This window comes from Ruegeria profundi (assembly GCF_049800715.1).
Taxonomy (GTDB): domain Bacteria; phylum Pseudomonadota; class Alphaproteobacteria; order Rhodobacterales; family Rhodobacteraceae; genus Ruegeria; species Ruegeria profundi_A.
This window is the reverse complement of record NZ_JBNAFO010000004.1, coordinates 1-56,435: the sequence shown is the minus strand read 5'-3', so window position 1 is coordinate 56,435 and position 56,435 is coordinate 1. Positions and strand designations below refer to the sequence as shown.

The following is a 56,435-nucleotide window of genomic DNA, read 5'->3' as shown; positions in this document are numbered from 1 at the left end:
ACTGTAATGAAAAGCGCAAACAGAATGATTTGATCGGTCGTCATGCGGCCACCTTACCCTCAGATGGGCGTCCCGCAAGCCGCTCTCTTGATCCTTTGCCCCGCAAACGTCTATATGAGCGCCGAATACGCTAACATGATGACGAGGACGCACCATGGCAGGCCACTCCAAATGGGCCAATATCCAGCACCGCAAGGGACGTCAGGACGCCGCGCGGTCCAAACTGTTTTCCAAACTGTCGAAAGAGATCACCGTGGCCGCCAAGATGGGCGACCCTGATCCCGACAAAAACCCGCGCCTGCGTCTGGCGGTGAAAGAGGCCAAGTCGAACTCGGTCCCCAAGGACGTGATCGACCGCGCGATCAAGAAATCGGTTGCGGGCGAAGGCGACGAATACGAGGAAATCCGGTACGAGGGCTACGGCCCCAACGGTGTGGCTGTGATCGTCGAGACCATGACGGATAACCGCAACCGGACGGCCTCGACCGTGCGTTCGACCTTTTCCAAGAACGGTGGAAATCTGGGCGAGACCGGCTCGGTCGGGTTCATGTTCGACCGCAAAGGTGAGGTGGTCTATCAGGCGGATGCAGGTGATGCGGATACCATCTTTGAAGCCGCGATCGAGGCGGGTGCCGAGGATGTCGAAAGCTCGGAAGATGGTCACATCATCTGGTGCGCCGATACCGATTTGAACGATGTATCGAATGCGCTGGAAGAGGCGTTGGGCGAATCCGAATCCACCAAGCTGGTCTGGAAACCCACCACGACCACTGAGCTGGGTCTGGAAGACATGCAGAAGCTGATGAAGCTGGTCGATGCGCTGGAAGATGACGATGACGTTCAGCGCGTGACAACCAATTTCGAAGCGACTGATGAGGTCATGGCGCAGCTCTGATTGCACTCGACAACTGGTACCGAAAAGCCCGGCCCGTTTGGTCGGGCTTTTGTTTTTTCAGCTTCCGAAGTGTTGCTTGGCTGATCAGGCTCAAGCGATTACTCTTTGAAATGTGGGCGAGAAAACAAAAAGGCTGGCTTTAATGCCAGAGTGATATATGGCGCATGACCCGTCAGATCTGGCAAAACGCAATGTCCCGGTCCTAGCCGGGCAGAGCATTCTGTCTCAGGTCGCGTGGACCTTAGGCAGCCCGTCGGTGGTTTTGCCGTTTCTGGCAGTCTCATTCGAGCTGCCGATGTTCATCGCCGGGGCGTTGGTCTCGGTTCGCATGGTCGGCAGCATGATCGCGGATTTCTTTCTGGCCCGTTCGATTGCCGCGCGGCCCGAGAAGAAACGCGGGATTGCGATGACCGAAATCGCAATTGGAACCTGCCTTTTGGTCGCCATGGGGGTAGCCGCCACAGGCATCGTGCCGCTGATCGCCATTGCCTTCATCGCAGTCTTTTTCCTGATCGGGCTTATCGATGAGGTGCAGAACCTCATGTTAACCGATCTACTGGGCGATCATGTGCATTCGAAATCCCGAATGATGATGCAATATTTGCAACTGGGGGCCGGAGGGCTGGGTGCCATAGGGTTGGCGCTTTTGTTGCATGAGTTGACCAAGGACAATCCGCCATTTTCGCGCCACTCGGTCGTCATCGCGGTGTCCGCCACGTTCTTTCTACTATCTGCCCTGTCGATCCTTGCGATGTTTGAGATCCGCAAGACCAACAGTTCAGAATCCAATGAAGCCAAACACTTGGGCCTGTCTTTGAAAGCCAATATCAAGTCCATCTTCAGCATGTTCGAACATGCTTGGTTTCGCCGCTACCTGGTCATGCGCATGCCGCTTGTCGTGGTGTCCTTGTCCGTGCCGTTTTTCGCTCTGATTGCGGCCGAGGCGCATCATAGCTCGGCCAAGGGACTGACCGCGATGATTGTGTCTTCGGCGTCTGGCTATCTTGTCTCGGCCCCGCTTTGGCAGCTGTTGAACATGAAATCCCATCGTACCGTCATGGTCGCAGGGACTTTGATGGTGGCGATCACTGGGATCGTCCTTTTGGCGTTTCACTATCTGGGTATCGACCACGAAGTGCACCTGCATGCGATTGCCCTGTTCATCGCAACGGTTGCCGTCACGGGGATCAGCAGCGCGCGCAAGCTCTACTTTCTGGACGTCGCCCCGAAAGAGCAGCGGGTTCAGGCCTCTGCCGCGATCAAAAGCATCGCACGCCTGACCGCCGTTGCCATGTCAGCCGCTTTGGCAGCGGTCGCGCATATGCATGAGGTTTCGCTGGCGGTTGCGTTTATCGTCCTGTGCAGTCTGGTCGCAGCCGCCGCCTGTTATCTGGTCGTCTTACCCAAGCCTGCGACACCTGATCTGCAGGGCGGCTAACGTCGTTAGAGTTCCAATCAGAAGAACGACGAAATCTCGTCCAGAGGTTTCTTCATCTTGGCAACGGAGGGGACAGTCGCGACCTCTGATGGGTGACCAACGGCGATAATCATTGTGGGCTTTTCCGATGCCGGCCGTCCCAGCGCGTCATTCAGGAACTTCATCGGGTTCGGCGTGTGTGTCAGTGTCGAAAGCCCGGCGTGATGAAGGGCAGCCAACAGAAAGCCCGTTGCGATATTGACGCTTTCCGGGACGTAGTAGTTTTTGTACCGCGTGCCATCCTCGAACTCACCCCAGCGCTGGGCGAAAACCACGATCAGCCAGGGGGCAATGGTCAGGTGTTCTTTGACCGCGTTGGTCCCGATGGGTTCTAGCGCTTTGATCCACTCATCCCCTGCGCCGCCAGCATAGAAACGACGTTCTTCTTCCTCGGCCTCTTCACGGATGCGTTGTTTCAAAGCCGGGTCAGCGATGGCCGCAAAATGCCATGGCTGGTGGTTGGCGCCGGACGGAGCGGTGCCTGCGGTTCGTAAGCAGGTCTCGATCACTTCGCGATCAACGGAGCGGTCAATGAAATCTCTAACGGTATGGCGCTGGCGCATCTTGTCGTAGAATGCCTGAGCGGCTTGCTGCATCTCGGCATCGCTCATCTCGCACCGGTCGGGCAGAGGGATCGGATCATAGCTGAGCGCATCGCGTGAGAACATGGTCTTACTCCGGAATTTTGCTTTTTATCTGGCGGTCGGCATCCGGGATCAAGGCCTTTGCAGCGGCTTGTTTTACAGCTTTGGTCAAGGGGGTCAGGGCAGATGACAACACGCGCCCAACCTGCCAATTGAGGGGCACGTCCAAAGGCGCGTTGGGTGCGACTTCACAAAGCCTGCCGTCCTGCAAAGCGTCGCGCACCAGGGGTTCGGGGTTCATGCCCCAGCCCAATCCGGCAATGGCGGCGTCGACAAACCCGTGGGAGGACGGGACGAAATGCGAAGGCGGCGACAGTCGCTGCCCGGTTTGGGTCGATATCCAGACCCGCTGAAGGCTGTCCTTGCGATTGAAGACAAGGCAGGGCGCTTGTGCCAGCGACCGCACGGTCAATCCCTCGCTGAACCAATGCGCGGTAAATTCCGGGCTAGCCGTCGCAAGATACCGCATCGCGCCAAGGGAATGGGTATCACATCCGGTGACTGGTTGCCCTCCGACGGTGATTGCGGCGCTGACCTCGCCCCGGCGCAGCCAGTCGGCCGAATGCTCCTGATCGTCGATCACGAGATCGAACAGCAGGTCCGGCACCTGCGTCATCACATCGATGAACCACGCGGCCAGAACATCTGCCGGAAGGGCGATGCGAACACGCGCGGGACCGGGGCCGCTCTCCAAGGTCAATTCGCGTGCCAGTTGGGACTCTAGCAGCCCGATATCCTCGGCATGTTTGGCAATCCGCAGCCCGGCAGGCGTGGCGGTGCAGGGGGAGCCGCGATTGATCAGGCTGGTGCCGATGCGATCCTCCAACGCTTTGATCCGCTGGGATATTGCCGAGGGCGTGACGGACAGCTCAGAGGCGGCGGCGTCAAAGCTCCCGTGCCGCAGAATCGCGGCCAGCGCGTTCAGGTGATGTGGATCGATCAGCATTAGCCAGACTTAATCTTGTTCAGTATCTTTAATTTGATAGGCCGAGGCGAAGCCGCTAGTCAAACCTTCAAACGACAGGAGGTTTCATGTTCGCCCCCCTCATCGCTGGCTTTGTCCTTAGCTTCAGTCTGATTCTGGCCATTGGTGCGCAGAACGCGTTCATCCTCAGGCAGGGTCTGCGGCGCGAGCATGTGTTTGTCTTGTGCCTGACCTGTGCCGTATCGGACGCGATCCTGATTACAGCCGGGATTGCCGGGTTTGGCACGTTGGCACAGGCCGCGCCGTGGTTCGAGACGGTGATGCGCTATGGTGGCGCCGCGTTTCTGACATGGTACGGGCTGCGCAGCCTGTGGTCGGCTTGGCAGGGCGGGGCGGCAATGGAACTGGGCGAGAGCCAACGTACAAGCCTGCGCTCGGCGATGCTGACGGTGCTGGCCTTCACTTGGCTGAACCCGCATGTCTATCTGGATACGGTGGTGCTGATCGGCTCGATCTCGGCCCAGTATGACGACCGGTTCAGCTTTGCCATTGGGGCCGTGACCTCAAGCTTTGTTTTCTTCTTCACGCTGGGCTACGGGGCCAGGATATTATCGCCGTTTTTCGCACGTCCACGCGCTTGGCAGGTGCTGGACGCTTTGATCGGGATTGTGATGCTGGGAATTGCGTGGAAGTTGCTTGTCATGTGAAGGGTTGTTCTGCCGGTGAATTCGGTGTTCAACCGGGACCATGACAACAGTTTCCGCCCCTTCGCGCCCCATAGTGGGGATGTTCTGGATGTTCGCCGCAGGTCTGTCCTTCGTGGTCATGACGGCGCTGGTGAAATCGCTCGGCTCGACCATGGACCCGATTCAGGCCGCGTTTTTGCGCTATGTCCTTGGGTTGGTGTTTCTGTTGCCTGCTCTGCGGTCGATCCTGGCAACACGGCTCAGCAAGCGCGATCTCTCATTATTCGGGCTAAGAGGGGTCATTCACGGGGTTGCCGTCATGCTGTGGTTCTACGCGATGACTCGCATTCCTTTGGCCGAGGTTACGGCCATGAACTACATGACCCCGGTCTATGTCACGCTTGGCGCGGCCCTGTTTCTGGGTGAGAAGCTGGCCTTTCGCCGGTTGGCTGCCATTCTGGTCGCCCTGATTGGCGTGCTGATCATTCTGCGCCCCGGATTTCGCGAGGTGTCCAGTGGGCATCTCGCCATGCTGGGAACGGCGCTGACGCTGGGTGGGTCCTACCTGCTGGCCAAACTGCTGGTGCGGGATATCCCGCCCTCGGTCGTGGTGGCCCATCTGTCGATCTGGGTGACGCTGGCCTTGATCCCCTTTGCAATCGCTGTCTGGTCGCCGCCCACTCTGCGGGACATCGGGGTGCTGTTTCTGGTCGCAAGCTTTGCAACGGCAGGGCATTATTTCATGACATTGGCGCTGCAGGCCGCGCCGGTTGCGGTGACCCAGCCGGTCACCTTCTTGCAGCTTATCTGGGCGACGATTGTCGGAGCCTTGGTGTTCCACGAAAGCGTTGACATCTGGGTCGTGGCTGGCGGTACGCTGATCCTGACCGCCGTCAGCTTCATTTCCTGGCGCGAAGCGATGCTGAACAAACGCGATGTGACACCATCGGCTTTTGCACCCAAAGCATGAAAACATCCGTCCGAAAACGAGATTGATTGACGAGTCAATAAAAAGCGCCTAGCGTCGTCGGGAAATCCTGTTGCCCAGGGGGACGCGATGCCAAAAGTCGGAATGGAGCCTATACGCCGTGATGCGATCGTTCGTGCGACGATTGCCGAATTGGGCGTACAGAAATCTCTGGATGTGACCGTCAGCCAGATCGCCAAACGCGCGGGCATGTCCAGCGCGCTGGCGCACCATTATTTTGGCGGCAAGGATCAGATCTTTCTGGCCGCCATGCGGCAAATCCTGACGGATTTCGGCAAGGAAGCCCGGACCGAGCTGGCTGCCGCGGCCCCCGACCAACGGGCGCAGGCCATCATCCGCGCCTGTTTTGCCCATTCATGCTTCACCCCGGACGTGATTGCGGCCTGGATGACATTCTATGTCCTTGCTCAGACCAATGACGATGCTCTGCGGCTGTGGAAGGTCTATCAGGCGCGTATCCGTTCCAACCTGATCCATGCGCTGCGCCCGCAAATTGCCGAACCGATCAACGCGGCCGAGACCATGATCGCCTTGATCGACGGGCTGTATATCCACTCGGCGCTGAGCGCCCCGGAAGAGCCTCAGCTGGCTGCCAATCACGCCTTGCGCGTCCTGAATATTCTGCTCGAGGGCGAAAAATGACAAAACCCAACATTCTGATCCTGATGGTGGATCAGCTGAACGGCACCTTGTTTCCCGATGGTCCGGCCGACTGGTTGCACGCGCCGAACCTGAAGAAACTGGCCGAACGCTCGACCCGTTTTGCCAATGCCTACACGGCCTCACCGCTTTGCGCACCGGGGCGGGCAAGCTTCATGTCGGGTCAGTTGCCCTCACGCACGGGGGTGTACGACAACGCGGCTGAGTTCCGCAGCGACATCCCGACCTATGCACACCATCTGCGCCGCGCGGGGTACTACACCTGTCTGTCGGGCAAGATGCATTTTGTCGGGCCAGACCAGTTGCACGGGTTCGAAGACCGCCTGACCACCGATATCTACCCCGCTGATTTCGGCTGGACCCCGGATTACCGCAAACCAGGTGAGCGGATCGACTGGTGGTATCACAACATGGGCTCAGTCACCGGCGCGGGTGTGGCCGAAATCTCGAACCAGATGGAGTATGACGACGAGGTCGCCTATCACGCCAAGGCCAAGCTTTATGATCTGGCGCGCGGCAAGGACGACCGTCCGTGGGCTATGACTGTTAGCTTCACGCACCCCCATGACCCCTATGTTGCGCGCCGCAAGTACTGGGACCTCTATGAGGATTGCGAACATCTGCTGCCTGAGGTCTCTGACCTCGGCTATGAAAATCAGGACCCGCATTCCAAGCGTATTTTCGACGCCAACGACTGGCGCAGCTTCGACATCACCGAGGAAGATATCCGCAAGTCGCGCCGCGCGTATTTCGCCAATATCTCATACCTTGATGACAAGATTGGCGAGATCCTCGAAGTGCTGGAGACGACGCGCCAAGAGGCGATCATCATGTTTGTCTCGGACCATGGCGACATGCTGGGCGAACGCGGGTTGTGGTTCAAGATGACGTTCTTTGAGGGCTCATCGCGCGTGCCGCTGATGATCTCGGCGCCGGATTTGCCTGCGGGCCTTATCGAAACGCCTGTGTCGACCATCGACGTGACCCCGACGCTGGGCGCTCTGGCCGGTGTTGATATGGCCGAGATTGCCCCATGGACGGATGGCGAAGACCTCGTACCTCTGGCCAAAGGGCAGGAGCGGACAGCCCCGGTGGCGATGGAATACGCGGCCGAGGCCTCCTATGCGCCGCTAGTCTCGTTGCGCTACGGCAAGTGGAAATACAATCGTTGCGCGCTGGACCCCGATCAGCTGTTTGATCTTGAGGCTGACCCGCATGAACAGAACAACCTCGCCGATGACCCCGCGCATGCCGGAACCTTGCAAACGTTGCGTGCGAAGTCCGAGGCGCGCTGGGACCTGGGCCGGTTTGATGCGGATGTTCGCGCCAGTCAGGCGCGCCGCTGGGTTGTCTATGAGGCGTTGCGGCAGGGTGGGTACTACCCCTGGGACTACCAGCCGCTGCAAAAGGCATCCGAGCGCTACATGCGCAACCACATGGACCTGAATATTGTCGAGGAGAGCCAGCGGTTCCCGCGCGGCGAGTGACCTCTTCTTATTTTTGAAAATACGCCCGCCGGAGGCAGAGCAGGTTTCGAAACCTCTCACGGCGGATCTATGGAGACGTGAAATGGAAGCAGATTTTGTCATTGTGGGTGCTGGCTCTGCCGGCTGTGCGATGGCCTATCGCCTGAGCGAGGCTGGGGCCTCGGTCCTGGTGATCGAACATGGGGGCACGGATGCCGGGCCCTTTATTCAGATGCCTGCGGCGCTGAGCTATCCGATGAATATGTCGCTGTACGACTGGGGATTCAGCTCGGAACCCGAACCTAACATGAACAACCGCCGGATGGCCTGTCCGCGCGGCAAGGTGATCGGTGGGTCGTCCTCTATCAACGGGATGGTCTATGTGCGCGGCCACGCGCGGGATTTTGACACTTGGGCGGATATGGGTGCGGATGGGTGGTCCTATGCGGATGTGCTGCCCTACTACAAACGTATGGAAACCTGGCATGATGGCGGCCATGGCGGTGACCCTGAATGGCGCGGCAAGGATGGTCCGCTGCATGTGTCACGCGGTCCGCGCAAAAACCCGTTGTTCCAAGCCTTCGTCGATGCGGGTCAGCAAGCGGGCTATGAGGTCACGGGCGACTATAATGGCGAGAAGCAGGAAGGTTTCGGCCCAATGGAGCAGACCGTCTGGAAAGGACGGCGCTGGTCGGCGGCAAATGCTTATCTGCGACCTGCTCTGAAACGTCCCAACTGCGACCTCGTCAAAGGTTTGGCGTCGCGCGTTGTGATGGAAGAGGGGCGCGCAGTCGGCGTCGAACTGGTGCGTGGCGGCAAGAAAGAGGTCATTCGTGCCCGGCGTGAGGTTGTTCTGGCGGCCTCGTCGATCAACTCGCCCAAACTGCTAATGCTCTCGGGTATTGGGTCGGCGTCGCATCTGGCGGAGCATGGTATCGACGTTGTTGCTGATCGTCCGGGCGTGGGCGCAAACCTGCAGGACCACCTTGAGTTGTATATCCAGCAAGCCTCGTTGCAGCCGATCACGCTGTACAAGCACTGGAACCTGTTCAGCAAAGGTCTGATTGGGGCGCAGTGGCTGTTCACCAAAACCGGTCTTGGGGCCTCGAACCAGTTCGAGAGCGCGGCCTTCATCCGGTCGAACCCGGGCGTGGAATACCCCGACATCCAGTACCACTTCCTGCCGATTGCAGTGCGCTATGACGGTCAGGCCGCCGCCGAGGGGCACGGGTTCCAGGCGCATGTGGGGCCGATGCGGTCTCCGTCGCGTGGGGCTGTGACTTTGCGGTCGAACAAGGCTGAAGACGCGCCGGTGATCCGGTTCAACTACATGAGCCATGAAAAAGACTGGGAAGACTTCCGCAAATGTATCCGCCTCACCCGTGAGATCTTTGGTCAGGACGCCTTCAAGCCCTATGCGGGCAAAGAGATTCAGCCTGGCGCCTCAGTGCAGACGGATGAGGAACTGAATGCCTTCATCGCAGAGCATGCCGAAAGCGCCTATCACCCCTGTGGCACCTGCCGGATGGGGCGCGCGGATGACAAGAACGCCGTGGTCGATCCCGAAGGTCGTGTCATTGGCGTGGATGGTTTGCGTGTGGCTGACAGCTCGATCTTCCCACAGATCACCAATGGCAACCTCAACGCGCCGTCGATCATGGTGGGTGAGAAGATGTCGGACCATGTACTTGGCAAGGATGCGCTGCCGAAAGCCAATGACCGCCCGTGGATTCACCCGCAATGGGAGGTAGCGCAGCGCTGATTTGATCCGCGTCAAAGTGGGGTGTGGCGACATCCGATAAACCTGAATCGCAACGACATTTATTCAGGAGCGAACAGGAATGTCCCACACCCCGCATGAACTGGCCGAAGAGTTTCCGGACAAAGTTGAGGTGATGAGCCAGCTCAAGCAGACGGACGCTCATTTTGCGCGTTTGGCTGATGAGTATCACGAGATTAACCGCCGCGTTCACCGCGCCGAAACCAATGTCGAGCCGGTGGAAGAGCTCGCCGAGGGCGAGATGCGTAAGAAACGCGCCGCGCTCAAGGACGAGATCTGGGCGATCGTGTCCAAGGCTTGAGCCCGACAGCGGGGGCTCTGCCCCCGCACCCCCGGGATATTTTTAGCCAGATGAAGATCAGGTGACCTCGTAGGGCAGTGTGCCTCGGGTATGAGTGTCGATGGCCAAGCGCCGTTCCAGTGGCGGAACCGAGCGTTGGTGGCAGTTGGCGCGCTCGCAGATGCGGCAGGAAATGCCGATCGGTTCGTAGGCACTGGCGTTGTTGATATCCAGATTGTCTGCATAGACCAATGCTTCGGCGTGGCGGGTTTCGCAGCCCAATGCGATGGCATAGCGGCGCACCGGCGCGCCGAATGAGCCGCCGGGTTTTGAGACATCCCTTGCCAGCGAAATGTAACGGACGCCATCGGGTGTTTCCGCCAGTTGCCGTAGGAAATGCCCCGGTGTTTCGAAGGCGCGGTGGACGTTCCACAACGGGCAGGCACCGCCGAAGCGGGCAAATTGAAGCCGAGTGGCCGAGTGGCGCTTGGTAATCGTTCCGGCCTGATCTACGCGGACGAAGAAGAACGGGATGCCTTTTGCGCCGGGCCGCTGCAAAGTGGACAGGCGGTGCGCGACCTGTTCGATTGAGGCGCCAAAGCGGTTGCTCAGCATTTCCAGATCATGCCGGTCCTCTTGGGCGGCGGCCAGAAACGCGCTGTAGGGCATCAGGGACGCGCCGGCGAAGTAGTTGGCAAGGCCGATTTTGGCGATGGCGCGGGCCTCTTCGCTCTGGAATTTGGCGAAATCGAGCGTCGCTTCTAACAGCTTGTCCTGACTGATTAGGGCAACCTGAAGCAGCAGCTGAAAGACCTGTGTTTGCGGCGCAGCGCGTGAGGACAGGCGCAGTGTTCTGCTTTCCTTGTCGTAGCTGCGCAGCGGGTTGATATCTGAGAAGATCACCTGAATGCCGCGTTCTTCCAGGCTTTGCAGGGCGGCCTGACGGATGCCACCTGGGCCGTCGGCGCGTTTGGCGAACAGCTCGGCTGCGCGGTCAACCGCGTCGATATAGTTGTCGCAATAGTGGAAGAAGTCGCGGACTTCCTCCCATGGGCTGGCTTGGGTGCGGGAATCTTCGCGGCCAAGCGCTTCGTCTAGTGAGGCGAGGCGTTCGTGGGTTTGTCGATAGCTTCGGTGCAGCTCGATAAAGGCGCGGGCAAGGGCTGGCGCGTTTGAGGCGGTCAGGCGCAGATCAGCCAGAGGGGGGATGTCGTCGGCAAAGACCGGATCGGCCAGCGCCTCACGCATATCCGAGACCAGCCGCTCGCTGTCGCCGGTGCTGAGTTCGGTCACGTCCATGCCGAATTCCTGCGCCAATGCCAGAACAACCGTGGTCGAGATCGGCCGGTTGTTGTTTTCCATCTGGTTCAGGTAGGGCAGGGAAACACCCAGTTTTGTGGCAAATTCCTTCTGGGTCAGCGTCAGGCGCGTGCGCATTTCGCGCAGCTTCGCACCGGCATAGAGTTTTTGGGTGGCCATAGGGGTGCCTTTGCAACTTTTCTACTTCGGCACGTTAGCTTTGCAAACCCTCTTGGGCAAGGCGTCTTAGAGGCCCAATTGCCGCTCGCGCCAAATGACCGAGGAAATGGCCGCGATGGCAAGAATCGCCGTGATCAGCATGAGCCAGAGCAGGGGCATTGCGCCTGTTTCAACGGTTAGCAGGGCCCCTGCCAGTGCGCTCAGGCCTGCTCCTCCGCCTAGCATGATAGCGCCGCTGAGGCCCGAGGCGGTGGCGGCCAAATGTGGCCGTACGGATAGGGCGCCGGATGTCGCGTTTGGGATCGTCATGCCATTGCCCAACCCGACGAACGTCATGAAGCCGAAAAAGCTGAGCGCTGTTCCGAAGCCTGTCAGGAACAACGCGGCAGACAGGGCGACGCCGGCGGCGTTCAACCAAGTTCCCCAAAGTACCATGCGGTTGATGCCGAACCTGACCGAATACCGCCCGCTGAAGAAGTTCCCCAAAAAATAGCCCAAGGCAGGTGCGCCGAAATAGATCCCGACTTCGGCCGCGCTCATCCCGAAGACTTCGGTTCCGATGAAGGGCGCGCCGCCCAGATAGGCAAAGAACGCGCCCGACGAGCAGGCGGAGGAGAGGGAATAGCCCCAGAACCTGGGAGACGTCAGCAGCTCGGGGTACTCTCGAAATTGCTGTAGCAGGGTTTTGCCGCTTTTGGCTGAGGTTTCCCCGAAATCGAGATAAGTCAAGGCAAGGGTCAAGGCGCCCAAGGCGAAAGGCAGCCAGAAATTGGCTTTCCAGCCAAAGCTCTCTTCCAGAAACCCGCCTATGGCCGGGCCAATCATCGGGACTACGGCCATTCCCATGGTGACGTAACCGATCATCGAGGCCGCCTGATCCTGATCATACATGTCCCGAACCGCGGCCCGACTGAGGACCATCCCGACCACCACGACCGCCTGACACATGCGGAAAAGTAGGAACACCTCGGCCGTCGGTGCGTAGATGCAGCCGAGTGTCGCCAGTAGAAAGAGTGCCAGTCCCCAAAGCAGAACCGGGCGTCGTCCCGCCTTGTCTGCAATTGGTCCGATGATGATCTGCAGGACCGCGTTTACCAGCAGGTAAAGGGCGATCGACAGTTGCATGACCTTGTAATGCGTGTCGAAATGCAGGGCCATATTCGGCAGGCTTGGCAGGAACAGGTTCATGCTCAGCGCCGATAGTCCCGAGAGAAGAACCAAAGTGCCGATTGTGGGTGGTGTGCGATAAGCCGACGACGTTCTGAACTGCATGGTTTGCTTGTATAGCTGTTGAGTGGGCAAAGGCCAGACGCTTGATGCTGCTGGTAAAAATTCGCAAATTTACAGTTTGAGCAAATGTGATTTTCAAAACTTTGCAAATTTGCCGAAAATATCTTTGGCTGAAGGGTAGCTCACTGTAGGGTCCGGTCAGATTTCACAGGGGACTATCGCCATGAAAGACATCCTTTCCGAGCTTGAAGAACGCCGCAACGCGGCCCGTCTGGGTGGTGGGCAAAAACGGATCGACGCGCAGCATGGGCGGGGCAAGCTGACCGCGCGCGAGCGGATCGAGCTGCTGCTGGACGAAGGCAGTTTTGAAGAATTCGACATGTTTGTCAGCCACCGTTGCACCGAATTCGGGATGGAAAAACAAAAGCCTGCCGGGGATGGTGTGGTCACTGGCTGGGGCACGATCAATGGCCGTATGGTCTATGTGTTCAGCCAGGATTTCACCGTGTTTGGTGGCTCGCTGTCGGAAACGCACGCGCAGAAGATCTGCAAGATCATGGATATGGCCGTGCAGAACGGCGCGCCTATCATTGGGATCAACGACTCGGGTGGTGCGCGAATCCAGGAAGGCGTCGCCTCGCTCGCGGGCTATGCCGAAGTGTTCCAGCGCAACATTACTGCATCGGGCGTGGTGCCTCAGATCAGCGTGATCATGGGCCCCTGTGCGGGTGGCGCGGTATACAGCCCGGCGATGACGGACTTTATCTTCATGGTGAAGGACTCGTCTTACATGTTCGTTACTGGCCCTGACGTGGTGAAGACCGTGACGAATGAGGTCGTTACAGCTGAGGAACTGGGTGGAGCTTCTACGCATACCAAAAAGTCTTCGGTCGCGGATGGCGCTTTTGAAAACGATGTCGAAGCTTTGGCCGAGGTGCGCCGACTGGTCGACTTCCTGCCGCTCAACAACCAGGAAAAACCTCCGGTGCGGCCTTTCTTTGACGATCCCAACCGTGTCGAAACCTCATTGGATACATTGGTACCGGACAATCCAAACACACCGTACGACATGAAGGAACTGATCACGAAGATTGCGGATGAAGGCGATTTCTACGAGATTCAGGAAGACTTCGCCAAGAACATCGTCACTGGCTTCATCCGTCTGGAAGGACAGACTGTGGGTGTTGTGGCGAACCAGCCCATGGTTCTGGCTGGGTGTCTGGATATCGACAGCTCACGCAAGGCGGCGCGTTTCGTGCGCTTCTGCGACTGTTTCGAGATCCCGATTCTGACGCTGGTGGACGTGCCCGGCTTCTTGCCTGGGACGCAGCAGGAATATAGCGGTGTGATCAAGCATGGTGCCAAGTTGCTTTATGCATACGGCGAAGCGACCGTGCCGAAAGTGACGGTTATCACCCGTAAGGCCTATGGTGGTGCTTATGTTGTGATGGCATCGAAGCACCTGCGTGGCGATTTCAACTATGCGTGGCCCACCGCCGAGATCGCGGTGATGGGTGCGAAAGGCGCGACCGAGATCATCCATCGCGCTGACCTCGGCGACGCTGAGAAGACCGCGCAGCATGTCTCCGACTACGAAGACCGTTTCGCCAACCCATTCGTGGCGGCTGAACGCGGCTTTGTGGATGAGGTGATCATGCCGCAATCAACGCGCCGTCGTGTCTCACGGGCTTTTGCCAGCTTGCGCGGCAAGCAGTTGAAAAACCCGTGGAAAAAGCACGACAACATCCCTCTCTGAGCGTGCGGGGTGGGGCGGCCCACCCCAATCCGCTGAAAATTGCGGTACTCCTCCGCAATTTGCCCGAAATCAAGGCAGAATTGACAACGAGCGAAAAATCGTCGAATGATCCGGTCCATCAGACATAGAACCGCGCGGGCACATAGCACTGCGCGCGCGATCCCGGAAGGAGGAGCCTGCCATTGGCGGGTCCGGGGTCGCGCCTTGGGTCTGATGTTCAGCATCCTGTCTCTGCCAAGCATTTCAGTGGCCGAAACCTCTCTGCCCGTGCCTTCAGGCCAACCCGTGCATCTGAGCGACGTTCTGTTGGACAACAACCCGGGAGAGCTGTGGGTGCGGTTTCGGTTCATCGCCCCAAAGATCGGCGCGACGGTGGGGCGGATCGGGTACGACGTAGCCTCAAACGATATGGAGCATCTGTGCCAGACGCTGGCGGTTGCCTATGTCGCCCAGCATGATTTGGACCCGGCCCTGGTGGTGATTTCAATGTCCGACCGCCCGATCCAATTCGGCGATGCCGCCCCAGATGCAACTCAGTTTTTCGAAGCCTACCGGCTGGAGCAGTCCCGGTGTATCTGGGAGGGGCTCTGACCATGATCTGTCGTCATGAATTCAGGGTGCTTCAGACAACGGATGCGGCTTTGGAGGTGCGCGCTATGACTTTTACCCCTTACGGGTGCGAATTCATATTCCCGATTGCAGCAGTCAACGAGGTGCCAGGATGTTGAAACATCGTGGTTTTCCGGGCCGTCTGCCGGGTACGGATTTTCAATTCACTATCCGCCGTGCCAACCCCAAGGGCGTGACGCCGATCACCCGGCGTGAGCGGTTCCGTGACCGCAAGCCTGCGGACCGTCGCGCAGATGCCGCCTTCATGGAGGCGCTTTGGCAGAACTTCGGGGATCAGCCCTTTGAACGCGGCAATCTGGATGCAGGGCGGCTGAGCTGGCTGTTTGAGCGTGAGGTCGTGCCAGCCGAAGATCCTTTCGACCCGGCTAGCTATGATGCGTTGTTGGTCATTGATCTGGACGCGGCACGTGTGTCTTTTCCCGAAGTTTTCGGAGCGGGCTGAGCGGTGATCAACCCTGTGCCTCATATCCTTGCCCGCATGGGTAAAACCCTGCCCGAAGACGGGCAGGGCGGGTATGTGGCGTCAGAAGTTCAGCTGCGCGGCGACCTGAACCCGGCTGCCGTCGAAGGTGTCACCGGTCGTGGCATCGTTGCGCTCCCCATAGATGTACTCGGCGCTCAGCGTCAGGCTGTCGGTCGCCTGATAGAAGGCGTTGACGTGGATTGTCTCCAGCTCGGTGAAGTTGAGGGATCCGGTGCCATCCGAGAAGCTGTTGGTCGCCAGATCATAGTCCTCTTTACCGTAGGCGATGCCGACATTCCACTTCTCACCCAGATCCTGACGGAGCTCAATCGTGTAGCCGTCGACGTCATTGGCCTGGCCGTTGACGATGGCATTGCCAAGACCGATCAGGTAGGGGCCGATCGCCTGACCCGTCACGTAATTGACCTGGAACAGACCGCCTTCCCATGGGCGAACCGATCCCGACAGGGTCACGCCCCACTGGTCCACTTCGGTGGCACCATCGCTGGTTTCGGCTTTACCGTAGAGGCCGGAGATACGCGCGACGTACGTACCGTCGTTGTATTCAGCCGCCGCGGTCAGAACCGGGTCGTTCGAGTTCGAACCGCTGACGTTTTCCTCAAGCGATACGCTGAACTCAGTGTTCGCGCCGAAGCTGTTCGTGTAACGGATTTGCGGCTGTCGGGCGAAGGCGATGCCAACCGGGCCGTTGAATTCAACCGATGTGGGGTAGGTGTCCAGCGGCTGGAAGTTGGTCCAGTACTGACCGATCAGCCAATTGTCACCAATGGTAATGTTGGCGTGACGCAGGCGCAGTTCGGCCGTGCCGTTGGAGGCAAACAGGTCCAACTCCAACTGACCGCCGATATCACCCAGAACGCTGGGCGTGCTGGTTCGCAGGCCGATGCGCGACTGGCGTACGGTGCTGCCGAAGGTACCACTGGTTGCGGTCGAAGGCTCGCCGATGACGTTCACGAACGCGGTGTCGCCCTGGTCGAAGTCGAAGTCATAAAAGAAGTCGGCCTTGATGTAGCCGTAAATGTCCAGACTGGTGTTCCCAAGGCGGAAATCGCCATTCGCAGGACCGGCGCTGGAGGCCTCGAGGGCTTCGACCCGGGCGCGCAGAGCGTCAAGCTCGGCCTGGGTTTGAGCGTCCTGAGCAAAGGCAAGCGTGCTGGTCACACTAAACGCAGTGGCAGCGAGCAGGATTGCCTTTTTTCTCTTTGTAAACATGTGGGTGTTTCCTTGTTTGCGAGTGTGCGTGGCCAAAGTTCCACGCGCCCAGCGATCAGGGAAATCACGAAAAAGGGACGGAAAACGCGCTTTTGCTCAAGTATTTGTGCTGGAAATAAGGTCGTGATTCACTGCAGGGTGAACAGATCGGTTAACCCACGGCATGTGCGCAAAAATAATCTGCGAACAGGTGTGAATGCCTGTGATGTTGCAGGCGCAGAAATCAAGGCAGCGGCAGAGAAATGTAACGAAACTGTGACGGTTTGGGCGGCTTCAACCTGGCAAAACCATACAAGTCTTGTCGGCATGAATTTGCGCGGAGTTTCGCCTGTTGGGCAGATTCTGGCCGGAATCTTAGGTGGAAACAATAACTTGTTTGCAGACAAGATTGTGCAGTGCATCTTGATCCAGCCGTGCGACACTACTTTGCCTGCGTCGCACATGCACCTACTATTCCGTACCCCTTCCTTGCGCGGGCAGGCTTGTGTTCCCCACATCGTCCTGTCCGCGTTTTTCTTTGCACAAAAAACTGGCCTGAATGGGCATAAACCTGCGCAAAACGCAGATTTTACCCCGTTGTTATTGAATAACGGTGCCGAGTTCCTGCATCTGCCTCTAAGAGCAATACAAAAAACTACGAGGCAGACATCATGCGTATCTCAAAAGTGTTCCTTGCACTGGCAACCTGTGCGGGCCTCGCGGCCTGCGGCGATACTCTCGGCGAACAGGCCATCCTGGGCGGCGGAGCGGGCGCTGTCGGGGCAGCCGTTCTCAGTGCCGATCCGTTGGTCGGTGCGGCCGTCGGGGCCGCAGGCAACGTGCTGTACTGTAAGACGCAGAACACCTGTAACTAACGCGAATTTTCGGGGCGCAAGCCGCCCCGTCCGTCGTCACGCATTGCGCCGACGTGGGGATGCCCTCCCTGCGGCGGCTTTTTGCGTTTCCAGAACACCAAGCCAAAGGACGTTCCATGTTCAATAAGATCCTGATCGCCAACCGGGGCGAGATCGCCTGCCGGGTTATAAAGACCGCCCGCAAAATGGGTGTCGGCACCGTCGCCATCTATTCGGACGCGGACAAGAACGCTCTGCACGTGTCGATGGCGGATGAGGCTGTCCATATCGGTCCGCCGCCTGCCAACCAGTCCTATATCGTAATCGACAAGGTCATGGATGCCATCCGCCAGAGCGGCGCACAGGCCGTCCATCCCGGCTATGGCTTCTTGTCGGAGAACGCCAAATTCGCCGAGGCGCTCGACGCCGAAGGCGTGGCCTTTGTCGGCCCCCCGGTCGGAGCGATTGAAAGCATGGGGGACAAGATCACCTCGAAGAAGATCGCGCAGGAGGCCGGTGTTTCCACGGTTCCCGGCTATATGGGTCTGATTGAAGACGCCGATGAGGCGGTCAAAATCTCGAACGACATCGGCTATCCGGTGATGATCAAAGCCAGCGCCGGCGGCGGCGGTAAAGGCATGCGGATCGCGTGGAATGACGAAGAGGCCCGCGAGGGGTTCCAATCGTCCAAGAACGAGGCCGCGAACTCGTTCGGTGACGACCGGATTTTCATCGAGAAATTCGTGACCCAACCGCGTCACATCGAAATTCAGGTTCTCTGCGATAGCCATGGCAACGGCATCTATCTGGGCGAACGCGAATGCTCGATCCAGCGTCGGAACCAGAAAGTCGTGGAAGAGGCCCCGTCGCCCTTCCTGGATCCTGAGACCCGCAAAGCCATGGGCGAACAGGCCGTCGCACTGGCCAAGGCCGTGGGCTATTCCAGCGCGGGTACGGTGGAATTCATCGTCGATGGCGAGAAGAACTTCTATTTCCTTGAGATGAACACCCGTCTTCAGGTGGAACACCCGGTGACCGAGCTGATCACCGGTGTTGATCTCGTGGAACAGATGATCCGCGTTGCAAATGGCGAAAAGCTGACCATCACGCAGGATGACGTAACGCTGACGGGTTGGGCGATCGAAAACCGCCTCTATGCAGAAGATCCCTATCGCAACTTCCTGCCCTCGATCGGCCGTCTGACCCGCTATCGCCCGCCGCAGGAAACCGCTGCCGGTCCGATGCTGGTCAATGGCAAATGGCAAGGCGACGCGCCGGAGGGTGAGGCTGCTGTGCGCAACGATACCGGCGTCTATGAGGGCGGCGAGATCAGCATGTATTACGACCCGATGATCGCCAAACTTTGCACATGGGCCCCGACCCGCGAAGCCGCGATTGAAGCAATGCGCGTGGCGCTGGACAGTTTCGAGGTCGAAGGGATTGGTCACAATCTGCCATTCCTGTCGGCGGTGATGGATCACCCGAAATTCGTCAGCGGTGACATGACCACCGCCTTTATCGCTGAAGAATACCCAGACGGGTTCGAAGGCGTGACCTTGCCCGAAGGCGACCTGCGTCGGATCGCGGCCTCTTGCGCGGCGATGCACCGGGTTGCTGAGATTCGACGTACCCGTGTCTCGGGCCGGATGGACAACCACGAGCGCAAGGTCGGCAAGCGCTGGGTCGTTTCGCTGGAGGGCCAAGAACTGGCCGTTCAGGTCAACGCAGACAAGGAAGGCGCGACCGTCAAATTCGAGGATGGCTCGACCGTTCGCGTCGCATCAGACTGGACACCGGGCGATCAGCTGGCGGTGCTGGATGTGGATGGAAGCCCCCTGGTTCTGAAAGTTGGCAAGGTTTCGGGCGGGTTCCGCATTCGCAACCGGGGTGCCGATCTAAAGGTCCATGTGCGACGTCCGCGTCAGGCCGAGCTGGCCAAGCTGATGCCGGAAAAACTGCCGCCGGATACGTCGAAAATGCTGCTCTGCCCGATGCCGGGTCTGGTTGTGAAAATCGACGTGGAAGTCGGTCAGGAGGTCCAGGAGGGTCAGGCGCTGTGCACCATCGAGGCGATGAAGATGGAAAACATCCTGCGCGCCGAGAAGAAGGGCACCGTTGCCAAGGTCAACGCGGGCCCGGGCGACAGCCTTGCCGTAGACGAAGTGATCATCGAGTTCGAATGATCATGACCGCGCTCTTGGCATATCCTCAGGTCTCACCGGCGTTCTGCGCCGGTGGCTTGAGGCGTGGCAAAAGCGTTCAGCCGCCCTCGCGCCGTTCGCGAATCTCGCGTTCGCGCAGGGGGGTTTTATCGATCGAGCGGCCGATTTCGCGCACGCTCCACGGGGACGGTTTGCGCAGTTTGACCACGCCGTCCTTGTCGACAAAAACCATCTGGAACCCGCGCGGGCGCAGCTTGGACCGGATCGCGGATCGTGCGGACGGATCGGTATCCGTTAACACCACGACATCCCGATCCCGCATCGCGTCCTCACCTTCCAGCAACATGTCGATCTGCTGCTGGAACCGGGGATCTGCGGGTGTGTCGGCGAAGACGACAATGGGCCGGTGGGTCCACATGAAATCGCTCAACTCACTGTCGCCAACAGGGCGAACATATTCATCATCAGCAGGTGCTGTTCCGTCGGCGGCCATGGCAGCCAGCGGGATAAGTGCCGAGAAAACAAGGGCAAGCGTTTTGTTCATGGGGCCTCCTGTCCCGTTGAATATAGCCTCTGCGCGCGCGAATGCGACCGGCGATTTGCACAAGACGCTCAATTTGTCGCGCGTGGGCCATGCCCGGCATCTGCTCAACCACGATACGCACGGATTGCAGACTGCTGCAGGCCGAACTGACAAGAGGACACCTCGATGACCGACAAGAACGACTGGCGCGCGCTGGCCGAGAAAGAATTGCGCGGACGGCCACTGGACGATCTGACCAAGGAAACGCTGGAAGGCATCAGCGTCAAACCGCTTTATACGCAGGACGACACCGCCGATTTGCCGCATATGGGCACTCTGCCGGGGTTTGGCCCATTCACGCGTGGTGTGAAGGCGACGATGTATGCCGGGCGGCCTTGGACCATTCGCCAATATGCCGGGTTCTCGACCGCCGAGGAATCGAACGCCTTTTACCGGCGCAATCTGGCTGCGGGTCAGCAGGGTGTCTCGGTCGCCTTCGATCTGGCGACGCACCGCGGTTATGACAGCGACCACCCGCGCGTTGTCGGCGATGTCGGTAAGGCCGGTGTTGCGATTGACAGCGTTGAGGATATGAAAATCCTGTTCGACGGTATCCCGCTCGACAAGGTCTCGGTTTCGATGACCATGAACGGCGCGGTGATCCCGGTTCTGGCCAGCTTCATCGTTGCGGGTGAAGAGCAGGGGCACGACAAGTCGGTCCTCTCCGGCACCATTCAGAATGACATTCTGAAAGAGTTCATGGTGCGGAATACCTATATCTACCCGCCTGAGCCGTCGATGAAGATCATCTCGGACATTATCGAGTACACCTCGAACGAGATGCCCAAGTTCAACTCGATCTCGATTTCGGGCTATCACATGCAAGAGGCCGGCGCGAACCTTGTGCAGGAGCTGGCCTATACCATCGCAGACGGACGCGAATATGTGCGGGCCGCGTTGGATGCGGGCATGGATGTCGATAAATTCGCAGGCCGTTTGTCGTTCTTTTTTGCAATCGGCATGAATTTCTTCATGGAGATCGCGAAACTGCGCGCCGCGCGGACCCTGTGGCATCGCGTGATGACTGAATTCGGGGCGAAGTCCGAACGCTCCAAGATGCTGCGAACACACTGCCAGACCTCAGGTGTCTCGCTGCAGGAGCAGGACCCTTATAACAATGTGATCCGCACCGCGTATGAGGCGATGAGCGCCGTTCTGGGCGGTACCCAGTCGCTGCACACCAACGCTTTGGACGAGGCGATTGCCCTGCCCACAGAATTCTCGGCCCGCATTGCGCGGAACACGCAGCTGGTCTTGCAGGAAGAGACCGGCGTGACCGATGTGGTCGATCCGCTGGCGGGCTCTTACTACGTGGAAAGCCTGACCAATGATCTGATCGAGAAAGCCTGGGCCCTGATGGAAGAGGTCGAGGAAATGGGCGGTATGACCAAAGCCGTCGCCTCGGGCATGCCCAAGCTACGGATCGAGGAAAGCGCCGCGCGTCGTCAGGCGATGATCGACCGGGGAGATGAGGTGATCGTCGGCGTCAACAAATACCGCAAAGAACAGGAAGACCCGATCGACATTCTGGACGTCGACAACGTGGCCGTGCGCGAATCTCAGGTCGCGCGGCTGGAAGAGATCCGCGCCACCCGCGACGAGGCCGCTTGTCAGGCCGCGTTGGACGCGCTGACCAAGGCCGCACAAGAAGGCGGAAACCTGCTGGCTGCTGCGGTTGAGGCCGCCCGCGCCCGCGCATCGGTAGGAGAGATTAGTATGGCAATGGAGAAAGAGTTCGGCCGCCACCGCGCCGAGGTGAAGACCCTGGCGGGCGTTTATGGCGCTGCGTACGAGGGTGACGAGGGCTTTGCCGCGATCCAGAAATCCATAGAAGACTTTGCCGAGGTCGAGGGGCGTCGCCCCCGTCTGTTGGTGGTCAAGATGGGGCAGGACGGTCACGACAGGGGTGCCAAGGTGATCGCAACGGCCTTTGCCGATATCGGGTTTGACGTGGACGTTGGCCCTCTGTTCCAGACCCCGGCCGAGGCCGCGCAGGACGCCGTGGACAATGACGTGCATGTGGTGGGTATCTCGTCTCAGGCGGCAGGCCATAAGACGCTGGCACCGCAGCTTGTTGAGGAGCTCAAGAAAGCTGGGGCTGAGGACATCATCGTAATTTGCGGTGGCGTGATCCCTCAACAGGACTATCAATTCCTGTATGACAACGGGGTTAAGGCGATCTTTGGGCCGGGGACAAATATTCCCGATGCCGCACAGGACATCTTGCGCCTGATCCGCGACGCGCGGGACTGAGGCGGGGCAGGGTGCTGTCTGCCCCCTCTTTGTCTGACGGCAAATTCACCCCCAAAGGTATTTTCAAACAGAAGAAAGGCGCGGGTTTGGCTTGCGCCCTTTTGGTGTGTGCGTAGGGTGTCATCGTGGAGGGCGCGATGGAGTTGGATCATATTGCGGTGGCGGGTGCCACGTTGGAAGAGGCCACGGCGCATGTAGAAGATGCGCTGGGTGTCAGTCTTCAGGCCGGTGGCAAGCATGAGGCATTTGGCACGCATAATCGGTTGCTTGGCCTGAAGGACGGGCTGTATCTGGAGGCGATTGCCATCGACCCGGATGCGCCTCGTCCCGACAGGACGCGTTGGTTCGATCTGGACCGGTTCGAGGGTGCGCCACGTCTGACCAACTGGATTTGCCGCGTGCCCGATATCGAGGCCTCCCTGTCCGTGTTTCCCGATGGTGTGGGGTCGCCGATTGATTTGGCCCGGGGGGCTTTGCGGTGGCGGATGGCGGTTCCGCCAAATGGGCGTTTGCCTTTTGACAACTTGTTTCCGGCGCTGATCCAGTGGCAGGGGGATCTTCATCCCGCGCGTATGTTGGAGGATCACGGGTGCCGCCTTAAACGTCTGGTTGTCTATCACCCGGATGCGCTGCGCTTGGCAGAACAACTGGGTCCGCTTGATCCGGTTGTTTTTGACACGGGACCAGCGTCAATGCAGGCCGAGATCGAAACGCCTCAAGGGGTACGTATTTTGCGATGAGGGTCCGTCAGGCCCAACCAGCGGATGCAGCAGAGATCGCTTTGATCACCAACGCGATTATTCGCGACACATTGGTGACCTTCACGACCGATGAACGCAGCGCCGAGTCGATTGCCGATGATATCCGGGCGCGGGGCGCGGCGTTTCTTGTGGCTGAGGATCAGGGGCAGGTCATTGGTTTCGCAACCTATGCCCCGTTCCGATCCGGGCCGGGCTATGCCAAGTGCCGTGAGCATTCGATTCAACTGGCAGACAATGCGCGGGGCCGTGGCGTCGGGCGCGCCCTTATGGAGCAGTTGCAGCAAGTGGCCCGCAGCGAAGGGGTGCATGTTCTGGTCGCTGGGATTTCTTCGGCCAACTCGGGGGCGATCGCCTTTCATTCGGCGCTGGGGTTCGCCGAAGTGGGGCGTATGCCCGAGGTTGGGCACAAATGGGGGCAGTATCTGGACCTTGTGCTGATGCAGAAAATTCTTTCGCCCGAATGATCTATCGCACCTGACAGTCCTGCAATGGGACGCTAGTGTACGCCCATGTCGATCTGGACCCGCATATCCGACGCGCTGAGCGCTCTTGCCCAAGGTGAGAGCCTGACGGCTGTTTTCGAAAAGCTACGCTCGCCGCCTGAACGCTCGGTCGCGTTTACAATTGCCGTGATCGCGCTGGGGGCCAAGATGGCCAAGGCCGATGGGCAGGTGACGCGGGATGAGGTGACGGCCTTCCGCGACGTGTTCCAGATTGCGCGCGACGATGAAGAGGGCGCGGCCCGTGTCTTCAACATGGCTCGCACCGATGTGGCAGGCTATCAGGACTATGCCCGGAAGATCGCGCGTATGTTCTCGGAGGACAGCACCACCCTGTGCGATCTTATGGAGGGGCTGTTCCATATCGCCATGGCCGACGGGTTCTATCACCCGAACGAGAACGAGTTTCTGGAAGAGGTCAGCCGAATCTTCGGACAGACGGATGCTCAGTTTCTGGCCCTGCGCGCGCGGTTTGTGCCGGATGCGCCAAACGACCCGTATGTGGTTCTCGGCGTCTCGCGCGAAATGTCTATTGCTGAGATCAGGAAGGTCTGGCGCAAGCTGGTGCGCGAAACCCATCCCGACGCGATGATGTCGCGTGGTGTGCCGGAAGAGGCGATCCGCCTGGCCGAGAAGAAGATGATCGACATCAACCGTGCCTGGGACGAGATCAACGGCGCGACGGTTTAGGCGATGCGTCTGGCGACCTACAATATCGAATGGTTTGCCAACCTGTTTGATCGCGACGACAGACTGATCGTCGACGACAGTTGGTCGGGTCGACATGACGTGAAAAAAGCGCAGCAGGTCGAGGCGATCGCCAAGGTCCTATCCGCGATTGACGCGGATGCGGTTCTGGTCGTCGAAGCACCGAATACGGGCAAACGGCAGAACACGGTGCGCGCGTTGCAGGCATTTGCCGAGGTTTTTGACCTTCGCACCTCGCAGGCGATCATGGGATTTCCCAATGACACGCATCAGGAACTCGCGCTTCTCTACGACCCGGAGGTTCTGTCGGTTCGCCATGACCCAAGGGCGGCAGATGACGCCCCGCGCTTTGACGCGGAGTTTCGCATAGATCTGGACGTGGATGCGACGCAAGACGTGGTAGAGTTTTCCAAGCCGCCAATGGAGCTGTCGGTCCAGACCAAAGCGGGGTTTGAGTTCCGCCTGATCGGCGCGCACCTGAAATCCAAGGCTCCGCATGGGGCAGGGTCACGGGATGAGGCGATCCGTATCTCGATCGCCAACCGCCGCAAGCAGTTGGCACAGGCGATCTGGTTGTCCCGTCGGGTCGCACATCACTTGACTGAGGATGATCCAGTGATCCTGTTGGGTGACTTAAATGACGGCCCCGGTCTGGATGAGTTTGAACATCTCTTCGGGCGCTCCTCGGTCGAGATTCTGTTGCAGGCGGGTCTCTTTGATCCCCATGCGGCTACGGCGTATGGGCCGCGTCCCGGATCGGTGCCCGCGACGGCGCGGTTTGGGCGACCCGAGAACGGCACGTTCCTTGAGGCGTTGCTGGACTACATCATGATCAGCGAGGATTTGCAGTCTCGGCGACCTGTCTGGCGCATCTGGCATCCGTTTCGAGATGCTGCCTGCTGGGCCAAACCTGACCTACGAGAGGCCCTTTTGACCGCGTCGGATCACTTTCCGGTCACGTTGGATTTTGAGCTGTGACCTTTCAACTGGGCGCGGAAAGGCTTACATTCAGCATATGAAACATATTCTGATGATCGGCGCGATGGTAGCCGCTTTTGCGCTGCCTGCAGCGGCCGAGGAAGAAGATGCCCCAACGCTGATGGAGCAGGGGGCCGAGTTGTTTTTCGAGGGCCTGCGACGCGAGATGGAGCCGGCTTTGGATGAATTGCTTGGCCTTGCAGATCAATTTGGCCCCGCAATGCAATCCTTCATGCAGGAGATGGGACCCGCGCTGGCAGAACTCGCCGCCGAGGTAAAGGATTGGAGCGTCTACGAGATGCCCGAAATCCTACCCAATGGCGACATCATCATCCGCAAGAAACAGACCGAAGATGCGCCTGAAACACCCGAAGCTCTGCCGGAGGCCCCGGACGGAGCCACGGACATCTAGGGGCAGCTCAGCCCTTGATGACCACACGCACTTCGGATTTCAGGGCATTTGCCAGTGAATTCAGGCGGGACTCGGCGACTTCGTTGAACAGGGGCTGCACGGATTTGGGCAGCACCAGATCAAGCTCACGCTTTTTGGGATAAAAGCGTAGCTTGCCCACATGTGCATCGCTGTCCATGCACAACATGGCCCCGAACCGCATAGCCTTGCCCAGAATCTCGGCCTGTTTTTGGTCCTTTTCATCCAGCAGCTCGTAGAGCGGCGCAAATCGGTTGCCCTCGCGTTTGTTGCGATAGCGATGTTGCAGCGCAAGGCCGATGAATACGCGTTCGGAGTGTTTCAGCCCCCCGAGATTGGCGCGGGTGACATAGTCGAAACAGACCTCGGCCCGGTAATCAGGATGCGCGCGCCAGCTGACATCATGCAAAAGGCAGGCGGCCTTGATCAGACGGACCTGCGTCGCAGGCGCAGATTTGAACAGAGGCATCACAAAATCAAAGAGCGTGCGGCCCATACCGGGCAGGCGGGCGTCTTTCGCCTCGGAAAACCGGCTGGCCTCGATCAGGGGGTCGCGGTCGCGCTGTTCCTGCGACATCTGCTCATACAGCAGCCCTTCTCGGATGCCATAGCTTGAGATCGCGATATCCTTAGGCTTGAAGGTGCGGATCAGCCGCGCAAGCACGTCCATCGCATAAGGGATCAGCGCCATACGAGAGCTTGAAACCCCGGCCTGACTGCGCAGTTTGTCATGATCGTTCGTGTCGATGAACTTGATCGTCTCGCGCACTTGCTTGGTGGTCATGCGGTATTCGTGCAGGACGTTCAGCGGATAGCCCCGCCGCAGCATGTCCAGTCGTGCAAAGGCACGCCAGCTGCCGCCCACCAGAAACAGCCGGTCGCGCTGCTGACCCATCTGGCTGTGCAGCTCTTCCATTGTGGATTTTATATGGGCCTTGCGCGCCCGCCGCCCGCCCTTGATGTCGCGCAGCTTCAGCGGACCAAGGGCCGAGGTCACGCGACGGCCGACATCGCCGCCTCCGATCTCGGCCAATTCCATCGACGAGCCGCCTATGTCGCAGATCAAACCGTAGGCACCGGGCCAGCCCAGCATAACGCCTTGGGCTGACAGGCGCGCCTCTTCCTGACCGTCGATCACAGCCACATGCAGGCCGGTTTTGGATTTCACGTCCTGACAGAATTCGGGCCCGTCTTTCGCCTCACGTACGGCGGCGGTGGCTACGACATGCAGCCCCGGCAGGCCGAGGTCCTCTGCGATCCGCTGAAAGCGCTGCAGGGCGGCCATCGCCCTCTCACGCCCACGGGGGTTCAAGTGGCCGGTTTCGGACAGTCCCGCGCCTAGCTCGCACATGACCTTTTCGTTGTAGAAATAGGCTGGTGACCGCGCCGCGCCATCAAAGACCACCATTCGGACTGAGTTCGACCCGACATCGACCACGCCTACACGTGACAGCGCCCTTGTGCCGGGGTCGTCGAACAGAGGTCTTCCGAAAGGCCCCCAATCAGGAATGTCGGTTTCGACGGTCTGGTCCATGTCTTACCCAGAAATTTCGCTGTCAGAATGCGCAATTGGCGCGCTTGGGTCAATCATTCGGTTCGCCATCGTCAGGGTCCATTTTCAAGACTTGGATCGCCAAGGCACGCGTGATATCCCGTTTCTCGGACAGCGCGAAATCGTCCAGCTGTGCGACCACATCGGCGGCGGTTTCAAAGCGTCGATCCATATGCTTGACCAGATAGGCAATCACCTCGGGGCCGGGGTTCAGCTGCCGGTCGACAAACAGTTTCGCAAGCACCGCGCAGAGTAGCGCATCATCCGGTGGATCAAGCGCCACGTGATGCGCGCCCTCGACCCGGCTTTGTAGATCCGCCAGCGGCATTTGCCAAAATTTCGGCGCCAGACGACCCGTCATCAGCAGGGCGTGACCCTCGGCCAGAACAAGGTTGTGCAGGTGAAACAGCACTTTCTGCTGCTCGATATCACCTGCGATCATCGGAACGTCTTCAACCGCAATCGGGCTACGCGCCAGATCGGGCACGTCCTCGTAGCGCAGCCCCTGGGCTTTGATGATGCGCCCGCCGGTTTCGGCGGCCCAGACATGAGCCAGGTGGGTCTTTCCCGCGCCCGCCGGGCCGCTCAGCACCAGTTTGTTGCCGGGCCATGAGGTGGCCGAGATCATCGCAACCGCAAGCGCATTCGCCGGAGAGACAAAGAAATCTTCTCGCCCCAGCGCGGTTATGGCGGGCAAATCGAAGCTTAATTGTCGAGCCATTTACGCGTTGTCCTGATCCTGGCTTTCGAGGCCGGTATATAGGCGGCTATCCAGATAAACCGACGTCCCGAACCGCGCCAGCACACCCAAAGCTGCCGCGACTGGAACGGCGACCAGCATTCCTACAAAGCCGAAAAGTGCACCAAAGACCGACAAGGCCAGCAACAGCCAGACCGGGTGTAGGCCGACCGAGTCGCCGACTAGCTTAGGCGTAAGGAAGTTGCCCTCTGTCACCTGTCCCAGCGCAAAGATACCTGCGACTAGCCCGATATGCGCCCAATCCCCCCAGAACTGGAACAGCGCCAGCCCAATGGCCAAAGTGCCGCCGATCAACGCGCCCAGATAGGGTATGAAGGTCACCAGCCCGGCGATGAAGCCGACGATCAGGCCGAATTGTAGCCCGACAAGCATCAGGGCGACCGCGTAGTAAGTGCCAAGGATCAGACAGACTGTGCCCATGCCCCGAACGAATGAGGCCAGCACGTTGTCGATCTCACCGGCAAGACGTTTGATGGTAGGGGCGTGGTCGCGGGGCAGCAGCTCTCCAATCCGGGCGACCATGCGGTCCCAATCCAGCAGCAGGTAGACCGAGACGACAGGCACGATGACAAGCAGCACCACCACGTTGATTGCCGAGCCAAGCGAGGCCACAACGGATTCCAGCACATCCCCAGTCTTGGATTTCAGCGTCTCACCCAGCCCGACGAGGAACTGGTGCGAGCTGGATTCGCGGTCTAGAATCGACGGGAATTGCTTCTCGATGAAGGCGCGCAGCTCCTGGAACAGGCTGGGCACTATGTCGACCAGGTCGATCAACTGCGTGACCAGAGCTGGCACAACCATCAGAATCGCAAGCACAAATCCAAGGACGCCGACCACGGTGATGATCCCGGTGGCAGCCATCCGCGACAACCCCAGCTTTTCCAGCCGATCGGCGACGGGGTCGAGGAAATAGGCGATTGCGCCGCCGATCACGAAGGGCAGAAGCACGTCGCCCAAGGCCCACAGGATCACGACAAAGACAACCGTGGCGATGCCCCAGTATCTCAGCTGATCCTTAACCGGCAAAGCCATGGCGCATCCCTTTGTTGCACAGCGTTGCCATGTTCTTGGCCCATGACGCGCGGCGATGCAAGCGGTTCATGGGCCTCGGTTTCTGCGGGTCAGTCGGTCAGCGTGCCAAGTTCCGGAGTATCCCCTGTTGCGGTCTCGTCCGGCCAGTTGGTGCGCCAGATTTCAGCGGACCAATGGCCGCAATGCACGGCGGGGCGGTCAAAGCCGGGCAGGGCGGGTAGCAGAGGCTCAACAACCACATCATGACGCGGAACGGCGAAATAGGGGAACGAGTACCGCTCGCGCCCTGATCGGTTGACGACGCGGTGCGGCGTGGATTTCAATCGACCGCCCGACCAAAGTTCCAGCATGTCGCCGATATTGACGACAAAGCCGCCCGGCGGGCAGTCGGGCGTGATCCAGTCTCCGGTGCGGGTTTGTACCTCGAGCCCTCCGACGGGATCGGGGGCGATGATGGTCAGCGCGTCCGTGTCCTTGTGCGGATGAATGCCATAGCCGCCCTCATCTGGCGCCTGCGGAGGGTAGTGGAGCAGGGTCATGTTGGTCATCGGGTCGCGGAACGCGTCGCGCAATTGGCGTTCCGGCAAACCCAGTCCGGTTTCGAGCGCTGCGAGCAGAAGGTCTGCCACGTCATCCAGCATCGACCAGTAGGTCAGGATGACATCGCGTGACCCCGGCACTTCGACCGGCCAGATGTTTGGGCCATACAGCCCGCAATCTTCACGGATTGCAGCATCAGCGTCGACTTCGTGATGCAGCTTGTAGCCTTCGTATTTGTCGGCTTTGCCCGAGCCGTCATTTGGCGTGAAGAACCCCATCGGGATAAACCCGCGATAGTTCTCGCGGGTGATGGCTTGTTTCCATTTTGAGGCCTCTTCGACCGCAAAGATCGCGCGCGCCGTGTCGCGCACCTCATCAACGGTTGCCTGGGGAATGCCAGTGCCGGTGATCGATAGAAATCCTATCTCCGTGCAGGCTGCCAAGATCTGTTGAACGGTTTGGTCGTGGTCAGGATGCGCGGCGTCGCGCAAAGGGCTGAGGTCGATTGTCGGAATGTAGTCCATCAGTGAATCCTGACACCTTGCCGGTCCAGTTCAGCGTGAACTGGGGCAAGGTTCATGCTGTGCAGCTCCTGGTTGCTTTTCAGTGACAAGGCTGCCGCGATGCCGGCCCCTTGCCCCATGACCGCGCAGCACGCCATGTTGCGCGTGGCCGCATGGGCCACCTTGTCGGCCCCGTGTGAACGTCCGGCAACCAAAAGCCCTTTGACACCTTTGGGCAGCATCGAGCGATAGGGCACCTGCATATAGCGGCCAGTGGTTGGCAGGATCAGGATGCCGTAGCCGTCGATAAACTCGGGATAAATGCCTATTGTGTCCTCGAACCGGCCCTGATGGCGCGCGTCTTCTTCGGTCATGTTGTAGACCGCGTCGATCTTGCGCGTGTCGCGGATGCCGATGGTCATCCCGAAATTCCGCAGGCGGGCGTTTTCACATCCCGGCATGAAGCGGCGCAGCGCTTCGATGGCCAGCATCGACTGGCGGCGGCCTTCGATCTCACCCTTTGTGAGGCTGTCGGGGTCGGTGCCGTCGATTTCAGCCAGATGGATGAGGTTCATATAGGTCAGCTCACCCGTGTCGTGCATCGCGCCCCAGGTGCCTGCGATGGTGTTCAGATGAGGCGGGATCAGACCCTCATCAATCGCCTGCTGGAAAGGCTTGTGAACGAAGGGAGAGAACATGTCGTCCTCTTTGCCCGAGGTTTCGATGTTCCATTCGCCACCGCCGCCCCAGTCTTTATAGGTCTGCGGGTCGGCTTTGACGCCTTCCATAAAGGCGCGTTTGTCGACACCGGCGAGATGGAACATTACCGAAGCAGCCATCATATCCTCGCGCGCGGTCTTGTAGGTGGGGGCGCCAGCGCGGTGGGCGACATCGGCGTCGCCGGTCGCGTCGATCACGACCTTAGCCAGAATCGCTTCTCGACCGGCTTTGGATTCGGTGATGATGCCGGTGATGCGGTCACCCTCCATGATAGGAGCGACGAACTGTCGGTGCAGCATCGGATGCACGCCCGCCTCTTCGACCAGCTTGTCTGCCACCAGCTTGAACCCTTCGCTGTCCAGTTCATAGCTGAGCGACTGGCTTTCCGGTACTGCAGCGCCCATGTCTTTGGCGCGGGTTTCGAACTCCATGCCGATACCACCAGCCTCGACCGTTTGTTCGTGGCGATACCAGGCGAATCCTTCGACCCCCACGGCGGTAATATTGCCGCCCATGCAGCCGAAACGATCGACCAGCGACACTTCGGCCCCGGCGCGCGCGGCGGCCAAGGCGGCGGCTAGCCCTGCGGGGCCGGAGCCGACGACCAGAACATCTGTCTGGTGAACAACAGGGATTTGACGGGCGGGTTCCGAGATTGTCTGCATCGGGGCCTCATGATTTTACATTTCCGTCACATTTGAGGTTCCTGATTGGCTGGTCAATAAAAAATGCGACGGACCTGAGGTCGCAAAATCACCAATGGCCGATTGCCCCCGGCGGGGGTTTGGCATAATCACCTTGAAAAGCTCAAATCCACCTTTGAAGGTCACCCAATGCGCCTTAGCCGTTACTTTCTGCCCGTTCTCAAGGAAAACCCCTCCGAGGCCCAGATCGTCAGCCACCGGCTGATGTTGCGCGCCGGGATGATCAAGCAGGCTGCTGCCGGGATCTATTCCTGGCTGCCGCTGGGCTTCAAGGTCCTGCGCAAGCTGGAAAACATCGTACACGAGGAACAGGCGCGGGCAGGCCATATCGCGATCCAGATGCCAATCCTGCAATCGGCGGACCTGTGGCGCGAGTCCGGCCGCTATGATGACTACGGCCAAGAGATGCTGCGGATGCAAGACCGTCACGGTCGCGACATGCTGTATACGCCGACGGCCGAGGAACTGGTGACCGATATCTTCCGCGGCCATGTCAGCAGCTACAAGGACCTGCCGCTGACCCTCTACCAAATCCAGTGGAAGTTCCGCGATGAAATCCGCCCGCGTTTCGGCGTTATGCGAGGGCGTGAGTTCTACATGAAGGACGGTTACAATTTCGACCTGACCAAGGAAGACGCGCTGCACGCATATAACCGCCATCTGGTGAGTTACCTGCGCACCTACGAACGCATGGGCCTGCAGGCTATTCCGATGCGCGCCGATTCCGGCCCGATTGGCGGCGATGACACGCACGAGTTCCTGGTTCTGGCCGACACTGGTGAATCCGAGGTCTTCTATGACAGCGCCGTCACTGATCTGACCTTTGGCGACCGTCAGATCGACTATGATGACCGCGCGCAATGTCAGGCGATTTTGGAAGAGTTCACCTCAAAATACGCGCGCACGGACGAAACCCATGATGAGGCGCTTTTCAACCAGATCCCAGAAGAGCGCCGCCGCGTGGCGCGCGGGATCGAAGTGGGGCAGATCTTTTACTTCGGCACCAAGTACTCGGAAGCCATGGGCGCGACCGTTCAAGGCCCCGATGGCAAACCGACCCCGGTTCACATGGGCAGCCATGGTATCGGCGTCAGCCGCCTGATCGGCGCGATCATCGAGGCCAGCCACGATGACAAAGGGATCATCTGGCCTGAAGGTGTGACGCCGTTCCATTGCGGCATCGTCAACCTGAAGCAGGGTGATGAAGAGGCGGATGCGGCCTGTGACATGCTCTATGGTGCTCTGACCGCTCTGGGCCTTGAGCCCCTCTACGACGACCGCAACGAGCGGGCAGGGGGCAAGTTCGCCACCATGGACCTGATCGGTCTGCCATGGCGCATCACCGTCGGACCGCGCGGCCTGAAGAACGGTGTAGTCGAGCTGACCTGCCGCCGCACAGGCGAAAGTGAAGAGCTGAGCCCCGAAGCCGCTGTCACCAAAATTGCCGGGATTTATGAGCAGATCGCCTGATCCGCTCATCTCGGTCATCACCGCGACCTACAACCTGCTGTCCCAGGGGCGGCAGGACAGTTTCAAAGGCGTTGTCGATTGCATGCAGCGCCAAAATTGCGCGCGGGCCGAGCATATAATTCAAGACGGCGCCTCAACCGACGGCACCGTCGCTCTTTTGCACGAGTTGACCGAAGGGATGCCGCGCACGACCGTGATCAGTGAACCGGATGGCGGTTTGTATGACGCGATGAACAAGGGCGCGCAGGCGGCAAAGGGTGAGTACCTTTTGTTCCTGAACTCAGACGACTCGCTGGCCTCGGATGGTATTCTCAACCAAGCCGCAGATCGGCTGGAGGCGACCAAGCCGAATTTCCTATATGGCTCAACGCTGCGCCGTTATGAGGATGGTGGCGAGACGATGGAAAAGCGGATGTCGCTGAAAGCCATCCTGCAGCGCATGCCGTTCTGCCATAACTCGGTCTTCATTCGTCGTGATGTGTTTCAGGCGCTGGGCGGGCACGATAGCCAGTTCCGTATCGCTGCCGACTATGACCTGATGCTGCGCTTGATTGGCTCGGGCTATCAGGGTGAGCGTATGGATGAGCCGATCTCACTGTTCTGGGATCGCGGCGCGACCAGTGATCAGGACGCGACTGGCAAGGATTACGCTCGGGTCTGGATGAGCTACTACGCGGGATTCAAATCCGCGAAAGCCCTCAGTCTGGATGATTTCGCCGGGTTCTATCGACGCGGCCACATGCCGGCTCGTCTGATCTGGGAGCTCTTACGGCGACCCGACACACCCGAGTCGATCAAGATCGCCGCGCGCCACAGTCTGGCAAAAACCCTGCGCCGGTCCGTTCAATTCTGGCGCAGTTTTTAGGCCCGTACGACCGGCCGCGCAGTCAGAATGTCGCCGTCTGCGTCGTTCCCGCGGGCCACAACGATCGGACGCCCCATGCGACGTACCAGCTCCCGAAGCTCAAAGCCCAGAAACCGGATCCCGCAGATGCGTGCGCCGGTGTCGCGGTCGGTTACGCAAAGACGCCCTTCGCGAAACGCAAGGCGATAGCCTTTGTCCCTCAGGACCTCGGCCAAATTGTTCCAGCTAACTGCGCTTGCAAAGATCGGACGGATCGCAGCACGAAGCAGTGCCGCAGTTTCACAATCCAAATCTGATGAAGGTTTGCGGGCCAAAATCGGGCCCGTCCCAAGTGTTGTATTTTGAATATTCATGAGCGACCCCCGCTCTTTCAAATGTGTTCCCCCAAAGTCAGGGTGACAAAGTTTCTGATATTAAGCAAAAAGCGAAATAAAATTGCTCAATTGTTGTGGCATTTTGAGTTCAGTGCCTCACGCAATGCCGATATTGACTTCATAGCTGAAACAATAGCGGCCTGTCTGTGAAGGTCGTCACAACCTCTGGTGTAACCAATTGGCGGGCAAGACTACTTTTACCCTGCCAAAGGACCGGTAAGTGATTCGTTTCGATCTGGAGGCAGTGCAATTTGACCTCGGCAGATTTGCTGATAGACGAGGGCACGCCCCAGAGAAAGGCCGCAGGTTCGTGCTGAGTTTCGCCACTATTGTCTATTCCAAGGATTTTCCGCTGCTCAGGCTTCAGGCGATGTCTATGGCCAGGTTTGTTGCGCCGGATCAGGTGGCCTCGATCCATGTTATTCTGAACGATATAGATGAGGCCGGACTAGCAGCGAAGATCGAACCGATCCTGCAGTACTATGGCCCGCTGCGTCCTAAAGTGCGGATTCTGAAGGGCGAAGAGGTGTTGCTGGGCGAGGGGCACACTGCGCGGCGGCCGCTGAAAGATCGTATCCTCATCGAAGACCGCTATCGCCTTCCCCTGATCCGCAAAGGCGGTTGGCGGGGCAACAATGGCTACCGCATGCAACAGGTACTGAAACTGGGCGCGGCGCGGGTGGCAGAGGCCGAGAGCATCGTCATTCTCGACACCAAGAACCTGTTCCTGCGGTCGTTCGAAGAAGGCGAGTTCTTCTCCCCCCAAGGACCAGCCCGCATTCAGTTCATGCCAGTTCAAAGCGACTATCACCGCAATTGGTTGCTCCAGAGCCTTGAAGCTTTGGGTGTTGAACACCCGCTGACGGACGACCTGCGCACTACGACGTTTTCAACGCCTTTTCCGGTACGCCGGACGCTGGTCCTTTCGCTGCTTGATGAGATCAATACACGCTACGGCTCGGTTCAGGCGCTTTTCGCGTCTAAACGGCGGCCATCGGAGTTCATGTTGATGAACGCGTTCTGTCTGATGTCACGTGATGGCTATGCGCCGTGGTTCGAACCCGCTGACCCTGCGCATATCGGGATGTGGCCGACTTATTCCACGGATGAACTGGCTAAGCTGGTCGCGCGGCTGCAGGACGACAGATCGCTGACCCTCGGGCTGCACAACAGGGCGGTTGCAAACTTGCCAGAGGATTTGCGCGGGCAAGTCTATGCGGCCCTTGAAACGCGTGGCATATGCGATCGTCAGGTGACCGAAGAGGTTCTGCAGCAAACTTCCGCGCTTTCGAGCTGACCCATAAGGACAAGCGGCTTGACCCGCGGGCGAAATGCCGAAAGGGTCGCGCCAAACCAGAAAAACCCCGGAGCAGGCATGGCCAAAACACCCCCGCCTTTCGCCCCTTTTGAATGGAAGATCGCCTGGCGCTACCTACGCGCGCGTCGGGCCGAGGGTGGCGTGAGCGTAATGACCTGGATCTCGCTGATCGGGATCACGCTGGCTGTTTTTGCCCTGATTGCAACCCTAGCGGTGCGCTCGGGGTTCCGAGCCGAATTCGTTGGCACCATTCTGGGGGCCAACGCGCACGTGACGGTCTATTCCTCGGGTGAGATCGACGCGCAGGGGCGGGTTGACCGGACCATTGCAGATTTTGAGGATCGTACGGCGCGTCTGGCGCAGGTGCCCGGTGTTGAACGGGTCGCCCCACTGGTCAAAGGGCAGGTGCTGATCACCAACCGCGACCGCAGCAGTGGGGTTCAGGTCTTCGGGATGCGACCGGACGATCTGCGCGACTTGCCGGGGATCGCGGAAAGCGAAGAAGCGGTTGGCGATCTGTCCCAGTTCCAGACGGGCGAGGACGTCATTGCCATCGGTTCCGGCGTGGCCCGCAGTATTGGCGCCACGGTTGGCGACACCGTCAAACTGACTTCGCCGAACGGGGTTAAGACGGCCTTTGGCACCTCACCACGAGTAAACGCCTATCGCGTTGTCTACGTGTTCTCGGCCGGGCGCTACGATATCGACCGCACGCGCGTCTACATGCCATTCTCGCAGGCGCAGAGTTTCTTTAACCGTGAGGGTGTCGCCGACGAGATCGAGGTTATGGTCGAACGCCCCGAAGACCTCAATCCGATCCTGATCCCCATCCTTGAAGCCGCAGGTGAGCGCAGTCAGATATGGACGTGGCAGGACGCCTCGGGCGGGTTCCTGAGGGCACTTGAAGTCGAGGACAACGTGATGTTCATAATCCTGTCGATCCTTGTCCTCATTGCGGCGATGAACATCGTCTCAGGCCTGATAATGCTGGTCAAAAACAAGGGCCGAGATATTGGCATCCTGCGCACCATTGGTCTCAGCGAGGGCTCGGTCCTGCGGGTGTTTTTCATCTGCGGCGCGTTCACGGGCATCATCGGCACGGTCATGGGCGTGATCTTGGGTTGCCTCTTCGCGCTCTACATCGACCCGATTTTCTCGTTTGTGAACTACGCCATGGGCGGTGGTGTCTGGGATCCGTCGATCCGTGGGATCTACGCCTTGCCCGCGGAACTTCACCTCAGTGACGTTCTCAAGGCGATTGGCCTGTCTCTGGGCCTGTCTTTCCTCGTCACCTATTTCCCTGCCCGCCGCGCCGCGCGGCTGAACCCGGTTGAGGCGCTGCGTTATGAATGATGTGAGCTTGCGGCTGAACGGTCTGACGAAAACTTACCTGCAAGGCACTCCGGGTGAGGTGCAGGTTTTGCGCGGGATTGATCTGGAGTTGCAGGCAGGGGAGGCCGTCGCGCTTGTTGCGCCGTCGGGTGCAGGCAAGTCGACCCTGTTGCATATCGCCGGGCTGCTGGACACGCCGGACAGTGGCAACGTTGAGATTGCGGGTCAGGATCTTGCAGGAAAAGGCGACCGCACGCGCACTTCTGTGCGGCGTCAGGATGTTGGGTTCGTCTACCAGTTCCACCATCTGCTGCCTGAGTTCACAGCGCTGGAGAACATCACCCTGCCACAACTCGCCAACGGTGTGTCCGAGCGGGATGCGCAGGACAGGGCGATGTCCCTGTTGGACCGTGTCGGAGTCGCCCAACGCGCCGATCACCGTCCGGCGGCGCTGTCCGGGGGGGAACAGCAGCGGGTCGCGTTCTGTCGTGCTTTGGCCAACGCGCCGCGCGTATTGCTGGCGGATGAGCCGACGGGCAACCTTGATCCGGATACATCTGATCAGGTGTTTGAGGCCCTGATGACCCTGGTGCGCGACCAGGGCCTGTCTGCTCTGATCGCCACGCACAATCTGGACCTGGCCGCACGGATGGACCGGATCGTCAGGTTGGAAGGTGGAGTGCTCAAGCCAGTTGAGTGATCGCCACTCCAATCGCCATCACCGCAATTCCTCCTGCGCGCATCAAGGTAAGTGGCGTGACCTGCGCGCCGAACAGGCCGAAATGGTCGATGGCGGCCGTGCTGATCAATTGACCCAATAGGACAAAGAACACGGCGTTGCCGACGCCGAAATGCGGCGCGACATGGGTGATCGACAGGACGTAGAAAGCAATCAGAACGCCCGCCAGCAACAGGTGTTTCGGGGCCTGCGCCACTTTTGACAGCGCCTCAAAACCGGGAAAGACCACCATCACCAGCGCGGAAGACCCGAAGGCGATGGCAAACAGGATCACAGCCGCGGTCGTCGGCGAGCCGATAAGCTTGCCGAGCGCCGCGTTCAAAGCTGCAAGGATTGGGACTCCGATCCCGGCGGCCAACATGATGGCTGCGTATTGTGTCATGGCCCGAACCCTCTTTACCCGTACTCGTTGATCTGGATCATTGCGCCAAGGCGCGCAGCGGGCAAGCCTGTTGACAGCAATTGTGGTAGGAGGATGCGATGATCACAAAGCTTTGTTTTGCAACGGCGTCAGTTCTGATTGCCATGTCTGTCCCCCTCTGGGCGCAGGATGCAGAGAAAGGCGCCGAGCTTTACCAGCACTATTGCGCCACCTGTCACGGGATTGATGCAACCGGACATGGGCCGATGGCCGGGGTGCTGGTCATTCAGCCGACCAACCTGAAGACACTGGCAAATGCGGATGGTGTTTTCCCTACGGCCCGCGTAGTGGGGCGGATTGACGGGCGTGATCCGTTGGTGAGCCATGGCAGTCCGATGCCGGTTTATGGCCCGTATTTCGAAGGGCAGGACACCGCGATCAAAACGCCCGATGGGCAACCGATACTGACGAGTCAGCCCATCGTTGATTTGGTGGAATATCTGAAAACCCTGCAAGACGGCTAAGCCTCAGCTGCAGATGCCTTCGATCTTTGCCTCGCTCCATGGGATTGCGATGTCACGCTCGCGGCCGGCCTGTGGCAGCGGGGACAGATCGAAGTGCTCCCCCAGCATATCGTGCAACCTTTTGGTGCGCTGCGCCTGAGGGTCCAGCGCGCGGCAGCATACATATTCCTCGACAATCGCGCCCTGCTGTTCAAACCCGTAGGACAGGAAATCGGGCGAGGTTTCCAGATCGAACAGATAAGGATCTTTGCGCCCGCCATGTTCCGCTGCGGCGCGCAAGGGGTGATAGCCTGTGGTCTCGCGGTTCTGCCATTGCCAGATATGGGTCAGTTCGTGCGCCAGCAACATCGCGGCGATCAGGTTCATCTCTTCGGGGTAGTCGGACATATAGTCCTCAAGATACCAATCGCGCGCGAAATAGACCTTGTTGAACAGGGCTACGGCGGCCGGTTTTCCAGTGACCACACCAGCCTCAACAGGCGGAAGGATACGTTCCCGACAGGCCTCGCGCGGGCGGGCTTCGCGGAAATAGGTGACTGGCACGACAGGGGCCCCTTTGACCAGCCGGACGCTATCCAGATCCAGCGTCGTGCCTTGCACCGCGCTTGCAAAGCCACGCTCCTGCTCGGTCAGGGGGCGCCCGCAGGAGGACAGAAGCAAAAGGAGCATAAACAGAATGCGCATGGCCATGAGGTCAACCCTAGTGCGTCACTTGCGTTGCGCAAGGCGATTTCACGTAGACGTGGCCGGGCCGCAGCAGGTACTTGATCTGGCACAAGACCAAATCGGCACGATACCGCTACACGGGTCTAAACATCTATCGGAGAGTACATGTCCAGTTGGGTGCCATTCATATCGGCTTTGACTGCGTTCTTCCTGAGCCATGCCATTCCCGCGCGGGCGCCGGTGCGGGCCAGATTGGTTACGGTTCTGGGGCAAAAGGGGTATCTGCTGGCGTATTCGTCATTGTCCGTCATTGTCCTTGCATGGCTGATCGTGGCTGCGGCGAACGCGCCTTATGTCGAAGTGATCCCGCCATGGCCGACGCTGCGTTGGGTGCCGTTGGTCGTGATGCCGGTGGTGTGCTGGCTCGCGGTGGCCGGATTAGCCATCAGTAACCCGTTTTCCTTCGGTGGGCTGGGGACGGCGGGCTTTGCCCCGGACCGTCCCGGTATTCTGCGCACTACCCGCCATCCGCTTTTGGCAGCGTTAATGCTATGGGCCGGGGCGCATCTTCTGGCGAATGGCAGTTTGTCTCATGTGATCCTGTTTGGCCTGTTCGCCGGTTTTGCCGCGTTGGGCATGGCGCTGATCGACCGCCGGACAGTCCGGTCATTGGGGGCGGATTGGCCGCGGCTGTCGCGCAATACGGCGCGGTTTTCGCTGCGCGCGCCCTCACCGTGGCCGCCCCTTCACGTGTGGCTTGCCTCGCTTGCCGTCTTTGCCGTTCTGATCGGTTTGCACGGTGCTGTGATCGGTGTCTCTCCACTTCCGTGAAGCAAGGAGTGGTCGACCCGCGAGTACCGTGCTATCTGATACGCTGAAGTTTGACTTACGAGGTCCAAAAATGCATCTGGCCTATGTTACCACCACCGATCGCGGCGCGACCGACCGCTTGTTAAGCGCCGTGGCCGCACATCTACTGGCGCGTGGTGCCAAACTGGCGGGGGTCGTGCAAACCAACACGGAATGCACCGATAGCAGCAAATGCGATATGGATGTGCAGGTTCTGCCCGATGGCGAGACCATCCGTATCTCGCAATCCCTGGGCGAGCACGCGCGTGGCTGCCGTCTGGACCCGGCGGCGCTTGAGCAGGCTGTAGGACAGGTCATGGCAACGCTAGCCGATGACCCGCAGCTGATGATCATCAACAAGTTCGGTAAACACGAGGCCGACGGTCGCGGTTTCCGCTCCGTCATCGCCGAGGCGCTGGCGCAGGACATTCCTGTTCTGCTGGGCGTGAACGGGTTGAATGATGAGAAGTTTCAGGCCTTCACGGGCGGGGCGGCAGAGCAGCTATCCCCGGATAGTGAGGCGATTGTCAGCTGGTTCGAAAAGGTCTCGGCCCAGCGGGCGGATGCCGCTTAAGGGCAGCCTCACGTAGCGTAATGCGCTGATATCCTGACTTGTTTGGCCGTGCCTTGGCTGCAATCCTCTCTCTGGGAGGACTATAAGCATGTGGTCAAACTGGGCCGGGAACGAAACCGCCACCGCTCCGATTGCGCGCCCTGTGGGGTTGGAACAGCTGCGGGCGACGGTTGCGGAACCTGAAAATCTGCGGGTTGTTGGGGCAGGGCATTCCTTTACCCCAATCGTAGGCGGCGCCGAGCGGATATTGGATCTGTCGGAGTTGCATTTGCCTACGGTTGGACCGGTGAAAGATGGGCAGGTCTGGGTCAATGCTAACGCGCGTCTGCGAGATATTTCACCGGCTTTGGCCGAGCAGGGTGTGGCGTTCCGCAATCTGGGTGACATCAACACGCAGTCGCTGGCTGGGGCCGCGTCCACGGCTACTCACGGCACCGGACGCACTTTGCCCTGTCTTGCGGCCGAGATTACCGATGCCAAGTTCATCGGTGCGACCGGTGACATATTGACCACCTCGCAAATCCCGTTGGAGATGGCGCAGGTGACGCTGGGCTTGCTGGGCATTGTGACCGAGGCTCGGATTAATGTCGTGCCGAAATACAATCTGCGCCGTCAAGTCACGTTGACGGATCTGCCGGATGTCTTGGCCAACATGCATCAGAATTGGGCCGAGAACCGGAATTTCGAGTTCTTCTACATCCCCTTCACCGGCAAGGCGGTCGAACTACGCCACGCCGTCACCGAAGACCCCGAAAGCAAAGCGCCACGCGATCTGGATATGTTGGCGGTCAAGGTGCTGAAGCTCGCCCGCGACGCGGGGCGCTTCAGCCCCGGTCTGCGCAAGCTGTTGCTAAACTTGCTCACGCTGGCCCAATCGGACGAGGACTACGTAGGCGAAAGCTGGCGGGTGCTGTGCAGCGACAGACATATCCGGTTCAGGGAGATGGAGTATCATCTGCCCGCCGATATCGCTGGTGATGTCCTGACCGAGGTCTTTCGCCGTCTGGAGCGTGACCACAAGGACATCTATTTCCCGATCGAGGTGCGCCAGACGGCAGGTGACACGGCCTGCCTGTCACCGTTTCAGGGTGGCCCACGGATCTCGATCGCGCTGCACACGGATGCGGGTGAAGATCACAGCCGCTATTTCAACGCGCTGGAACCACTGTTTCTTGAGGCCGGAGGGCGCCCGCATTGGGGCAAGATGCACAGTCTTTCCTACAAAGACTTGTCCGGCCTCTACCCGGATTTCGACCGATTCTGCGCCCTGCGTGAGGAATTGGATCCGAAGGGCAAATTCATGACGCCTGCCTTGAGCCGGTTGTTCGGGCCATGAGCGATCCCTACCTCACCCGGTTGTCCGAGACTTTGCGCAGCCATGGGGTCGATCAGCCTGTCGTTGCAATAGATCTGGATCGGGTTGAGGCAAATTGCCGGGCAGCACAGGCCGCAGCGGACGTTGGTCTGTACCGGCGCTTGGTCGCAAAATCTCTGCCTTGCCTGCCGTTGCTTGATCATATCCGTGGACTGATACCCAGCTCAGGCCTGATGAGCTTTTCCGAACCGATGTTGTCGGTTTTGCTGCAGGCAGAACAAGAAACGGATCATCTGATCGGAAAACCGCTGCCCGTCACCTCTGCCGCGCGTGTTTTGCAGACCTGCCCGGACGCGGCAGATCGGGTGCAATGGCTGATCGACACCCCAGAACGCCTGCGTGAGTATCTGGCTTTGGCGGAGACAAGCCAAACGTCCCTGCGTTTTTCGCTTGAGGTGGATATTGGTCTGCACCGTGGCGGGTTGAAAGTGGATCAGGTTGCCGAACTCGCACGGGTGATCTTTGCGCATCCAAACGCTCGTTTAAGCGGGCTTGTGGGGTATGAGGCGCATCTGGCGAAGCTGCCCGGTCTCCTGAAGTCGCGGGCAACGAAGGCCAGCGCCAAAGCGTTTGAACATGCCGTGGCTGCACTGCCTGAAGGCGCGGGTTATTGCCTGAACACCGGCGGCAGCCTGACCTTTCAGAGCTATCACACACCCGGCCCAGCCACCGAGGTTGCGTTTGGTTCGATCCTGGTGAAGCCATCGGATTTCGACCATGCGACCACCACTGGCTTTCAACCAGCCGCGTTTCTGGCCACCCCCGTCCTCAAAACCATGCCGTCAAACCCTCTGCCAGGTTTAGAGTTCCTACCCCACCGCAAAACTCATATCTCGATCTTCGGAGGGCATTTCCCCGGCCAACCCGTCCACCCCGACAGGTTCACTTATTCCTCGGTCTTCGGGCGGTCGAGCAATCAGGAGGTTTGGACTGGCCGCTCTCAGCAGGCCGTCAAACCCGGTGACATCGCGTTGATCCGCCCGAGCCAAAGCGAGGCTGTTCTGAACCTATTCGGAACGGTTTTAGCGGTGCAGGAAGGGCAGGTGATCGCGGAGTGGCCATGCTTGCCGAATTGACTCCGATAGCACAGCGATACTTGTGCGATTTTTCAGCCGTTTTTCACCGCGAAGCGCATTGAATTCGCAAAGCTATGGGCGTAGTTCTCAACGCGTGCCGACCGCGTGTCGACACTGCTTGCCCGCGTGGTGGAATGGTAGACACAAGAGACTTAAAATCTCTGGGCCGGAAGGCCGTGCCGGTTCGAGTCCGGCCGCGGGTACCACACAGCTCCTTAGACCGGATAGTCGAGCCTTGTGATCAGCTGCCAGATATCTCGGTTCAGGGTGGACAGGTCTTCGACAACCTGTTCGATCTCGCGCAGGGCCTCACCGTCCAAAGTATCCGTGCGACCCATTTTGATGTCTGTTTTCCGATCCGCAATACGCATCAGAATGGTCTTGGGGTTGCCGCTTTCTGGATCGAAGGAATAGATGCAGTGATTGAACCGGTTGCGGATGCCGGACAGTTTCCCAAGCCGTTTTGTATGCTCCAGGATCGGGTCTCGAATGCCCTCGGGGCGGCCATCCATTTTTGCAAGCCGCTCAACCAGATCAATCCGAGCGCGGGTCGTGTTCAGGGTCAGAAAGATGATAACGGCGGCATCTTTGCTGGTGCCTGCCAGACCCGCAATTAGGTGGATCAGCAGGCTTTCGGTGTTGGTCCACATATAGTTCAAACGCCCCACCAGCAAGATCAGCCGGTCAAACCGCTCTTCCACGAGATCAGCCAACACGGGGGCTTTGCGCATCAAAAGGCGCAACCTCGAAATAGAAATGTGCGGCGGCGGTGCGGTTGCTGACCCCGATCTTGCCGACCACATTATGCATATGCAGTTTGACGGTATGTTCCGTGATCCCTAACCCGGCCGCGATGACCTTGTTGCTTTGGCCTTGAGACACCAACCTGAGGACCTCCTTTTCCCGTTTTGTCAGCCTGTCGAAGAGTTCAACCTGCTGTGAGTCGGCGGGCTTGGGCGTTACGGATGATGCTGGGGCCTTGCAGGGGTTCGCTTGGGTGCCAGCGACACAATCCGCGAGGAAGCTGGGCAGGTGAAGCTGCTCATGCATCAGCAGCCTCAGGATCGACCGCCACACATCAGGGGCGACGTTCATAGGCAGAAAGCCGATCTCGCCGTACCGACTGCGATCCCAGCGTTCAAACAGATGCCGGGCTGCAGCGTCCTTGCGGTAGGAAAACGCGAGGCATCCAAACGGAACCTGTGCCGCGTATTTACTTGGCCGTTCCAGCAGATCCTCCAGCATGACCTGATCTACGACCAGAACGCGGCTAGCATGTGCTTTGGCAGATGTTAGGTCGTCCAGTGAATCGAAACGCGATGCGCGAACGTCAAACTCGTTCTGGACGCTTCTGAGGGTTTGATTGGAGAGAAAAAGCTCTCGACCAATGAAGTGAATTGAAAGGTCTTCGGTCTTGATATTCTGGTAGGCGTAGCCTCGCTCAGACGAGTCAATCATTACTGTCCCCCCCACTAAAAAACCGAACTGCAATTCGCAGTTTTTCACACAAGTAATTCGGGCAGTTCGAAAGCCGAAATAGTCTTAAAAATATAGACTTATTGTAGATGAAATGTAGGGGGTCAGCAACCGGATATTCGGATTTGATACTTGGTCCTAGAACCATTGATTAGGGTTGTGTTCCGGTGATTTCGGGTAAGTAGAGGGAATTCAAAGGCTTCTTTCGTCTAAGCCCAATTGGTAGGGTTTTAGGTCGGATTTTTTAGCGAAAACTCCGGCCACTCCCGCAATATCCCCGTATTTCAACAGGCTAGACGTTCTAGAGCTTTTCGATAGCTTGGCAGCTTTGTCAAAGGCTGCGACGCTTCCTCTACTTCAGATTGCGAAGGTTTTTCCTTTAACGCCCGCTTTTCGTGCATTTTCGCGAATCTCTTTTCAGCGGGGACGTCGGCTTAGCCGGGAAAGGAGGTGCAGTAAGCTCGGAACCAACAGACCGCAGGGTTATGCGTTCAGGCATACCGTGCGGATTTTTGTTTCAACCGCACGAGTAACCACCTTTGAGATGAATGGTGGTCAGGTGCGCCAATAGAGTGGAAATCAATATGTCTGACCGTAGAATTCTATCCCCAGTCACAACCGTCGAAGAAATTGATGTTGAAGACATGGACCCGGTCGTTGAAGACCCGGGTGTTGAAGATCCTGAATTGGAGATGGCTGAAAACGCCCAACAGCAGCAACAGCAACAACAACAGTCTGTCGACAACACAAACGGCGGTGACGACAGCAACACCAATGGTGGCAACGACAGTAACACCAATGGCGGAAACGACAGCAACACGAACGGTGGTAATGACAGCAACACCAATGGTGGTAACGACAGCAATACCGTTCGCGACAATGGCAACAGCACCAATGACAATGTGAATCGGGTCGATATCGACTTTGGTGAAGGCGAGTGGATTCCGCGCGACGATGACAAGGTCGATGTGGACATCGGCGACGATGCCTCGACCGGTGACGTGATCACGGCCGGAGACGACGTGAACTATGATCCCGGTGACGATCTGAATCTGGATATTTCGTTGAACGGCGAAGGCAATGACATGGCCTCGTTCAACAACCAGTATGCCAGCCTGACGGACAATGACACGCTGAACGGTGCGACCGTGTCCAACTCCGGTACCTTCGAACAGAGTGGTGATGCCAATGGCGGCACCGCGACTGCAGAAGAGGGTATCGACACATCGTCCGATGGTGGAGCGTCTGGCAGCGGTGGGACCAGCCATGGCGGTGATGCGTGGGGTGATACCCATGGCAGCACTTCGATGGCCCTCGGTGGCCACTCCGGAGATGCGAACGGCGCGGCAACCGGTGGAGCGGGCGCAAGCTCGGGCGAAGCGAATAACGGCAGCATCGGTCTAGGCCTGTCAGGGGCGCAGTCGGATGGTGACGGTACTGGCGCCGCTGGCGGCAACGCCAACAGCACCTCGAACGCGACGAACTCCGGAACGTCCAGTGCAAGCAGCTCTGGCGATGGTGGAGAAGGCGGCGCGGCTGGATCTCTGGGTCTTGGTGTTGGTCTTGGTCTGTCCGGCTCGAACGCGAGCGGCAATGCGGATGGCGGCGACAATACCTCCGATTCGATGGGAACTGGCCTTGGTCTGGCGGGCACTGATGCGTCTGCACAAGGCTCGAACGCTGGCGACGGCAATGCACAATCCAGCGGTAGTGCCGACAACACAAGCTCTGGCAGCAACCAGGCCAACGGCGCGACCGCTGGCAGCAACAATGCTGCTGGGATCGCGGGTGCTGGCGCTATGGGGGCCAATGACGCAGATGGCGGCAATGGTCCGGGCGGTAGCGGCTCCGGTGGTACTGGGACTGGTGGTAATGGGCCGGGTGGTGACGGGACCGGCGGTAACGGACCGGGCGGATCCGGCACTGGTGGCGACGGACCGGGTGGTTCGGGCACCGGTGGTAACGGACCAGGCGGCACAGGTTCCGGCGGTAATGGTCCGGGTGGTGCTGGCCCAGGTGGCACAGGCTCTGGCGGAGCCTCTGGAACGGCCGAGGGCGCACTTTCTGCGCTGAACCAGCAGAATCTTGGTCTTGGTTTGAATCTGGCAGATCCTGATCCGACAACGGGCGGTGGTGGCACAGCCGGAGATGCAACTGGAACAGGTGGCGCCGGATCTGGCGGAGCAGGCTCTGGCGGCAATGGCCCCGGTGGCGCAGGCTCTGGCGGTAACGGTCCGGGCGGCACAGGTGCCGGCGGCAATGGTCCTGGCGGTGCGGGTTCGGGCGGTAATGGTCCGGGCGGTGCAGGCACCGGTGGCATGGGCATGGGCGGGAATGGTCCCGGCGGTGCAGGTGCTGGTGGTGCAGGCGGTGGCCGCGTTGACACAAGTTCGGACGCGCAAGGCGTTGGCGACCAGTCCGCGACAGGTCCTGACATCTCGCAAAGCCCGGGTGATGTGACAGGTGCGACCAACAACCTGCAAACTCCGGATGGATCGGGCGGCGGCGGTGGCAGCAATGCGACCGATGGCACAGCCGAAGCAACCGGAACTGGTGAATCGACTGCCGAAGGTACTGGCGGTGCAGGTGGCATGACCTCGCCGACATCGAGCTCGGCCGGTAGTGGCGCCGGATCTGCGGATGCGACCAACACAGCTGGCGATGGTGGTGACAACGAGGTGTTTGCAGAAGCTGACACCGATGGAACCGCTGACAGTCTGGCCGAAGCGATTGCCGGGTATGGCGGCGCGGGGTCTGCTGACAATGATGCGACCTCGACTGGAACCGGCAGCGCGACGGGATCGGCAATGTCCGGTGACGGCGGCTATGGTGGAGCGGCCACAGCGGCTGGCGGCACTAGCGGCGCGGTCATGGGAAGCTCGACCGGCGGCATGACAAACGGTGCAACCAATACCGGTGGCGAGGCCTCGGGCGCCAATTCTGGTGCAGGTGGTGCAGGCGGAAACGCCGGTACCTGGGGCTCCGACAACGGTGGCGATGGCATCGTGAACGGCGAATCCTACGCATCGGCTGCAGCTGTTGTGGATACGGCGGCGTTCAACCAGTCGATCGTCATGGGCGCAAACGTCCTTGGTAACTCGGTCGATACGACCATGGTGGGCGGCTCGATGACGTCGTCCTACGCCAGCGACGATACCGAGGTCTAAGACCCGTTTCGGGCTCTGCCATTTTCAGAGCCCGAGCTTTTTTCAAAACCGCCGGGGGCGCGCCACGTGGCCCCGGTCTAGCAAACCCAAAGCGGAAATTTTCGGCCGTAGCGGGTGACAAGGAACCTTAATATGTCCCTCGACAGTATTACTGAAACGATTGCACATTTTGTTGGAACTTTTGAGCTGACAATCGAACAAGGACGATTGAGAGACAAGTATGAAGAGTTCACCGCGCTACGGCGGAAAGTCGAACTTGAAGACCTGTCAGACCCCACAAGAATTGAGGTCAAGGCCACGTTGAAGGCCGATCCGGGCGACTATGCCCCGATCCCTTTCAAATTCAACACACCTCCGGCCGAGCTGCCGCCACCACCCCCGGCAAACGGCCCGAACTATGAGACAAACATTTTCCTCGACCCACCGGAGGGTCCTTCTGAGGCGGTACGCGAGGCGGCATTGGGGCCGGCAGATGCGCCGCCTTTGATGCTGTTCCAGTTTCAGAACGAACTGATAGGGTCAGCAGTCACCTACACGTTCCAGACACTGTTCCTGCGCGACAATGACGTCGTCGGAGAAGGGGAGTTCCGCGATGTCGGCGCCCTGATCAGTGCAGGGCAGGACATGCTCGAGGCCGCCCTGACATTCCATGCGGTGGCGGCGCCGTCCTTTGCGTTGGCCGATTATGCGTCGCTTGAACTGCTCTCTGAGATTGCCGAGCAGATTGTGAACCCGATGAACTCCGAGATCGAAGGTGTCACGGTTCATCAATTCCACGGCGAAGACGCCGTTGGTGTGATCATAAACGGCGAAAAGGTTGAAGAGGCCGTAGAATGGGACGACCTGCTTCCGGCCTATCACCAACCAGATGAGGAAACCGAAACGCCGGATATGCTGCCCGTAGAATGGGACCGCTCGGATGACGAAGAATTTGCCGACGGCCATATGGTCATCGCGGGCGGCAACCTTGCGGTCAACGAAGTGGCGGCAACGATTGCCTGGATTGATGCGCCCTACATAGCCGTAGGCGGCAAGGCGATGGATTTGACTGTGATCAGCCAGGTCGCTGTGATTTCCGATTGGGACCAGATCGAAGAAGGCGATAGCAGCGGAACCAAGGTGGTGCAGTCAGCCTCGGTCGGCGTTGAAGCGAAAGCTGCCTATTGGCTGAACCAGGCCGAGGGGGCCGAAGGGCAACCCGCCTTTGCCTCGGTCGATTGGATCAGCGGCGATCTGGTCGTTGCGAATTTCATCAAGCAAGAGATCGACGCCACGGATGTCGACCACATACAGGCCGAAATCTCGGCAAGCACGACGCTTTATGCGATGGGCGACAACCAGATGGTCAACGTCACCGAGATTGTCCAGCTGGGCAGCTACTATGATGTGATCATGATCGGCGGCAACATGATATCCGTCGATATGCTGTTCCAGACCAACGTGTTAGTGGATGACGATATCGTATCGGGCGGCTCGATCTCGGCGCAGGGTGATGAAAACCTTGTCATGAACGAGGCCTCCGTGTCGAAGACGGGCGAGGACAGCCACAAGGTGCTGCACCAGGATATGGCCAATGCCATGGCGCTGGGTGAAGCGGATATGGACGCGCTTGAAGACGCATTACTTAACGATCCCATGTTCGCTGGGATGGAGCAGATTCGAGCCCTGAAAATTGAGGGTGATCTGCTGCAGGTCAACATCATGGAACAGGTTACCATGCTGCTGGATCAGGACGATGTGCACGTGTCTGGGCCCAAGGCGGCCGAGACGGAAATCATCGCGGGCAGCAATGCCCTGTTGAATGCGGCAAATGTTGCCAAGGCTGGGATCGACTCGGTGGTGATGGCGGCTGAGGAAACCTATTCCGATCTGCTCCTGCATCAGGCCAGCCTGTATGATGTGCCGGATCAGGAGGGCCTCTCTGAGCTGACAAATGATGCCATCGCTGTTTTGATGGAAGAGGCCAATAGCGAGCTGGCCAAGATCCACGAAACCGTCGCCAAACAAACAGCCCCGACCGAGATGGCGGGCGCTGACGACGGCCTGCAGTCCATGCTGGCCTGATTTCCTGTAATTATAGCGAGTGACCGGAAGGTTTGTTTATGTCGATTGTGTTTTCGTCGCGCCGCTCCATCTGTTCCAGCCCTTTGGATCGAAATGGCGGCGTTGCCGTGTCCGAGGCGCCGCGTACCGAAAAGGGATCGAATACGCCGCAAGAACCCAAAGACTCAGCCTTGCTTCTGCTACATGATGCGCTGCGCGTCGATACGCCTGACGCGTCGCGGGGCAAGGAGCAAATGGCAGCTAAGCCTAGTCCTGCAGAACCGAAGAACACTCACCGCGCCGATTCTCCCCTTCGGCGCGAACAGCCGCAACCTTCGCAAGATACGACCTCGGAAGGTAGCGGCGCTGGGGTGGCCGACGCCGAGGCCTCTGATCCTGTTGACACCAACATACCCAAAGCGCGTAAGACCCCCTCTGCGCGCACAGATGGTGGGGATCGCATAGGCACTACGATTGAGGCCAAGGCAAACGAGCCGTTGCCGCCGACCAAATCTGGCGGTGGTGACGGCAATGGGCCACCCCACACCTTTCACAAGCGAACCCCGCCCGAGGATTTCCGGCGTACGTTGCGGGTCTCGATGCGCGCGATCTACCGCAATCTGGTGTTCGTTCTCGTGCTGACCTGCGCCACCAATATTCTGATCCTCGCCATTCCTATCTACCTGTTTCAGATCAGCGACCGAGTCCTGACCAGCCGATCATTGGATACGCTGATCATGCTGACCACGATCGTTGCCGGAGCGGTGATTTTTCAGGCGGCCTTTGATGCGGTCCGTCGGTTCATGCTGATGCGCACGGCGGTCGAAGTGGCCGCGCGGCTGGGCGCCCCTGTGCTGAGTGCTGCGGCCCATGCCTCATTGCACGGCAACGGTCGCGAGTATCAGACCCTTGGGGATTTGCAGCAGGTGCGCGGGTTTTTGGTCTCGGGCACGCTGATCTCATTTCTGGATGTGCCCTTTGCGCCGCTTTTCATTCTGATGATCTTTCTGGTGCATCCGCAGCTTGGCATGATCGTTGTCGTAACGGCCCTGCTGTTGATGACGATTGCCCTGATCAACCAGAAAACGACCGCGAAACCGTTTGCCGAGGCGAACAAAGCCCAGTCCATGGCGAACCAGCATCTGGATTCGATGTCGCGCAACAGCCAGATCATCAACGCGCTGGCGATGATCCCCGAGGCAGTTCGGATCTGGGGCCGCGATACCGCGCAATCTCTGACATGGCAGGTGCGCGCGCAGGATCGCAATGTGATCTTCGCGGCTATTTCGCGGGCCGTGCGTCTGCTGACCCAGATCGCCATCCTGGGGTGGGGGGCGTTTCTGGCCCTGCAAGGTGAGATTACCGGCGGCATGGTCATTGCAGCCTCGATCATCGCCGGGCGTGCCTTTGCACCGATTGAAGGCTCGATTGAGGGATGGAACGGCTTCTTGCTGACCCGCGGGGCCTATGGTCGGATCAACGCGCTCCTGTCCAATTCCGCGCTTCAGTTCGAAAAACTGCGCTTGCCGCGTCCCGAAGGGCGGTTGGATGTCGAACGCCTGCTATATGTGCCCGGCGGAACCAAACGCGTCGTACTGAACGGGATCACCTTTGCGCTCAATCCCGGTGAGACGCTGGCGATCATCGGCAATTCCGGCGCGGGCAAGACGACGCTGGGCAAGACGCTTGTGGGCTCGATCCTGCCGACTTCGGGCAGTGTGCGGCTGGACCTGATGGATATCCGCAACTGGGACCCGCGCCAGTTTGGTGAAAGCATCGGCTACCTGCCGCAGGACGTTCAGCTGTTCCCGGGCACCATCAAGGACAATATCGGCCGGATGCGAGAGGACGCGACGGATGAACAAATCCACGACGCTGCCGTTCTGGCCGATGTCCACAACATGATCGCAACCTTGCCGCAGGGGTATGAAACCGTGGTCGCCGCTGACGGATCGCCCCTGTCGGGCGGGCAGAAACAGCGTATTGCGCTGGCGCGCGCCTTCTTTGGCAACCCGCGTCTGGTGGTGTTGGATGAGCCGAACTCGAACCTCGACGTGGCGGGGGATCAGGCGCTGGCGCGGGCGATTGCGCAGGCCAAGGACAGCAAGATCACAGTCGTTGTGATTACGCAAAAGCCAACGCTTCTGAACGTAGTGGACAAGATCATGCTGCTGACCGATGGGCGCGTCGCCTTGTTCGGCCAGCGTGAGCAGGTGCTGCAGCAACTGAATGCGCCACGAAAACAACCCGGCATTGAAGGCCAGCAGGGGGGCTGATCATGAATGATATCGTACCCGTCAACGCGTCTCCGTCCGAGCCGACCGTCTGGTATGCCGAGGTCCCGCGTTCGATCAATCGTCTGATCGTGGTGGGGTTCGTGATGCTGGTCGTGTGTTTCGGAGGCTTCGGCGTCTGGGCCTTCAGCGCACCACTGGCGGCAGCCGTCATCGCGCAAGGCAGCTTTGTTGCCACCGGCCGTAACAAGATCGTCCAGCACCTTGAGGGGGGGATTATCGAGGATATCAAGGTCTCGGAAGGTGAGGCCGTGCAGGCCGGTCAGGTACTGATGACGCTTGATCAGACCTCGGCTGAGGCTAATGAGAGAGAACTGTTTATCCGCAAAATCCGCCTGCAAGCCATGACCGAGCGGTTGCTGGCTGAGTATGGCGAGCGCGAAAAGCTCAACTTTTCCCCCGACCTGATAGAGGCGTCAAATGATGTCGAGGTGATGACGATCCTCGATGGCCAACGGCTCAGCTTTGATGTCTCGCGCAAAACACTGCTGAACGATGTCGCGCTTCTGGCGCGCAATATGGAGGCCTTAAGGATCCGCGCCAGCGGGTTTGAGGCTCAGTTGAAAAGCATGCAGAGACGCTCGGAGATCCTGCAAGAAGAGTTCGAAACAAAGGAAGCCTTGTTCGAAAAAGGATTGGTGCGCAAAGGCGATCTCAACACGATCCGCCGCGTTCAGGCCGAGGCCGATGGCCAGCAGGCGCGCTTGCAGGCCGAAGCCGCCGAAATTAACCAGATGCTGTTGAAATACGAAGAACAGATCTCCCGCACCCGTTCCGCCTATCGCGAGGCCGCGCTGGATGAGTTGGGTGTGATCGAAGCCGACCTTGAAAGTGTGCGTGAGAAATCCCGACAAGCCCGCAGCGTTCTGGCCCGCGCGGTCGTGCGCGCGCCCGTCACCGGGACAGTTGTGCGCCTGCACTATCACACACCCGGCGGCGTGATCGAAACCGGCGAGCCCATCGCCGAGATCCTGCCCGCCGACGCTCCGCTGATCATCGAAGCGCAAATTCCCCGCACCGAGATTGACAGCGTCGTCACTGGCCAGGACGCGACGGTGCGCCTGATCGCGCTCAATCAGCGCACAACCCCGGTTCTGAGCGGTCAGGTCTTCTATGTCTCAGCCGACGCGCTGGTCGAGGATTCCCAAGGCGTCCCGCAAGAGGTCTATCTGGCGCGCATCTCCCTGACACCCGAAGAATTGAAACGCGTCCGGGGGTTCGTGCCCACTCCGGGTATGCCGGCCGAGATCATGATCCAGACCGAAGAACGCACCTTCGCCGCCTATATCGCCAAACCAGTCTCAGACAGCATGTCTCGGGCATTTCGAGAGCAATAGTTTGATTTGGCTACACCAACCCGTCGTCGCATGCTAATCCTCGCATGTGTAGGCAAAAGGGGGCGGTGCAAATGCCACTAACAGTGAAGGATATGATGGAGGCGGCCAATGCGGTGGTCGCGCGCATCGAAGTGGATCAAGCCAAGGCGATGATCGAGGGCGGAGCGCTTCTGCTGGATGTCCGCGACATGGTCGAGCTTCAGCAGTCGGGACGCGCAACCGGCGCGCATCACATCCCACGCGGCATGCTTGAGTTCCGTGCTGACGACACGCTGAAATCCCATGACCCCGAGCTGCAAAAGGACCGGGCCACTATCCTCTATTGCGCCGCCGGAGGGCGTGCGGCGCTGGCAGGGAAGCTCCTCAAGGATATGGGCTATGACGAGGTCTACAACCTTGGCGGCCTGGCGGATTGGGTCAATGGCGGCGGCGAGACTGCGCCCGCCTAGAGGCGCAGGTTATGCGTTCAGGAAGGCCCGGACGGCGGCCTCAAATTCTCGGGGTTTTTCGGCATGCAACCAATGTCCTGCCCCAGGGATTTTGGCAAAGCGCGCGGCGGGAAACAGGGCTTTGATCTTGTCGCGGTGTTCTGGCAGAACATAGTCGGAATTGGCCCCGGCCAGAAACAGCGCCGGGCCATCCCAATGTCCGTCTACTTCGGGGAACCCCATGATCTTGGGCATCTCGGACGCCAGAGCATCAAGGTTCAAAAGCCAGCGTTTCCCCTCGATATCCAGCGATTGGGTAAAGAAGCTCTGCAAAGCTGGATCAACCCCTTGCTCTGCCAACTGCTCCGCCGCGTCGGACCGGCGTGTAACCCGCGAGAAATCGACCGCGCGCATCGCTTCGATGAACTGGATCTGGCTATGGCTGTAGGTCACCGGCGCAATATCGGCGACCACCAGTTTGCGGACCAGACCTCCATGCTGCAAAGCCAGCATCATGGCGGCCTTGCCCCCCATCGAATGCCCCACCACATCGGCTGATCCGCCAAGGCTCTCAATCACTTCCGCCAGATCGGACGCGAGATCGGGATAGTCGTGCTGATCGCTCCACAGGCTCTGCGAGTGGTTGCGCATGTCGACGGCAATCACCTGCCGCTCGTCGGAAAGACGCCGCGCGATAACGCCCCAGTTGCGGGCCGAGCCATAGAGCCCGTGTGCAATCAACAGGGGAGGGGTGTCCGTCGGGTCGCCATGGATGATCGTGTTCAGCATAGTCTTGTGATACGCGCGACCGCACCGAACAACCAGCCCCATTGTCGCCCCAGTGCAGGGCGGTTAAGTTGTCCCGTCAGGAGGCGCAGATGACGCAGGAAACAGATATCCAGACCCAGATCGCGCAGACCATTCAGTTGCTGCGCAAGAAACTGGGGGTCAAGGACAAGACGCTGATCGCCTCGGTGCGCCGCGCCAAGCGACGCTTGCCGCGCAATGTCTACAAGCAGGCCATGGTGTTGGCACAAGCCGAACCGATGGCAGAACATCCGAAACTGCGTCTGGTTCTGGATGGGCCGAAGCTTGAGAAAGCCTCGGAAGAGGTGCAGAGCCATCTGAACGCTATCAATTTGGCGGACCGTCGATTGGGATGGTTTCTGAGCTTTCTTGGATCTGTAGCATTGGGTTTGATCGCTTTGGCGGCATTGGCGATGATTGTGCTGCGTTGGCGCGGATTTATTTGACCCAAACGTGATATCAACGAAAAACGGCGCCATTTCTGGCGCCGTTTTCTTTTTGTTTACCCGAGAATAATTACAGGTTCGGATAGATAGGGAATCTGGCGCAGAGGTCGGCGACTTCTGCTTTGACCTTGGCCTCGACCTCGGCATTGCCGTCTTCGCCATTGGCGGCCAGACCGTCGACCACTTCGATGATCCAGTCCGCGATCTGGCGGAATTCGACCTCGCCGAAGCCGCGCGTGGTGCCAGCTGGAGAACCCAGACGGATGCCCGAGGTGATGGTCGGCTTTTCCGGATCAAACGGCACGCCGTTCTTGTTGCAGGTAATATGCGCCCGGCCCAAAGCCTTCTCGGTCGCGTTGCCCTTCACACCTTTGGGGCGCAGGTCGACCAGCACAACATGGGTGTCGGTGCCGTGGGTCACCGTGTCCAGACCGCCCTTGATCAGCTGATCCGACAGCGCCTGCGCGTTGGTAATGACCTGCTGGATATAGGTCTTGAACTCGGGGCGCAGAGCCTCGCCGAAGGCAACCGCCTTGCCTGCGATGACATGCATCAGAGGACCACCCTGAATGCCGGGGAAGATCGCCGAATTCACTTTCTTTGCGATATCTTCATCATTGGTCAGGATCATACCACCACGAGGTCCACGCAGGGTCTTGTGGGTTGTCGTGGTCGCCACATGCGCGTGCGGGAAGGGGCTTGGATGCTCGCCTGCGGCCACCAGACCGGCGAAATGCGCCATGTCCACGTGCAAATAGGCGCCGACCATGTCGGCGATCTCGCGCATGCGGGCAAAGTCGATCTGACGCGGGATGGCCGAGCCACCTGCGATGATCAGCTTGGGGTTATGCTCTTTCGCCAGCGCCTCGACCTGATCGTAGTCGAGCATGTTGTCTTCTTTGCGGACACCGTATTGCACGGCGTTGAACCACTTGCCCGACTGGTTCGGGCGGGCACCGTGGGTCAGGTGACCACCGGCATCCAGGCTCATGCCCAGAATGGTGTCGCCGGGCTGGATCAGCGCCTGGAACACGCCCTGGTTCGCCTGGCTGCCCGAGTTCGGCTGCACGTTGGCAAAGCCGCAACCAAACAGCTCTTTCGCGCGGTCGATGGCCAGGTTTTCGGCAATGTCGACGAACTGGCAGCCGCCATAGTAGCGACGGCCGGGATAGCCTTCGGCGTATTTATTGGTCATCACCGAGCCCTGCGCCTCCATCACGGCGGCAGAGACAATGTTTTCCGACGCGATCAGCTCGATCTCGTCGCGCTGACGGCCCAGCTCGGACGTGATCGAGCCAAA

54 protein-coding genes and 1 tRNA gene (1 of these 55 running past the window's edge) are annotated in these 56,435 nt (G+C 59.3%); 36 read left to right on the top strand and 19 right to left on the bottom strand.

Going from position 1 to position 56,435, the window contains the following annotated elements; all coding sequences use genetic code 11:
* Positions 1-44: the beginning of an SLC13 family permease gene (locus ACP15L_RS08225; protein WP_425083810.1), read on the bottom strand. 1,729 nt of this gene lie to the left of the window's left edge; 44 of the gene's 1,773 nt are visible here — the first part of the coding sequence; its start codon is at positions 42-44; the stop codon falls past the left edge of the window.
* Between the two features lie 110 nt (positions 45-154).
* Here ACP15L_RS08225 and ACP15L_RS08220 point away from each other — a divergent pair, with 110 nt between their 5' ends.
* Both ACP15L_RS08220 and ACP15L_RS08215 read left to right on the top strand, forming a co-directional pair.
* On the top strand, positions 155-895 hold the full coding sequence (locus tag ACP15L_RS08220) for a YebC/PmpR family DNA-binding transcriptional regulator (RefSeq protein WP_170352472.1): 741 nt from the start codon (positions 155-157) through the stop codon (positions 893-895).
* A 157-nt stretch (positions 896-1,052) separates the two neighbouring features.
* Positions 1,053-2,333 (top strand): MFS transporter, encoded by a 1,281-nt coding sequence (locus tag ACP15L_RS08215; RefSeq protein ID WP_425083809.1) that lies wholly within the window; start codon positions 1,053-1,055, stop codon positions 2,331-2,333.
* 17 nt (positions 2,334-2,350) lie between these two features.
* On the opposite strand, the gene ACP15L_RS08210 is transcribed toward ACP15L_RS08215, so the two are convergent.
* Positions 2,351-3,040 (bottom strand): nitroreductase family protein, encoded by a 690-nt coding sequence (locus ACP15L_RS08210; RefSeq protein ID WP_425083808.1) that lies wholly within the window; start codon positions 3,038-3,040, stop codon positions 2,351-2,353.
* A gap of 4 nt (positions 3,041-3,044) precedes the next feature.
* The gene (locus ACP15L_RS08205; RefSeq protein ID WP_425083807.1) at positions 3,045-3,962 is read right to left on the bottom strand and encodes a LysR family transcriptional regulator ArgP; all 918 of its coding nucleotides are present in this window, start codon (positions 3,960-3,962) and stop codon (positions 3,045-3,047) included.
* An 86-nt stretch (positions 3,963-4,048) separates the two neighbouring features.
* Here ACP15L_RS08205 and ACP15L_RS08200 point away from each other — a divergent pair, with 86 nt between their 5' ends.
* The 6 genes from ACP15L_RS08200 to ACP15L_RS08175 all read left to right on the top strand — a co-directional run bounded on the left by ACP15L_RS08200 (position 4,049) and on the right by ACP15L_RS08175 (position 9,822).
* A complete protein-coding gene (locus ACP15L_RS08200) occupies positions 4,049-4,648 on the top strand; it encodes a LysE/ArgO family amino acid transporter (protein ID WP_425083806.1) in 600 nt (199 codons plus the stop codon).
* Positions 4,649-4,688: 40 nt separating this feature from the next.
* Positions 4,689-5,597: a DMT family transporter gene (locus ACP15L_RS08195; protein WP_425083805.1), complete on the top strand. Its 909-nt coding sequence runs from the start codon at positions 4,689-4,691 to the stop codon at positions 5,595-5,597.
* A gap of 87 nt (positions 5,598-5,684) precedes the next feature.
* Entirely contained in the window at positions 5,685-6,257 is a 573-nt protein-coding gene (betI, locus tag ACP15L_RS08190; RefSeq protein WP_425083804.1) for a choline-binding transcriptional repressor BetI, read from the top strand.
* A complete protein-coding gene (gene betC, locus ACP15L_RS08185; protein WP_425083803.1) occupies positions 6,254-7,762 on the top strand; it encodes a choline-sulfatase in 1,509 nt (502 codons plus the stop codon). Before betI ends, betC begins: the two co-directional genes overlap by 4 nt.
* An 82-nt stretch (positions 7,763-7,844) precedes the next feature.
* Positions 7,845-9,503: a choline dehydrogenase gene (betA, locus tag ACP15L_RS08180; protein ID WP_425083802.1), complete on the top strand. Its 1,659-nt coding sequence runs from the start codon at positions 7,845-7,847 to the stop codon at positions 9,501-9,503.
* Between the two features lie 79 nt (positions 9,504-9,582).
* Positions 9,583-9,822, top strand: a complete 240-nt coding sequence (locus ACP15L_RS08175) for a YdcH family protein (RefSeq protein WP_425083801.1) — start codon at positions 9,583-9,585, stop codon at positions 9,820-9,822.
* A gap of 57 nt (positions 9,823-9,879) precedes the next feature.
* On the opposite strand, the gene ACP15L_RS08170 is transcribed toward ACP15L_RS08175, so the two are convergent.
* Positions 9,880-11,280 (bottom strand): helix-turn-helix domain-containing protein, encoded by a 1,401-nt coding sequence (locus ACP15L_RS08170; RefSeq protein ID WP_170378023.1) that lies wholly within the window; start codon positions 11,278-11,280, stop codon positions 9,880-9,882.
* A gap of 66 nt (positions 11,281-11,346) precedes the next feature.
* A complete protein-coding gene (locus tag ACP15L_RS08165) occupies positions 11,347-12,552 on the bottom strand; it encodes a multidrug effflux MFS transporter (protein ID WP_425083800.1) in 1,206 nt (401 codons plus the stop codon).
* Between the two features lie 181 nt (positions 12,553-12,733).
* On the opposite strand from ACP15L_RS08165, the gene ACP15L_RS08160 reads away from it, so the two are divergent.
* From ACP15L_RS08160 to ACP15L_RS08150, 3 genes are all read left to right on the top strand, one after another.
* Positions 12,734-14,266, top strand: coding sequence for an acyl-CoA carboxylase subunit beta (locus tag ACP15L_RS08160; RefSeq protein WP_170471793.1), 1,533 nt, complete (start codon positions 12,734-12,736; stop codon positions 14,264-14,266).
* A 105-nt stretch (positions 14,267-14,371) separates the two neighbouring features.
* Entirely contained in the window at positions 14,372-14,857 is a 486-nt protein-coding gene (locus ACP15L_RS08155; RefSeq protein ID WP_425083799.1) for a DUF6497 family protein, read from the top strand.
* A 130-nt stretch (positions 14,858-14,987) separates the two neighbouring features.
* A complete protein-coding gene (locus tag ACP15L_RS08150) occupies positions 14,988-15,338 on the top strand; it encodes a hypothetical protein (protein ID WP_425083798.1) in 351 nt (116 codons plus the stop codon).
* Between the two features lie 81 nt (positions 15,339-15,419).
* Here the strand turns inward: ACP15L_RS08150 and ACP15L_RS08145 are convergent, their stop codons facing one another.
* Positions 15,420-16,592 (bottom strand): DcaP family trimeric outer membrane transporter, encoded by a 1,173-nt coding sequence (locus tag ACP15L_RS08145; RefSeq protein WP_425083797.1) that lies wholly within the window; start codon positions 16,590-16,592, stop codon positions 15,420-15,422.
* A 650-nt stretch (positions 16,593-17,242) separates the two neighbouring features.
* Here ACP15L_RS08145 and ACP15L_RS08140 point away from each other — a divergent pair.
* Both ACP15L_RS08140 and ACP15L_RS08135 read left to right on the top strand, forming a co-directional pair.
* Positions 17,243-17,446, top strand: coding sequence for a hypothetical protein (locus ACP15L_RS08140; RefSeq protein WP_170462027.1), 204 nt, complete (start codon positions 17,243-17,245; stop codon positions 17,444-17,446).
* Between the two features lie 116 nt (positions 17,447-17,562).
* A complete protein-coding gene (locus ACP15L_RS08135; protein ID WP_425083796.1) occupies positions 17,563-19,608 on the top strand; it encodes an acetyl-CoA carboxylase biotin carboxylase subunit in 2,046 nt (681 codons plus the stop codon).
* Between the two features lie 76 nt (positions 19,609-19,684).
* On the opposite strand, the gene ACP15L_RS08130 is transcribed toward ACP15L_RS08135, so the two are convergent.
* Complete coding sequence (locus ACP15L_RS08130; protein WP_170378042.1) at positions 19,685-20,131, bottom strand: DUF4174 domain-containing protein; 447 nt, start codon at positions 20,129-20,131, stop codon at positions 19,685-19,687.
* 165 nt (positions 20,132-20,296) lie between these two features.
* Between ACP15L_RS08130 and scpA the strand changes: the two genes are divergently transcribed.
* The 6 genes from scpA (at position 20,297) to ACP15L_RS08100 (ending at position 25,782) form a co-directional block, all read left to right on the top strand.
* Complete coding sequence (scpA, locus tag ACP15L_RS08125; protein ID WP_425083795.1) at positions 20,297-22,423, top strand: methylmalonyl-CoA mutase; 2,127 nt, start codon at positions 20,297-20,299, stop codon at positions 22,421-22,423.
* A 137-nt stretch (positions 22,424-22,560) separates the two neighbouring features.
* Complete coding sequence (locus tag ACP15L_RS08120) at positions 22,561-23,163, top strand: VOC family protein (RefSeq protein WP_425083794.1); 603 nt, start codon at positions 22,561-22,563, stop codon at positions 23,161-23,163.
* Positions 23,160-23,648 (top strand): GNAT family N-acetyltransferase, encoded by a 489-nt coding sequence (locus ACP15L_RS08115; RefSeq protein ID WP_170378047.1) that lies wholly within the window; start codon positions 23,160-23,162, stop codon positions 23,646-23,648. The genes ACP15L_RS08120 and ACP15L_RS08115 overlap by 4 nt, the downstream gene beginning before the upstream one ends.
* A gap of 45 nt (positions 23,649-23,693) precedes the next feature.
* Positions 23,694-24,374, top strand: coding sequence for a TerB family tellurite resistance protein (locus tag ACP15L_RS08110; RefSeq protein WP_170378049.1), 681 nt, complete (start codon positions 23,694-23,696; stop codon positions 24,372-24,374).
* A 3-nt stretch (positions 24,375-24,377) separates the two neighbouring features.
* Positions 24,378-25,370 carry an endonuclease/exonuclease/phosphatase family protein gene (locus tag ACP15L_RS08105; RefSeq protein WP_425083793.1) on the top strand — a complete coding sequence of 331 codons (993 nt, stop codon included), beginning with the start codon at positions 24,378-24,380 and terminating at the stop codon, positions 25,368-25,370.
* Positions 25,371-25,407: 37 nt separating this feature from the next.
* Positions 25,408-25,782: a hypothetical protein gene (locus ACP15L_RS08100; protein WP_170639407.1), complete on the top strand. Its 375-nt coding sequence runs from the start codon at positions 25,408-25,410 to the stop codon at positions 25,780-25,782.
* A gap of 7 nt (positions 25,783-25,789) precedes the next feature.
* Here the strand turns inward: ACP15L_RS08100 and ACP15L_RS08095 are convergent, their stop codons facing one another.
* From ACP15L_RS08095 to ACP15L_RS08075, 5 genes are all read right to left on the bottom strand, one after another.
* Positions 25,790-27,334, bottom strand: coding sequence for a Ppx/GppA family phosphatase (locus tag ACP15L_RS08095; RefSeq protein WP_425083792.1), 1,545 nt, complete (start codon positions 27,332-27,334; stop codon positions 25,790-25,792).
* 49 nt (positions 27,335-27,383) lie between these two features.
* Entirely contained in the window at positions 27,384-28,073 is a 690-nt protein-coding gene (locus ACP15L_RS08090) for a chromosomal replication initiator DnaA (protein ID WP_425083791.1), read from the bottom strand.
* Positions 28,074-29,147, bottom strand: coding sequence for an AI-2E family transporter (locus ACP15L_RS08085; RefSeq protein WP_170378059.1), 1,074 nt, complete (start codon positions 29,145-29,147; stop codon positions 28,074-28,076).
* Positions 29,148-29,236: 89 nt separating this feature from the next.
* Complete coding sequence (locus ACP15L_RS08080) at positions 29,237-30,211, bottom strand: isopenicillin N synthase family dioxygenase (RefSeq protein WP_425083790.1); 975 nt, start codon at positions 30,209-30,211, stop codon at positions 29,237-29,239.
* Positions 30,211-31,575 carry an FAD-dependent oxidoreductase gene (locus tag ACP15L_RS08075; RefSeq protein WP_425083789.1) on the bottom strand — a complete coding sequence of 455 codons (1,365 nt, stop codon included), beginning with the start codon at positions 31,573-31,575 and terminating at the stop codon, positions 30,211-30,213. Before ACP15L_RS08075 ends, ACP15L_RS08080 begins: the two co-directional genes overlap by 1 nt.
* 168 nt (positions 31,576-31,743) lie before the next feature.
* Between ACP15L_RS08075 and proS the strand changes: the two genes are divergently transcribed.
* Together proS and ACP15L_RS08065 are read left to right on the top strand one after the other, a co-directional pair.
* Positions 31,744-33,084 (top strand): proline--tRNA ligase, encoded by a 1,341-nt coding sequence (proS, locus tag ACP15L_RS08070; protein WP_425083788.1) that lies wholly within the window; start codon positions 31,744-31,746, stop codon positions 33,082-33,084.
* Positions 33,068-33,949 (top strand): glycosyltransferase family 2 protein, encoded by an 882-nt coding sequence (locus tag ACP15L_RS08065; protein ID WP_425083787.1) that lies wholly within the window; start codon positions 33,068-33,070, stop codon positions 33,947-33,949. The genes proS and ACP15L_RS08065 overlap by 17 nt, the downstream gene beginning before the upstream one ends.
* Here ACP15L_RS08065 and ACP15L_RS08060 read toward each other — a convergent pair.
* Positions 33,946-34,302, bottom strand: coding sequence for a hypothetical protein (locus tag ACP15L_RS08060; RefSeq protein WP_425083786.1), 357 nt, complete (start codon positions 34,300-34,302; stop codon positions 33,946-33,948). The two genes, ACP15L_RS08065 and ACP15L_RS08060, sit on opposite strands and share 4 nt — an antisense overlap.
* 397 nt (positions 34,303-34,699) lie before the next feature.
* Here ACP15L_RS08060 and ACP15L_RS08055 point away from each other — a divergent pair, with 397 nt between their 5' ends.
* The 3 genes from ACP15L_RS08055 to ACP15L_RS08045 all read left to right on the top strand — a co-directional run bounded on the left by ACP15L_RS08055 (position 34,700) and on the right by ACP15L_RS08045 (position 37,673).
* Positions 34,700-35,620, top strand: coding sequence for a DUF6492 family protein (locus ACP15L_RS08055; protein WP_425083785.1), 921 nt, complete (start codon positions 34,700-34,702; stop codon positions 35,618-35,620).
* A 78-nt stretch (positions 35,621-35,698) separates the two neighbouring features.
* Positions 35,699-36,994 (top strand): lipoprotein-releasing ABC transporter permease subunit, encoded by a 1,296-nt coding sequence (locus ACP15L_RS08050; protein WP_425083784.1) that lies wholly within the window; start codon positions 35,699-35,701, stop codon positions 36,992-36,994.
* Positions 36,987-37,673, top strand: a complete 687-nt coding sequence (locus tag ACP15L_RS08045) for an ABC transporter ATP-binding protein (RefSeq protein WP_170701684.1) — start codon at positions 36,987-36,989, stop codon at positions 37,671-37,673. Before ACP15L_RS08050 ends, ACP15L_RS08045 begins: the two co-directional genes overlap by 8 nt.
* Here the strand turns inward: ACP15L_RS08045 and ACP15L_RS08040 are convergent.
* Complete coding sequence (locus ACP15L_RS08040) at positions 37,657-38,094, bottom strand: DMT family transporter (protein ID WP_170461979.1); 438 nt, start codon at positions 38,092-38,094, stop codon at positions 37,657-37,659. The two genes, ACP15L_RS08045 and ACP15L_RS08040, sit on opposite strands and share 17 nt — an antisense overlap.
* 98 nt (positions 38,095-38,192) lie before the next feature.
* Between ACP15L_RS08040 and ACP15L_RS08035 the strand changes: the two genes are divergently transcribed.
* Positions 38,193-38,597: a c-type cytochrome gene (locus ACP15L_RS08035; RefSeq protein ID WP_425083783.1), complete on the top strand. Its 405-nt coding sequence runs from the start codon at positions 38,193-38,195 to the stop codon at positions 38,595-38,597.
* A gap of 3 nt (positions 38,598-38,600) precedes the next feature.
* Here the strand turns inward: ACP15L_RS08035 and ACP15L_RS08030 are convergent, their stop codons facing one another.
* On the bottom strand, positions 38,601-39,287 hold the full coding sequence (locus ACP15L_RS08030) for a hypothetical protein (RefSeq protein ID WP_425083782.1): 687 nt from the start codon (positions 39,285-39,287) through the stop codon (positions 38,601-38,603).
* A gap of 141 nt (positions 39,288-39,428) precedes the next feature.
* Here ACP15L_RS08030 and ACP15L_RS08025 point away from each other — a divergent pair, with 141 nt between their 5' ends.
* The 5 genes from ACP15L_RS08025 to ACP15L_RS08005 all read left to right on the top strand — a co-directional run bounded on the left by ACP15L_RS08025 (position 39,429) and on the right by ACP15L_RS08005 (position 43,343).
* Complete coding sequence (locus ACP15L_RS08025; protein ID WP_425083781.1) at positions 39,429-40,094, top strand: NnrU family protein; 666 nt, start codon at positions 39,429-39,431, stop codon at positions 40,092-40,094.
* Positions 40,095-40,164: 70 nt separating this feature from the next.
* Positions 40,165-40,686, top strand: coding sequence for a DUF2478 domain-containing protein (locus ACP15L_RS08020; protein WP_425083780.1), 522 nt, complete (start codon positions 40,165-40,167; stop codon positions 40,684-40,686).
* An 88-nt stretch (positions 40,687-40,774) separates the two neighbouring features.
* Entirely contained in the window at positions 40,775-42,022 is a 1,248-nt protein-coding gene (locus tag ACP15L_RS08015) for a D-arabinono-1,4-lactone oxidase (protein ID WP_425083779.1), read from the top strand.
* Positions 42,019-43,137, top strand: a complete 1,119-nt coding sequence (locus ACP15L_RS08010; protein ID WP_425083778.1) for an alanine racemase — start codon at positions 42,019-42,021, stop codon at positions 43,135-43,137. Before ACP15L_RS08015 ends, ACP15L_RS08010 begins: the two co-directional genes overlap by 4 nt.
* Positions 43,138-43,257: 120 nt before the next feature.
* Positions 43,258-43,343, top strand: a tRNA-Leu gene (locus tag ACP15L_RS08005).
* 9 nt (positions 43,344-43,352) lie between these two features.
* On the opposite strand, the gene ACP15L_RS08000 is transcribed toward ACP15L_RS08005, so the two are convergent.
* On the bottom strand, positions 43,353-43,868 hold the full coding sequence (locus ACP15L_RS08000) for a hypothetical protein (RefSeq protein WP_170471745.1): 516 nt from the start codon (positions 43,866-43,868) through the stop codon (positions 43,353-43,355).
* Complete coding sequence (locus ACP15L_RS07995; RefSeq protein ID WP_425083777.1) at positions 43,843-44,595, bottom strand: helix-turn-helix transcriptional regulator; 753 nt, start codon at positions 44,593-44,595, stop codon at positions 43,843-43,845. Before ACP15L_RS07995 ends, ACP15L_RS08000 begins: the two co-directional genes overlap by 26 nt.
* A gap of 602 nt (positions 44,596-45,197) precedes the next feature.
* Here ACP15L_RS07995 and ACP15L_RS07990 point away from each other — a divergent pair.
* From ACP15L_RS07990 to ACP15L_RS07970, 5 genes are all read left to right on the top strand, one after another.
* Positions 45,198-47,780, top strand: coding sequence for a beta strand repeat-containing protein (locus tag ACP15L_RS07990; RefSeq protein WP_425083776.1), 2,583 nt, complete (start codon positions 45,198-45,200; stop codon positions 47,778-47,780).
* Positions 47,781-47,912: 132 nt separating this feature from the next.
* Entirely contained in the window at positions 47,913-49,844 is a 1,932-nt protein-coding gene (locus ACP15L_RS07985) for a type I secretion protein (RefSeq protein WP_425083775.1), read from the top strand.
* A 38-nt stretch (positions 49,845-49,882) separates the two neighbouring features.
* Positions 49,883-52,099, top strand: a complete 2,217-nt coding sequence (locus ACP15L_RS07980; protein WP_425083774.1) for a type I secretion system permease/ATPase — start codon at positions 49,883-49,885, stop codon at positions 52,097-52,099.
* Between the two features lie 2 nt (positions 52,100-52,101).
* Positions 52,102-53,454 carry an HlyD family type I secretion periplasmic adaptor subunit gene (locus ACP15L_RS07975; protein WP_425083773.1) on the top strand — a complete coding sequence of 451 codons (1,353 nt, stop codon included), beginning with the start codon at positions 52,102-52,104 and terminating at the stop codon, positions 53,452-53,454.
* A 71-nt stretch (positions 53,455-53,525) separates the two neighbouring features.
* A complete protein-coding gene (locus tag ACP15L_RS07970; RefSeq protein ID WP_425083772.1) occupies positions 53,526-53,903 on the top strand; it encodes a rhodanese-like domain-containing protein in 378 nt (125 codons plus the stop codon).
* 9 nt (positions 53,904-53,912) lie between these two features.
* On the opposite strand, the gene ACP15L_RS07965 is transcribed toward ACP15L_RS07970, so the two are convergent.
* Positions 53,913-54,713, bottom strand: coding sequence for an alpha/beta fold hydrolase (locus ACP15L_RS07965; protein ID WP_425083771.1), 801 nt, complete (start codon positions 54,711-54,713; stop codon positions 53,913-53,915).
* 47 nt (positions 54,714-54,760) lie between these two features.
* Here ACP15L_RS07965 and ACP15L_RS07960 point away from each other — a divergent pair, with 47 nt between their 5' ends.
* Positions 54,761-55,135: a hypothetical protein gene (locus ACP15L_RS07960; RefSeq protein WP_425083770.1), complete on the top strand. Its 375-nt coding sequence runs from the start codon at positions 54,761-54,763 to the stop codon at positions 55,133-55,135.
* 70 nt (positions 55,136-55,205) lie between these two features.
* Here the strand turns inward: ACP15L_RS07960 and glyA are convergent.
* Positions 55,206-56,435 (bottom strand): serine hydroxymethyltransferase (glyA, locus tag ACP15L_RS07955; protein ID WP_425083769.1); only part of this gene is annotated, 1,230 nt, incomplete at its 5' end.

Coding starts and splice junctions, on each gene's coding strand:
- ACP15L_RS08040 (WP_170461979.1), bottom strand. CDS start 38,094: ATGACACAATACGCAGCCATCATGTTGGCCGCCGGGATCGGAGTCCCA.
- ACP15L_RS08090 (WP_425083791.1), bottom strand. CDS start 28,073: ATGGCTCGACAATTAAGCTTCGATTTGCCCGCCATAACCGCGCTGGGG.
- ACP15L_RS08110 (WP_170378049.1), top strand. CDS start 23,694: ATGTCGATCTGGACCCGCATATCCGACGCGCTGAGCGCTCTTGCCCAA.
- scpA (WP_425083795.1), top strand. CDS start 20,297: ATGACCGACAAGAACGACTGGCGCGCGCTGGCCGAGAAAGAATTGCGC.
- ACP15L_RS08130 (WP_170378042.1), bottom strand. CDS start 20,131: ATGAACAAAACGCTTGCCCTTGTTTTCTCGGCACTTATCCCGCTGGCT.
- ACP15L_RS08010 (WP_425083778.1), top strand. CDS start 42,019: ATGAGCGATCCCTACCTCACCCGGTTGTCCGAGACTTTGCGCAGCCAT.
- ACP15L_RS07990 (WP_425083776.1), top strand. CDS start 45,198: ATGTCTGACCGTAGAATTCTATCCCCAGTCACAACCGTCGAAGAAATT.
- ACP15L_RS08215 (WP_425083809.1), top strand. CDS start 1,053: ATGGCGCATGACCCGTCAGATCTGGCAAAACGCAATGTCCCGGTCCTA.
- ACP15L_RS08045 (WP_170701684.1), top strand. CDS start 36,987: ATGAATGATGTGAGCTTGCGGCTGAACGGTCTGACGAAAACTTACCTG.
- ACP15L_RS08145 (WP_425083797.1), bottom strand. CDS start 16,592: ATGTTTACAAAGAGAAAAAAGGCAATCCTGCTCGCTGCCACTGCGTTT.
- ACP15L_RS08135 (WP_425083796.1), top strand. CDS start 17,563: ATGTTCAATAAGATCCTGATCGCCAACCGGGGCGAGATCGCCTGCCGG.
- ACP15L_RS08195 (WP_425083805.1), top strand. CDS start 4,689: ATGACAACAGTTTCCGCCCCTTCGCGCCCCATAGTGGGGATGTTCTGG.
- proS (WP_425083788.1), top strand. CDS start 31,744: ATGCGCCTTAGCCGTTACTTTCTGCCCGTTCTCAAGGAAAACCCCTCC.
- ACP15L_RS08075 (WP_425083789.1), bottom strand. CDS start 31,575: ATGCAGACAATCTCGGAACCCGCCCGTCAAATCCCTGTTGTTCACCAG.
- ACP15L_RS08000 (WP_170471745.1), bottom strand. CDS start 43,868: ATGCGCAAAGCCCCCGTGTTGGCTGATCTCGTGGAAGAGCGGTTTGAC.
- ACP15L_RS08140 (WP_170462027.1), top strand. CDS start 17,243: ATGCGTATCTCAAAAGTGTTCCTTGCACTGGCAACCTGTGCGGGCCTC.
- ACP15L_RS08035 (WP_425083783.1), top strand. CDS start 38,193: ATGATCACAAAGCTTTGTTTTGCAACGGCGTCAGTTCTGATTGCCATG.
- ACP15L_RS07985 (WP_425083775.1), top strand. CDS start 47,913: ATGTCCCTCGACAGTATTACTGAAACGATTGCACATTTTGTTGGAACT.
- ACP15L_RS08175 (WP_425083801.1), top strand. CDS start 9,583: ATGTCCCACACCCCGCATGAACTGGCCGAAGAGTTTCCGGACAAAGTT.
- ACP15L_RS08025 (WP_425083781.1), top strand. CDS start 39,429: ATGTCCAGTTGGGTGCCATTCATATCGGCTTTGACTGCGTTCTTCCTG.
- ACP15L_RS08095 (WP_425083792.1), bottom strand. CDS start 27,334: ATGGACCAGACCGTCGAAACCGACATTCCTGATTGGGGGCCTTTCGGA.
- ACP15L_RS08220 (WP_170352472.1), top strand. CDS start 155: ATGGCAGGCCACTCCAAATGGGCCAATATCCAGCACCGCAAGGGACGT.
- ACP15L_RS08205 (WP_425083807.1), bottom strand. CDS start 3,962: ATGCTGATCGATCCACATCACCTGAACGCGCTGGCCGCGATTCTGCGG.
- ACP15L_RS07960 (WP_425083770.1), top strand. CDS start 54,761: ATGACGCAGGAAACAGATATCCAGACCCAGATCGCGCAGACCATTCAG.
- ACP15L_RS08115 (WP_170378047.1), top strand. CDS start 23,160: ATGAGGGTCCGTCAGGCCCAACCAGCGGATGCAGCAGAGATCGCTTTG.
- ACP15L_RS08150 (WP_425083798.1), top strand. CDS start 14,988: ATGTTGAAACATCGTGGTTTTCCGGGCCGTCTGCCGGGTACGGATTTT.
- ACP15L_RS08065 (WP_425083787.1), top strand. CDS start 33,068: ATGAGCAGATCGCCTGATCCGCTCATCTCGGTCATCACCGCGACCTAC.
- ACP15L_RS08060 (WP_425083786.1), bottom strand. CDS start 34,302: ATGAATATTCAAAATACAACACTTGGGACGGGCCCGATTTTGGCCCGC.
- ACP15L_RS08080 (WP_425083790.1), bottom strand. CDS start 30,211: ATGGACTACATTCCGACAATCGACCTCAGCCCTTTGCGCGACGCCGCG.
- ACP15L_RS08100 (WP_170639407.1), top strand. CDS start 25,408: ATGAAACATATTCTGATGATCGGCGCGATGGTAGCCGCTTTTGCGCTG.
- ACP15L_RS08155 (WP_425083799.1), top strand. CDS start 14,372: ATGATCCGGTCCATCAGACATAGAACCGCGCGGGCACATAGCACTGCG.
- ACP15L_RS08170 (WP_170378023.1), bottom strand. CDS start 11,280: ATGGCCACCCAAAAACTCTATGCCGGTGCGAAGCTGCGCGAAATGCGC.
- betC (WP_425083803.1), top strand. CDS start 6,254: ATGACAAAACCCAACATTCTGATCCTGATGGTGGATCAGCTGAACGGC.
- ACP15L_RS08015 (WP_425083779.1), top strand. CDS start 40,775: ATGTGGTCAAACTGGGCCGGGAACGAAACCGCCACCGCTCCGATTGCG.
- ACP15L_RS07970 (WP_425083772.1), top strand. CDS start 53,526: ATGCCACTAACAGTGAAGGATATGATGGAGGCGGCCAATGCGGTGGTC.
- ACP15L_RS08055 (WP_425083785.1), top strand. CDS start 34,700: ATGGCCAGGTTTGTTGCGCCGGATCAGGTGGCCTCGATCCATGTTATT.
- ACP15L_RS07975 (WP_425083773.1), top strand. CDS start 52,102: ATGAATGATATCGTACCCGTCAACGCGTCTCCGTCCGAGCCGACCGTC.
- ACP15L_RS08020 (WP_425083780.1), top strand. CDS start 40,165: ATGCATCTGGCCTATGTTACCACCACCGATCGCGGCGCGACCGACCGC.
- ACP15L_RS08050 (WP_425083784.1), top strand. CDS start 35,699: ATGGCCAAAACACCCCCGCCTTTCGCCCCTTTTGAATGGAAGATCGCC.
- ACP15L_RS07965 (WP_425083771.1), bottom strand. CDS start 54,713: ATGGGGCTGGTTGTTCGGTGCGGTCGCGCGTATCACAAGACTATGCTG.
- ACP15L_RS07980 (WP_425083774.1), top strand. CDS start 49,883: ATGTCGATTGTGTTTTCGTCGCGCCGCTCCATCTGTTCCAGCCCTTTG.
- ACP15L_RS07995 (WP_425083777.1), bottom strand. CDS start 44,595: ATGATTGACTCGTCTGAGCGAGGCTACGCCTACCAGAATATCAAGACC.
- betI (WP_425083804.1), top strand. CDS start 5,685: ATGCCAAAAGTCGGAATGGAGCCTATACGCCGTGATGCGATCGTTCGT.
- ACP15L_RS08200 (WP_425083806.1), top strand. CDS start 4,049: ATGTTCGCCCCCCTCATCGCTGGCTTTGTCCTTAGCTTCAGTCTGATT.
- ACP15L_RS08210 (WP_425083808.1), bottom strand. CDS start 3,040: ATGTTCTCACGCGATGCGCTCAGCTATGATCCGATCCCTCTGCCCGAC.
- ACP15L_RS08105 (WP_425083793.1), top strand. CDS start 24,378: ATGCGTCTGGCGACCTACAATATCGAATGGTTTGCCAACCTGTTTGAT.
- ACP15L_RS08120 (WP_425083794.1), top strand. CDS start 22,561: ATGGAGTTGGATCATATTGCGGTGGCGGGTGCCACGTTGGAAGAGGCC.
- ACP15L_RS08160 (WP_170471793.1), top strand. CDS start 12,734: ATGAAAGACATCCTTTCCGAGCTTGAAGAACGCCGCAACGCGGCCCGT.
- ACP15L_RS08030 (WP_425083782.1), bottom strand. CDS start 39,287: ATGGCCATGCGCATTCTGTTTATGCTCCTTTTGCTTCTGTCCTCCTGC.
- ACP15L_RS08165 (WP_425083800.1), bottom strand. CDS start 12,552: ATGCAGTTCAGAACGTCGTCGGCTTATCGCACACCACCCACAATCGGC.
- ACP15L_RS08085 (WP_170378059.1), bottom strand. CDS start 29,147: ATGGCTTTGCCGGTTAAGGATCAGCTGAGATACTGGGGCATCGCCACG.
- betA (WP_425083802.1), top strand. CDS start 7,845: ATGGAAGCAGATTTTGTCATTGTGGGTGCTGGCTCTGCCGGCTGTGCG.